Origin of the sequence: Methylobacterium sp. UNC378MF (assembly GCF_900103195.1) — a bacterium.
GTDB lineage: Bacteria > Pseudomonadota > Alphaproteobacteria > Rhizobiales > Beijerinckiaceae > Methylobacterium.
Genome location: NZ_FMWU01000021.1, coordinates 1 through 57,671, shown reverse-complemented (window position 1 = coordinate 57,671; position 57,671 = coordinate 1). Strand labels below are relative to the sequence as shown.

Here is a 57,671-nt window from a genome sequence, read left to right as displayed (position 1 = left end):
GCGCCGGTGAAGGCCTCGGGCGACCTTCCGCGCATCGTCGCCTCGACCCCGGTCGGCCAGAAGGTCGACGTGGTCGTCATGCGCAAGGGCGAGGAGGTGACCAAGCCCGTCACCCTGGGCCGCCTGGAGGACAGCGACAAGCCGCAACTCGCCAACCTGCGCCAGCCGGAGCCCGAGAGCGCGACCCGGCAGGCGCTCGGCCTCAACCTCTCCGGCATGACCGACGAGCTGCGCAAGAAGTACTCCATCAAGGATACCGTGAAGGGCGTGGTCGTCACCCGCGTCGACCCGAACTCGACCGCCGCCGACAAGCGGATCCAGCCCGGCGAGGTGATCGTCGAGGTCGGCCAGGAGTCGGTGAGCACCCCCGCGGAGGTGACCAAGCGGATCGACGCCCTCAAGAAGGACGGGCGCAAGTCGGTGCTGCTGCTGGTGGCGAGCGCCACCGGCGATGTGCGCTTCGTGGCCGTCGGCCTCGACTGAGCGGCCTCATCTGCACTGAAGAGGGCCGTCGCTTCGCGAGGAGCGGCGGCCCTCGCGCGTTCAGGGGCCCGCGCATTGACGCGGCGCTGCGGGGCGGCGCGAGTCGGTGCGGCTCGAACGATCCCGGCCCCATGACGGCCGTCGCCTTCGACGCCCTGAGATTCGCCCGCGTCCTGTGGGAGACGGCGAAGCTGTCGCCCGAGCAGGCGGAGGGCTTGGCCGACGCGCTTGTCGACGCCTTTGACGGAAACATCGCCACGAAAGCCGACATCCGTGATGTGCAAGCGGATATCCAGGTCGTTCGCAGCGATATCGAGGCCCTGAAGGGCGCAACCGCTTCCGCGAAGGTCGAGACGAAGCGCTGGCTGGTCGGTGCGATCGGCTTTCAGACCCTGGCGGTTCCGGGCGCGGTCATCGCCCTGACCCGCACCCTGCACTGAGCCTCACCCCACGAACTCCGCCGCCGCGTAGCCCTGCAGGTACAGGAGCGCGGTGAGGTCGCCGTGCTCGACCCGGACCCGCGCCGCGGCCGCGACCGCGGGCTTTGCCCGGAAGGCCACGCCGAGGCCGGCCTCGCCCAGCATGTCGAGATCGTTGGCCCCGTCGCCCACTGCCAGCGTATCCACGTGACCGAGGCCCAGCGTCCCGCGCAGCGCGATCAGCGACGCGCGCTTCTCGGCCTTGCCGACGATCGGATCTTCCACCGTCCCGGTCAGCCGCCCCTCGGCCACACCGAGCACATTCGAGCGGTGCTCGTGGAAGCCGATCATCGCGGCGATCGGGCCAGTGAACAGGGTGAAACCTCCCGAGACCAGGCAGGTGTGGACGTTGTGCGCCCGCATCGTCTGGACCAGCGTGCGGCCGCCCGGGGTCAGGGTCAGGTGCCGGGCGATCAGTTCATCGACCACCTCCACCGGGATGTCCTTCAGGAGCGCCACGCGCTCGCGGAGCGCCGGCTCGAAGGCGATCTCGCCGCGCATCGCCCGCTCGGTGATCGCTGCCACGTGGTCCTTGAGGCCGAGCGTCCCGGCGAGCTCGTCGATGCATTCCTGCTCGATCATGGTGGAATCCATGTCGGCCAGGAAGAGGCGCTTGCGCCGGTGCGCGTCGGCGGGCAGCACCGCGAGGTCGAGCGGCTCCCCGGCCAGGGCCGCCCGCAGCTTCTCCGTAAGGGCCAGGGCGATCCCGGGCTCACCCGGCACCAGCACCTCGGCCGCCACCTCCCCGTGCAGGATTCGGGGCTGGTGCTCCGTCCGCAGCACGGCGCGCGTCTCGGCCAGCACCGCGTCGGTGATGGACGGCCGATCCGGGTTTGCTATCAGGACCGCGACCAGCATCGTGGAGTTTCGCCTTGCCGCCAGACCGGGAGGAGGCCGGGGGGCGCCCGGCGGCGATCCTCATCGCAGGGCCCACCGCCTCGGGCAAGTCGGCGCTCGCCACCCGGCTGGCGGAGCGTCACGGCGGCGTGGTGATCAACACCGATTCCATGCAGGTCTACGCGGATCTGCACCGCCTGACCGCCCGGCCCGATCCGGACGAGGAGGCGCGGGTGCCCCACCGGCTCTACGGCCATGTCGACGGCGCCGTGAACTACTCCGTCGGGCATTTCTCGCGGGACGCGGCGGCGCTGCTGGCGACGCTCGGTGGGCAGATGCCGGTTTTCGTCGGTGGCACGGGCCTGTATTTCCGGGCGCTGGAGCAGGGGTTTTCGGAACTGCCGCCGGTGCCGGAAGCGGTCCGCACGCAGGTGCGGGCGGAGGCCGACGGGCGCCCTACCGAGGCGCTCCATGCCGACCTCGCCCGGCACGATCCCGAGGGGGCTGCCCGCCTGCGGCCGAGCGACCGGATGCGGGTGATGCGCGCCCTGGAGATCTTTCGCGCGACGGGGCGGCCGATCGCGAGCTTCTACGGCGATCCCGTGCCCGGCCCTCTCGCCGGCCGGGACCTCCGGAAGATCTTCCTGGCACCCGACCGCGCGGTGCTGCGCGCCCGCATCGACGCCCGCTTCCGGACCATGATCGCGGAGGGCGCGCTGGACGAGGTCGCCCGCCTGCGGGAGCGCCGGCTCGATCCGATGCTGCCGGTCATGCGCGCCCACGGCGTTCCGGGGCTGATCGCCCATCTCGACGGGGCTGTGAGCCTTGAAGCGGCGATCGACCGGGGGCAGGCGGATACGCGGGCCTACGCCAAGCGCCAGTTCACGTGGTTCCGCCACCAGATGGGGGAGGATTGGCGCTGGGTGGATCCGGAAGGGGCGAAGGTCGAAGACCTGTTCTGATGAGTTCGGCCCATCCGCTGAGCGCAGGAGGCTTGCCCGTTGCCATCATCGGCGCGGGTCCGCTCTCCAACCAAGTCGGGCTTGCCCGACTTGGTCGCACCGGTGCGGATCTCGGGCAGGCCCGAGATCCGTCGGCAGAGGGACAGGGAGCCTGTCGCGTCTCACGCTGTCATTCAGTCCAGGGTGAGGGCCGAAGGTGTCAGCGCTCCAGCCGCGCCACGAGGCTCGACGTGTCCCAGCGGTTGCCGCCCATGGCCTGCACCTCGGCGTAGAACTGGTCAACGAGGGCCGAGACCGGCAGCTTGGCGCCGTTGCGGCGGGCCTCGTCCAGCAGGATACCCAGATCCTTGCGCATCCAGTCGACCGCGAAGCCGAAGTCGAACTTGCCCGCGTTCATGGTCTTGCCGCGGTTCTCCATCTGCCAGGAGCCGGCGGCCCCCTTGGAGATCACGTCGAGCACCGCCTCGACGTCGAGGCCGGCCCGCTTGGCGAAGTGGACGCCCTCCGACAGGCCCTGGACGAGGCCGGCGATGCAGATCTGGTTGACCATCTTGGTGAGCTGGCCGGCCCCCGCCGGGCCCATCAGCCGGCAGGCCCGGGCGAAGGATCCGATCGCGCCCTCGACCTTGGCGTAGGTCGCCGCGTCGCCGCCGCACATCACGGTGAGCACGCCGTTCTCGGCGCCCGCCTGGCCGCCGGAGACCGGGGCATCGATGAAGCCGAGCCCCTTGGCCTCGGCGGCCGCGGCGAGCTCCCGGGCGACCTCGGCGGAGGCCGTGGTGTGATCGACGAAGATCGCGCCGGGTTTCATGCCGGCGAGCGCCCCATCCGCGCCCAGCACGACGCTGCGCAGGTCGTCGTCGTTGCCCACGCAGGCGAACACGATCTCGGCACCCTCGGCGGCCTGCCGGGGGGTGGGGGCGAACGCGCCGCCATAGGTCTTCACCCAGGCCTCGGCCTTCGGCGTCGTACGGTTGTAGACGGTAACGTCGTGGCCACCCTTCTTGGCGAGGTGGCCGGCCATCGGCCCGCCCATCACGCCGAGACCCAGGAATGCGACCTTCGCCATGGTTGTCCGCTCCTCGCAGGGCCGGATCGTGCCGGCGCCCTTCCTTCGCTCACGGCAGGCGGCGACGGGACCCGGCCGCCGGTTCGTGAAGGTGATCGGAGCCGTGCCGAAGACCCGACCTGACAGATTGGACGTCGTGCCGCCGCCAAAGCTGCATCACAGCTCGGATCGCTTGCGTCAACGGCGGACGAAGAGGATAAACCGCCCGTGTAGCCCGGGACCCGCGAGTCCCAGCCGGCCTCCTCCGGGGCGCCGCGCGCGAGGCAGTCGGTCAGGGAGTGGAACATGGGTTCGGCGATCGGCAGGCATGGGCCGTGGGCCCTCGTAGGGGCGCTCGGGGCCGCGGCTCTGGCGATCGTGGCGAGCCAGCGCGGCGAGACGATCAACGCCCTCTGGATCGTGGTCGCGGCGGTCTGCGTCTACCTCATCGCCTACCGCTACTATGCCAAGTTCATCGCCGACAAGGTGATGCGCCTCGACCCGAAGCGCGTGACGCCGGCGGTGCGCCACAATGACGGGCTCGACTACGTCCCCACCAACCGCGGCGTCCTGTTCGGCCACCACTTCGCGGCGATCGCGGGGGCCGGCCCCCTGGTCGGCCCGGTGCTCGCCGCCCAGATGGGCTACCTGCCCGGCATGCTCTGGATCCTGGCCGGCGTGGTGCTCGCCGGCGCCGTGCAGGATTTCATGGTCCTGTTCGTGTCGATGCGCCGCGATGGGCGCTCGCTCGGCGAGCTGATCCGGGCCGAGCTCGGCACGATTCCCGGCATCATCGCCCTGTTCGGCACCTTCCTGATCATGGTGATCCTGCTGGCCGTGCTGGCCCTCATCGTCGTCAAGGCGCTCGCCGAGAGTCCCTGGGGCACCTTCACGGTGATGTCGACGATCCCGATCGCCATGCTGATGGGTGTGTACGCGCGCTACATCCGCCCCGGTAAGATCGGCGAGGTCTCGATCCTCGGCTTCGTCCTGCTGATGCTGGCGATCGTCGCCGGCGGCTCGGTGGCGTCGAGCCCGGTCTGGGGTCCGGCCTTCACCTTCACGGGCCCGCAGCTCTGCTGGATGCTGATCGGCTACGGCTTCGTGGCCTCGATCCTGCCGGTCTGGCTGCTCCTCGCCCCGCGCGACTACCTGTCGACCTTCCTCAAGATCGGGACCATCGTGGGTCTCGCGCTCGGCATCGCCTTCGTGGCGCCGCACATGCAGATGCCGGCGATCACCAAGTTCGTGGACGGCACCGGCCCGGTCTGGGCGGGCAGCCTGTTCCCGTTCCTGTTCATCACCATCGCGTGCGGTTCGGTCTCGGGCTTCCATGCGCTGATCTCGTCGGGCACCACCCCGAAGCTCATCGCCAGCGAGGCGGATGCCCGCTTCATCGGCTACGGCGGCATGCTGATGGAATCCTTCGTGGCGATCATGGCGCTGGTCTCGGCCTGCGTGATCGACCCCGGCGTCTACTTCACCATGAACTCGCCCGCCGCGCTGGTCGGCACGACGCCCGAGACCGCGGCCGCCGCGGTGACGAAGCTCGGCTTCGCCACCACTCCGGAGGTGATCACCCAGACCGCCGCGGATGTCGGCGAGCACACGATCATCTCTCGGGCGGGCGGCGCGCCGACACTGGCGGTCGGCATGGCCCACATCATCTCGTCGGCCATCGGCGGCAAGACGATGATGGCCTTCTGGTACCACTTCGCGATCCTGTTCGAGGCGCTGTTCATCCTCACGGCGGTGGATGCTGGGACCCGCGCCTGCCGCTTCATGGTGCAGGATCTCGTCGGGCTCGCCGTGCCGGCCTTCAAGAACACGACCGCCTGGGGGCCGAGCATCGCGGCGACCGCCATCTCGGTAGGGGCCTGGGGCTACTTCCTCTACCAGGGCGTGACCGACCCGCTGGGCGGCATCAACACCCTGTGGCCGCTCTTCGGCATCTCGAACCAGATGCTGGCCGCGGTGGCGCTCACGCTCTGCACGGTGGTGATCTTCAAGATGAAGCGCGAGCGCTACGCGTTCGTGACCATCATCCCGACCGCGTGGCTGTGCCTGTGCACCCTCACGGCCGGCTGGCAGAAGATCTTCTCGGCCGATCCGAAGATCGGCTTCCTGGCCCATGCCGAGCGCTACGCAACGGCTGCCGCCGAGGGCAAGATCCTGGCGCCCGCCAAGAACGCCGACCAGATGAGCCAGATCATCCTCAACGACCGGATCGACGCGGTGCTGGCGGCCCTGTTCATCGGCCTCGTCGTCGCCATCGCGGGCTTCGGAATCGCCGCCTGCCTGAAGGCGTGGCGCGCGGACCGCTGGACCGCGCTGGAAACCGAGCCCCGCATGGTCCCGGCGGAGTAGGGCGCGCCATGCTGCAGTCGTCGAACCTGCGGGAGCGGATCCGGACGTTGTCCAAATGCGTCTGCGACGGCGCCCGGCTGATGGTCGGGCAGGGGGACTACGCGGCCTATGCCGAGCATGTCCGCCGCACCCATCCCGACCAGGCGCCGATGACCGAGGTGGAGTTCTTCCGCAACCGGGAGAACGCCCGCTTCGGAGTCGGCAACACGTCGGGCTTCCGCTGCTGCTGAGCAGCGGGCCGACGGACCGGGTTCCTCCGGTCGGGATTTGCAAATCGTATCTACGATCTGATCGAGCGATTGCGGGCCGGATCGTACCGTCGGGCATGCCTCTGGTGCGGGACGAGCCGAAGCGGGAGAGCGATCCCACCAAGCACGGCCTCGACTTCGCGGATGCGCGACCGCCTGCTGTTCGAGAATGCCTAAGCGCGACCCGACACCGATCACGGACGCGGAGGAGGCTCGGATCCGGGCGACATCACGGACGATCCGGACAATCCCGAGCTCACCGCGGCGCAGGCGCGGGCCGCGCGCCTGCGCCGCGGCCGTTCCTGAGCTGGCGGCCACCGTGTGCCGCTCCCGTGGACCACAATAGCCGCCGACCAGGCAGCTCGTGAGTCTGCGCCTCGGTGCCGAGACCGTCGCGGCATTCAAGGCCACCGGTCGGGGCTGGCGGGGCCGCATGAACGGCGCCCTCCGGGCTGCTGCCCGGACTCTCGATGCCGGGTGAGAACCGAGGCCAGGCCATCCCCATCCCGACAGGGCACCGGTGGAGGCGGCGTTTCTCCGCAACCGCGAGAACGCCCGCTGCGAATCCGCACCTGTCCAGGTCCCGCTGCCGCTGATCTGGACCCGATCCGGCCCGGCCGGCGTTCTCCACGCCGGAGGGCCGCCCAGCCCTCGCCAGATGCGGAAGGCCGATGACCGAAGACAGCGTACAGGATCCCCCTGAGCCAAAAGCCGTCAACACCGCCCATGCCTGGGAGCGGGCCTACTGGGCGCGCCGATTCATGGTCCCGGTGGAGCAGGTCGAGGCCGCCGTGGCGGCCGTCGGCGACGATCCGGCCCGCGTGGCCGCCCATCTCGGACGGGACTGGCCGGGCCACGAGCCGGCCACTTGAAGGCGGCATCCCCGGCGCAAGCTCGGCCGCATCTTGACTCGGTGGCCACAATATCCGCCATCTTGGGCTTAACGGGAGGTCGGCATGAGCATTTTCCAGGACGCCATCCTTCGGTTCGGCCGCACGATCATGTCGTATGCGGGCGACGCGGTCTTCCTGCAGGCTGCGGTCTCGTCCGCGGCCAACGTCATCGTGGCGGACGGGGATGTGGGCGAGGAGGAGATCGAATCGGCGATCAGCGGCATCCGCGCCAACCCGATTCTCGAGAAGTCCTACGACACGCTGCGCGTCGAGCAGGAACTCTACGAGGCGATCGCTCGGGCCAAGACCCGGGCCGGGCGGCTGGAGAACCTGCGCCAGGTCGGATCCATCGCCGAACGGCCGATCGAGCAGCGCCAGGACGTGTTCCTGATCGGCGCGGACGTGGCCGATATCGACGGGATCAGCGCGGTCGAGCACAAGGCGCTCGACGAGATCGCCGCCGCGCTGCAGGTCGACAAGTCCGCCCTGCTGCGCTGATCCGGCGGGCGCGCCGGCCCGGCGCCTCCTTTTTCCGGGCCGCCCCCTCATCCCGAGGTGCCGGAGCGCAGCGGAAGCGTCGAAGGAGCCCTCCAGGCAGCGTCGCGATCCCTGGAGCCCTCCTTCGAGGCCCGCTGACGCGGGCCCCTCAGGTTGAGGGCGCGGGTGGGATGTGGTGCATGAAAGGGTCGCCACCGCAAACCTGCGGCGACGCGGCCCGTCCCTTGCCTGACCGGACGTGATAGCGAAACAGTCCGGGTTTAGCCGGTGAGCCGGTAGACAACGCGGAGTTGCCGGCCCGGGGCCGGACGGCGGAGACCGCATGGGCCTCGTCCTCTACGCGCTCAAGTTCCGGATCACGACCTACGTGCTCGCCGTGCTGATGATGCTCGGCGGCGTCGGCGCGATCCTCGTCACGCCCAAGGACGTGCTGCCGGTCGTCGACATCCCGGTCGTCGTCGTGGTCTGGACCTATACCGGCCTGTCGGCGCCGGAGATGGAACAGCGCATCACGACCTACGCCGAGTACGGCATCTCCAACAACGTCAACAACATCCGCCGCATGGAGTCGACGACGCTCCAGGGCACGGCGGTGCAGCGGATCTACTTCGACCCCTCGGTCAGCCTGGATCTCGCCATCGCCCAGGTGGTGTCCTCGACCAATTCGATCCGCGCCGTGATGCCCACCGGCACGCAGCCGCCGGTGATCGTGCGCTACTCCGCCTCCTCGGTGCCGGTGATCCAACTCGCTTTGACCTCGGCCAAGCAGAGCCTCAACGAGGTCTACGACTACGCCCAGTACCGGATCCGCCAGACCCTCGCCCAGGTCCCGGGCTCGACCCTGCCGTCGCCCTTCGGCGGCGCACCCCGGCAGATCATGGTCGATCTCGACCTCAACGCCCTGCAGGCGCTGGGCCTGACGCCGCTGGACGTGACCAACGCCATGACGGCCCAGAACCTGACGGTGCCGTCCGGCCTCGCCAAGATCGGCGAGCAGCAATACCCGGTCCAGCTCAACGCCACCCCCCCCTCAATCGAGACCCTGAACCTCGCGCCGATCAAGGTGGTGGCCGGCCAGCCCGTGCTGGTGCGCGACGTCGCCTATGTCCGCGACGGCGGGCCGCCGCAGGTCAATGTGGTCAGCGCCGACGGCCAGCAGGCCGTGCTGATGCAGATCATCAAGAACGGCAACGCTTCGACGCTGAACGTCGTGAACAACGTCAAGGCGGCGATGCCGACGATCCGCGCCGCCGCGCCCGAGGGCCTGTCGATCAAGCCGCTCTTCGACCAGTCGGTCTTCGTGTCGAACGCCATCGAGGGCGTGCTGCACGAGGCGCTGACCGCGGCGGCCCTGACGGGGCTGGCCATCCTGCTGTTCCTCGGCTCCTGGCGCTCGACGATCATCGTGCTGATCTCGATCCCGCTCTGCGTCATGACCTCGCTGGCCGTGCTGGCGGCGCTCGGCGAGACCATCAACGTGATGACGCTGGGCGGCCTCGCGCTCGCGGTCGGCATCTTGGTGGACGACGCCACGGTGGCGATCGAGAACACCTACCGCCTGTTCGAGGAGGGCGAGAAGTTCCGGGAGAGCGTGGTCCACGGCGCCGCCGGCATCGCCAAGCCGGCTTTGATCTCGACGCTGGCGATCTGCGCGGCGTTCACGGCGGTGTTCGCGCTCACCGACACGCCAAAGTACCTGTTCACCCCGCAGGCGCTCGCGGTCGTGTTCGCGATGCTGACCTCCTACCTGCTGTCGCGAACCCTGGTGCCGCTGCTGATCGACGTGATCGTGGCGCCGGAATACCGGCAGAAGCACGCCAAGGACCGGGATGCCCACGAGCCGCCCCGGCGGGGGCGGATCGCCCGGGCGTTCGGTCTCTTCGGCGCTCCCCTGATGCGGCTCGCTGGCCGGATCCATGGCGGATTCGAGCGCGGCTTCGCGCGGTTCCACCGCGGCTATGTCGGCCTGCTCCACGCGGTGCTGCGCCACCGGATCGTCACCCTGGGGGCCGTCGGCGGCGTGCTCGGCATGACCGGCGCGCTGTTCGTCTTCGTGGGCCAGGATTATTTCCCGCAGATCGAGGCGAGCCAGATGACCATGCATCTGCGCACCCGCACCGGCATGCGCATCGAGACCGCCCGGCAGGTCTTCGCCGAGGTCGAGGCCACCGTCCGCGAGGTGATCCCGGCGGGCGAGGTCGACCAGATCCTCCAGAATCTCGGCCTGCCCTCGAACAACTACAACTTCGCGTTCTCGGACGGTTCGTTCGTCTCCTACAATGACGGGCAGATGCTCATCAGCCTCAAGGAGGGGCACGGCCCGGTGGCGGGCTACACGAAGCGCCTGCGCGACGTGCTGATGAAGCGCTTCCCCGACGTGACCGTCTATTTCCAGCCCGCCGACATGATCACCCAGATCCTGAATTTCGGCGTCCTCACGCCGATCGACGTGCAGGTCTCCGGGCGGAACAAGGAGAGGGATCTGGAGGTCGCCCAGCGCATCGTCCAGCGTCTGAAGCACACCAAGGGCCTCGTCGACGTCCACCTGCAGCAGATCGTCAACGCCCCGCAATTCTACGTCGATGTCGACCGGCGCCTCGCCTCCGAACTCGGGCTCACCGAGCAGCAGGTGGCGCAGAACATGAACATCTCGCTGTCCGGCAGCTACCAGGTGACGCCGAATTTCTGGCCCGATCCGAAGACCGGCATCCCCTATCAGCTCTGGGTGCAGACACCGGAATATCGCAACAGCTCGCTCACCGACCTGCGCAACACGCCGATGTTCGTGCGCGCCGCCGCGACCTCCGGCTCCGGCCCCGGGGTGCTGACCCTGCTCTCCAGCCTCGCCGACATCCGCCGGATGCCGACGCAGACCATGATCAGCCACGTCAACATCCAGCCGACCTTCGACATCTTCGCCTCGGTGCAGGACCGAGACCTCGGCTCGGTGGCCCGCGAGATCGACGCCATCGTGCAGGACGAGCAGAAGAACCTGGAGGCACCCGACAAGATCGTGGTGCGCGGCCAGATCGAAAACATGCGCTCAGCCTTCTTCCGGCTGGAGATCGGCCTCGGCATCGCGCTGATCGCCGTCTACCTGCTGATGGCGGTGAACTACCAGAGCTGGGGCGACCCGTTCGTGGTGATCGCCGCCCTGCCGATGGCCTTCTGCGGGATCACCTTCGCGCTGTTCGTCACGGGAACGGCTTTCTCGATCCCGTCGATCTTCGGGGCGATCATGTCGGTGGGCATCGCCTCGGCGAACTCGATCCTGCTCGTCACCTTCGCCAAGGAGCACCGGGAGGCGACGGGCTGCAGCGCCCTGGAGGCGGCGATCACCGCCGGCGAGACCCGGCTGCGGCCGGTGCTGATGACCGCCTCGGCGATGTTTCTGGGGCTGATCCCGATGGCGCTGGGCACCGGCGAGGGCGGCGAGCAGAACGCGGCGCTCGCCCGGGCCGTGATGGGCGGCATCGCCTTCGCGACGCCCGCGACCCTGCTGCTGGTGCCGTTCCTCTACGTGCTGATGCGCGGCGGCGCGGCGCAGCCGGTGCAGGATTACCTGGAGCCGGAGGGCCGGCCGGCGGCGGCGTGAGGCACCGCGGCGGCAGGACGAGCCGCGGGTCGTCCCCTCTCCCGTTCGGGAGAGGGGCGCGTCGCGCTCCGCCGCCGGTATCGCTGGCCCGATCCGGATGTATGAACATCGGATCCTGATCGGGGGATGCCCTTCCGGGTCGCTCACCCCTCCTTGAAGCCATATTCCGGCGTGTCGTCGTCGTTGCCGTAATACTTGTACGGCAGGAACTTGCCCGACATGGTGAGCCGCACGCGGTCGCCCTTGTTGTTGGCCTCGCGGGCCATGTCCATGTTGAAGTCGATCGCCGACATGATGCCGTCGCCGAACTCCTCCTGGATCAGCTCCTTGAAGGTCGTGCCGTAGACCATCACCAGCTCGTAGAAACGGTAGATCAGCGGGTCGGTGGGCGGCATCGACGGGATCGAGCCGCGATAGGGCGGCTCGTTGAGCATCCGCTCCTCGGCGGCGGTGAGGCCGAAGAGCTCGGCGGCCCGCTTGGCCTGGGCCTTCGGCAGCTTCATCTGGCCCATGCAGGCCGCGGTGATCAGGAACGGCGACAGGCCGCCGATCTCCTCGTGGATGTGCTTCCAGCTCCAGCCCTTCTCGCGCTTGATGTCGAGCAGCTTCTCGGTGAGGTCCTCGCGCTTCATCGTCGGCTCCCAGGTTTGACTTGTCGATCGGTCCGGTGAGGCCGCTTGGCCCGCGGCCTCACCCACCCCGATGCGAGGTGCGCGTCGGGATCGCAACCGTGAGGGGATGCGGCCGCAATCGGACGCGGGCCCGCTCATTCGGCAAACGGTGTGCCACCTGTCGCCGTCACGGAAACATCAGTCTCGACAAGAGCTTGGCCGGCTGGATGCCGATCACGACATCTCGTCAGAAACGAGATATCGTGATCTGATGACGATATCTCGTGAGTTCGGCGTTCCCGGCCCATTCGGGCCGGTCTTCGAGGGGAGCCCGGAGCCCATGCTGGTGCTTGCCCCCGAAGAGGATCGGATCGCCGACGCCAATCCGGCGGCGGCGCGTCTGCTCGGCCACGGGCGTTCGGCGCTGCGGAGCGCGCGGGCGAGCGGGCTGTTCCCCGGCCAGCGCGCCGCCCTCACGGTCTTCACCCAGGCCGCCCTGGCGAAGGGGCATTGGTGGACGCGGACGCTGTCGCCGCGCGACGCGGCGGGCCGCGACCTGCGGGTCGAGGCCGTGGCCTTCCCGCTTCCCGGCAGGCCGATGCGCCTCCTCGTGACGCTTGCGGACCCGGACGCGATCCACCGCCGTCAGGTCGATGGCGAGGCCGAGGCCCACATGCGCGCCGGCCTCTCCGAGTGGCAGCGCATGGAGCGCATCTTCCGCGACATCGAGCGGGGCAACCAGCTGATCCTGCGCGCGGCCGGGGAGGGGATCTACGGCGTCAACGCGGAGGGCGTGACCACCTTCGTCAACCCGGCCGCCGCGCGCATGCTCGGCTGCAAGGCCGCCGACCTCGTCGGCCGGGACATGCATGCCGCCGTGCATCACACCCGCCCGGACGGCAGCCACTACCCCCATCGCGACTGCCCGATCTATGCGGCGTTCCGGGACGGGGCCGTGCATCAGGTCGATCACGAGGTCTTTTGGCGCGCCGACGGAACCTCCTTCCCGGTCGAGTACACCTCGACGCCGATCCGCGACCGGGGAAGCCTGCTCGGTGCCGTCATCGTCTTCCGCGACGTCAGCCAGCGCCGGGAGGACGAGGCGCGCCTGACGAGCGCGCTGGCCGAAGTCGATTCCCTCCGCGAGCGCCTCGAGTTGGAGAATGCGTATCTCAAAGAGGAAATCCGGGCCGAGCGCCAGCATCAGGGCATCATCGGCCGCTCGCCGGCCATCGCGGCGACGCTCCGGCAGATCGAGCGCGTGGCCGGGACCGACGCCACCGTGCTGATCACCGGCGAATCCGGCACCGGCAAGGAGCTGATCGCCCGGGCGATCCATGACGCGAGCCGCCGCAGCGCCGGCCCCATGATCCGCGTGAATTGCGCGGCGATCCCCCGCGAGCTGTTCGAGAGCGAGTTCTTCGGCCACGCCAAGGGCAGCTTCACCGGGGCGCTCCGCGACCGGGTCGGCCGGTTCGAACTCGCCGATCGCGGCACGCTGTTCCTCGACGAGGTCGGGGAGATCCCCCTCGACCTCCAGGGCAAGCTGCTGCGCGTCCTGCAGGAGCGCTCGCTCGAGCGGGTCGGCGAAGCGCGCACGCGGGCCGTGGACGTGCGCGTGGTCGCGGCCACCAACCGGGACCTGCGCGCCGAGATCCGGGCAGGCCGCTTCCGGGAGGATCTCTACTTCCGTCTCAACGTCTTCCCGATCCAGGCGCGGCCCCTGCGCGAGCGGCCCGAGGATATCCCGCCGATCGCCCAGCACCTGCTCCGGGTCGCCGCGCGCCGCCTCACCGTCCCGGAGCCGCGGCTCTCGGAGGGCGATGTCCGTCGCCTCTGCCGCTATCCCTGGCCCGGCAATGTCCGCGAGCTGGAGAATGTTATCGAGCGGGCGGTGATCCTCTCCGCCCGGGGCCGCCTCCGCCTCGATTTGCCCGATGGCGAGGCGACCGGGTTTACGGACCCGGCCGCGCCCGCCGCGGCGCAGGACGGGCGGCCCGCCACGGAGGCCGAGCGCCGGGCGCGTGACCGCGCCGAGATCGTCGCGGCCCTGGCGCTGGCGGGCGGCCGGATCTCCGGCCCGGGGGGCGCGGCGGCGCTCCTCGGCCTGCGCCCGACGACGCTGGCCTCGCGGATCAAGGCTCACGGGATCGCGCGCGGCTGATCCGGCGCATCCTTGATCCGATCCCGAGGTCGCTGGGCCGGCGACGGCCGCTGGGGACGCGGCGGGCCGTCCGACCGCACCGATCGTTGGCGGCAGCGATCCCGCACCGCCCCGGCCTGAACGAGGCTCCGCCAGGCCTCCGGGACGGTGATCGCCGCCTCCGCGAGCGTGGTTTCGATGCACCGGGCGGGCGGGAAGCGCGCGGCTCCCGGCGGAAACGCTTGCATCCGGTGCGTGTTTTCGGACCATGCGTCTTCAGGTCTCGGAGGCGGGTTTTGGGCGGAGACGAGCAGGACGGACAGACGGCCGATGGGGCGACGGGTGCATCCGCGCGGCCGGTCCCCTGGGAATTCGTGCTGCCCGAAGAGACGGCCACCGAGGATCTCGGCCTGTTCCTCTCCGAGTTCCTGCTGCCGGGAGACGTGGTGGCGCTGTCCGGAGGATTGGGGGGCGGCAAGACCACGCTCGCCCGCGCGATCATCCGCGAACTCGCCGGCGACGCGCAGCTTGAGGTGCCGAGCCCGACCTTCACCCTGATCCAGCCCTACGCGGCCCGCGACGGTCGGCCGGTCGTCCATGCCGACCTCTACCGACTGCGCGACCCCGACGAGTTGGTGGAACTCGGCTTCGACGAGATGGCCGAGGGCGCCATCACCCTGGTCGAGTGGCCCGACCGGATGCCGCCCCGCGGCGGCCCGGTGCTGACCGTGGACCTGTCTCTGCGGGCCGAATTCGGCCCCAAGGCGCGGCTGGCCCGGATCGACGGCAGCGGCGGCATGCGCGCCCGCCTGGACCGGGCGCGGGCGGTCCGCCGCCTCCTCGACCGCAGCGGCTGGGACATCGCCGAGCGGACGCTGATGCAGGGCGACGCCTCCTCCCGCGCCTACGAGCGCCTGACCAAGCCCGACGGCACCAGCGCCGTGCTGATGATCGCGCCGCCGCGCCCCGACGGCCCACCGGTGCGGGACGGCAAGCCCTACAGCGCGATCGTGCACCTCGCCGAGAGCGTCCACGCTTTCGTGGCCCTGGACCGCGGCCTGCGCGCGCTCGGCTTCTCGGCGCCCAGGATCTACGGCGAGGATCTCGCCGAGGGTCTGCTGATCCTGGAGGATCTCGGCAGCGAGCCGGTGATCGAAGGCGGCGCCCCGCGGCCGGAGCGCTATGCCGAGGCCGTGCGTGTGCTGGCCAAGCTCCATGCCAACCCGCTCCCCCCGGTCCTGCCGGTGGCGGACGGGATCGAGCACGTGCTGCCGCCCTACGACATGGAGGCGCTGCTGTTCGAGGCGGAACTGATGCCCGAATGGTATGCCCCGGCGATCCGGAACGTCAGCCTGTCGGCGGAGGCGCGGGCGGCCTTCCTCGACCTGTGGCGGGAAGCGCTCCAGGGCGCGATCCCGGACCGGCCGACCTGGACCCTGCGCGACTACCATTCCCCGAACCTGATCTGGTTGCCCGAGCGCGACGGGCTGGAGCGGGTGGGGCTGATCGATTTCCAGGATGCCGTGATGGGCCACCCGGCCTATGACGTCGCCTCGCTGCTCCAGGATGCCCGGGTCGATTCCAGCGCCGAGTTCGAGCTGCGGCTGCTCGGCCTCTACGCCCGCGAGCGCCGCGGGCGGGACCCGGCCTTCGATGTCGGGGCTTTCGCCACCGCCTACGCGCTGCTGGCGGCCCAGCGGGCCACCAAGATCCTCGGCATCTTCGCGCGCCTCGACCGGCGCGACGGCAAGCCCGGCTATCTCGCCCATCTGCCGCGGATCGAGGGCTATCTCGCCCGCAACCTCGCCCATCCGGCGCTTGCCGGGTTGCGGGCCTGGCACGCGGACCACCTGCCGGGTCTCGTCGCCCCGGCGCCCGAACCCTGACCTCCGGATTTCCGACCGCATGAGCGATCCCAGCCCCGCCGTCAGCCGCGCCTTTGTCCTGGCCGCGGGCCTGGGCAAGCGCATGCGGCCGGTGACTGCCACGGTGCCGAAGCCCCTGGTCGAGGTGGCCGGCAAGGCACTGCTCGATCACGCCCTCGACCGGGTGGCCGAGGCGGGGATCGGGACCGCAATCGTCAACGTCCACTATCTCGCCGACCTGATCGAGGGGCACTTGGCCCGTCGGGCCGAGGGGCCGGACCGGGGGCCGTCGACGGTCGTGTCCGACGAGCGCGCGGCACTGCTGGAGACGGGAGGCGGCATCCGCAAGGCGCTGCCGCTCCTAGGGGATGCGCCGTTCGTGGTGCTGAACTCGGATTCCTTCTGGCTAGAGGGGCCGGCCTCCAACCTGCGCCGGCTGATCGAGAGCTGGGATGCGGGCCGCATGGACGGCCTCCTGTTGGTGGCGCCCACCGCCACCAGCCTCGGCTACGAGGGGGCCGGGGATTTCGTGATGGACTCCGATGGCCGCCTGGAGCGCCGCGGCGAGCGCGCGGTGGCGCCGTTCATCTATGCGGGCGTGGCGATCCTCACGCCGAGCCTGTTCGCCGACACGCCGGACGGTGCCTTCTCGCTCAACCGGCTGTTCGACCGGGCGATCGCGGCGGGGCGCCTGTTCGGGATGCGGCTCGACGGTCAGTGGCTGCATGTCGGCACGCCGGAGGCGATCCGGGCCGCGGAGGAGCGCGTGCGCGCGAGCGCCCGGACGCCGTAGGCGCGGGACATCCGAGGCGCGCGCACGGGCGGTGAAAGTCGTTGTCCGAAGTGTCTTGCCAAGCCGGATTTGAGCCTCTAGAAGCCCTCTCACACCGGCGGGCCGAGAGCCCGCCGCCGTGTCAGGCGCCCGTAGCTCAGCTGGATAGAGCACCAGACTACGAATCTGGGGGTCAGAGGTTCGAATCCTTTCGGGCGCGCCATTCCTACCAAGCACTTAGCGGATGCCGGGGCGCTGCCCTTTCCCGCTGACGACTAGCAGACGACTAACCCACTGAAATCAGCGACCGCGACTAAGGTAGCGCCCGGTATCTTGCGCTGACACGCGGCAAGCGTTTGCTCGCTGTCGTAGTCATTGGAGCCATGCGGCTAGCCGCCGGGCCGCAACAGCCCCCCATGCAACACCCGGGCTGCGCTGTCGCAGTGCCTACACCGCTCGCGCGTCCGCGTTGCTGACACGACCATGCGCGGCGCTGAACCCCCCCCTCCCCGGTTGGGTCCCCCGGCACCGGCTTCCCAAGCAAGGGGGCTGTTCCGCCACCCAACGACACCGCAACTCCGAATCCCACCCCCCCCCCCGGGGGGGGGCGGAAGGCAAGCACCTGCAAAAACATAGGAAACTTTCCAATCCTGCCCGACTTCAGCGGGGAACCGGTTTTTGAGAGGACGGGGCTTTGCGCAACCAAAGCGGAGAGGCACACAATAAGAACGGACGTCGGAGAACACCTTCGAAGGCGGCCGGTACTCTCAGGGAATAGACGATGCGATCACAAGTAGAGCAGGACGACAACCGCCTCTTTGCCGCCGCTGAATTTCGGCGCCGCACTAACATGGGCCGTACGAAAGAATGGGAGTTGCGCCGCGCCGGCAGGCTGCGTGCTGTCATGATCGGACACCGGATCAACTACACAATGTCGGAACTGCGCCGGATCCTCGCCGAAGGCACGGAGGGCGTGCGCCATGTCTGAGCTGATCGAAGCGATATTTCCTCTGCCGAGCGGCCGACTGCCGGGGTCTATGTTTGACATGGATGCCTTCAACAAACTTAACTTGCTTGCAGCCGACGGTCTTGATGATCGGCTGTTCTATGTTCCGCCGCTCTGGCGGCCCGTACATGCGCACGAGCATCAAGGCCCTTCGTTGGGCTCCAAGCTGATTGCCGGAACGCCCGGTGCAGCTCGCCGAGCATTCGAGCTGTCCCGCCGGGTGAACCCCGAACATCTCGCGGTGTGCTTGAACCGCGTTCATCCTGGCATCGGCGGTCTACCGACACGCAGCGACATCAATGCGTGGCGGGGATTTGCAATAGAGCTGCCGACCCGGTTTGAGTGCGATTATGCCCGCCCGCCGATGGAGCCGCGTCTGCCGGATAAGCTATTGGTTATCCATGTCAGGTTCGTCGCTGCAGGTGTGGAGCCTGTCTACATTATCGATGCGATTACGGGTAGGTACTTTGCTTTTCTGAAGGCAGACCGGACAATTCCGCTTAATCTAGGTTCCGGTACACAATTTGACTATGACACAGCGGCACGAAAGCTTGCAAAAGCGGTGGGCGGCAAGCCTGTCCCCCTGAACGGATACCTGCCAATGCCGGGCGCCTGTGCGCTCCTGCTGAACGACGGGCATGCCCCGGCTTCTGCCGAGAACGCAATTGTGTCGTGCAGCGCAGAGAAAGGGCTGCCGGTCCCGACCTACGGCTCAACCTGCGACGACTTCCTCGCTGTTGCTGAGCGTATCGCCGCGACGCCCATCATTCGCTTCTGACAGGACTGTGCTGACATGAGCCAAGCAGTTTTAGAACAAAACACGAACACGAAAGGGTGGGGTTTCGGCTCCACCCCCCTCGTTGCGCCAATCGCAGGTGGAGCGTTGACCGCGCTCCGTCCGCATGTCGACCCGCAGGGTGCCACCCGTGGTCTCGCCGAAAATGATACTGCGGCGTCTCGTGATCGCCGAGCGCGGGGCGCCCTCAATCCGTGGGGTGCCTATGGGCCGCTCGCCGTGGATGGCGGGTGGCGCGCTGTGCCTATTGAAGCCGGAGAGAAGGGGCCGCGCCTGAAGGGGTGGCCGGGCCGCGGCGTGCCCACCACTCCGGAGGTGGCAGCGTGGGCTGCAAAGCCCGGCGCAAACATGGGGCTTGTCCTTGGCGTGCATGAGAATCTGCCGGAGAACGAGCACGTCGTCGCGGTCGACATGGACGTGACTGACCCGACAGCGGCCCGCGCGGTGCTCGACATCGTACGCCGCTATGTCCCCGACGCGCCACTGCGCACCGGCAACCCGGCCAAGCCGGGTGCCGTCTTCGTCCGCGTCTGCGCGGAGCCGGGCGACAGCCCCACGCTTCGTCAGGGCGGGAAGTACCGCTTCGCTGACACGCCGGAGGGAAAGACGGAGCAAGTGGAGATGCTCGGAGCCGGCCGGCAGGCCGTCATCCGCGGCATGCACCCGGCAGGTGTGCCCTACGCGTGGGAGAGCGGCAGGGGCATCCCTGAAATACGGGTGGCCGAGCTGCCGTCCCTATCGGTCGCGCAGGCGGCCAAGATGATCGCTGAATGCGATGCGGCCATTGAGGCGGCGGGTGGCGTCCTTAGGCAGGCCGGCCGGGTGTCAGGCGAGCGGGGCGGCTCCGGTGAGGCGTATCTGCCGGAGCTGAACGAGTCGGCAGCGCGCAAGCTGCTGACAGGGCTAGAGCAGACCGCGAATGACCTAGACCGAGATGAGTGGATCGCCTTCGTGAAGGCTGTTCACACGGTCTGTGCACCGGCGCTTGGCGAAGAGATCGCCTTTGCCGCGCTCCTGCGCTTCACGGACCGGTGGGAGGCTGCGCCGGAGGGTGCCGACCCGGAGCTGCTGCGCCGTGCCATCCACGAGGGACGGCAGCTCGAGAGCTACGGCCTGCGCAACCTTGTGCGGGTCATGCGTGAGCGCGGATGGACAGCGGGTGCCGGCTTCCTCGCTCAGCTCGACTTCTCGGATGCGCCGCCGGCCAACGATAACGATATGCCGGGTGCCACGGATGATCCTCCGCGCCCCGTGCTCCTTCAGGACGCAGACATTGCCGGCGCGCTCGACGCGTTCGAGGCGTCAGTGACCGAGCGCGGGTTGCCGCTCTATCAGCGCGGCGGCCCCGTCATGGTCGCGCGCGGGCGGTATCGGGACAGGTGTGGGCGTGAGGTGAGCGGAAGCGCCCTGCACATGATGACGGTGGCGAACCTCACTGAGTTCGCATCCCGGCATTTTGACGTGCGCCGGCCGGGCCGAAAGGGATCTGAGGTGCCGGCAATACTCTCTCATCAGCTCGCGGCGGCGTATCTCGATCGGGGACAGTGGCGGCTGCCCACGATCGGTGCACTCGTGCAGGCCCCCATCTTGGCGCGATCGGGTCGTATCGTTTCGGCGCCGGGCTTCGATCCCGAGAGTGGTGTTTTCGTCGCTGACACGCTGACAGGCTTCACCACGCCTGACACGTCGGATTGGCGAACCGAGACGGACGCGCGTCGAGCGGCGCGGGCAGCCCTCACCCTGCTTGCAGGGCTGTTCTCGCACTACCGCTTCGCGACCCCGGCGGATCGCAGCGTGGCGCTTGCGGCCTTGCTGACGCCGTTCGCCGTGCACGCGGGCGTGCGTGGACCGCTCTTCGCCTTCAATGGCACTGGGCCCGGCGTCGGCAAGAGCAAGCTCGTGGACGCCATTGCGGTCCTGCTCACCGGCGCCCGGGCGCAGGCGATGACGCAGGGAGTTTCGGCGGCCGAGTTCGAAAAGCATATGCTCGGCAAGGTGCTTGAGGGCGCGTCGCTCCTGAACATCGATAACGTGGAGCAGCCGCTCGAGGGCGACACGCTCAATGCTGTGCTCACACAGGAGCGCCTCTCGATCCGGCCGCTTGGCACCTCCCGCACCGTCACGGTGGAACACCGTCTGACCCTGTATGCCACAGGCAACAACCTCGTGGTGCGTGGGGACATGGCGCGTCGCGTGCTCACCTGCCGGATCGATCCGGGCGTGGAGCGGCCCGAGCTCCGGACATTCCCATTCGACCCCGCCGAGCGGGCAGCGGCCGAACGGACGGCCCTCGTGAGCGCGGCTCTGACCGTTCTCGCGGCACACGCCCACAGTGGCTTTCCCGGCATGGCGCGGCTGACAACGGCCTATGGCAGCTTCGAGGAGTGGTCGCGCTACGTCCGGGCAGCCCTCGTCTGGCTCGGCGAGGCCGATCCGCTCGACGTTACCGCGGGACTGCGCGAGGCCGACCCCGTGCTAACGCGGCTCGGTGTCGTGCTTGATGCACTCGTGAGCACGGTTGGGCTCGACGTACCATTTGGAGCCCGAGACATCGTGCCGGGCTCGGCGCTTACGGAGTTCGTGGCGGCGGACGACGGGGATGCCCCGGCTCCCCGGCAGGTTCTTGGGGCGGCTCTGCGAGAGGCGCTTGCGGAAGAGCGGATCGGCCGTGGTCTCGCGGACGCGGCCGGGATAGGTCGCTACCTCGGCCGGAACGAGGGGCGTGTGGTGAACGGCCTGCGCCTCGACAAAGCCCGCAGCGATGCGAAGCGCGGCCACCTCTACCGTGTGAGCCGAGCCGCCGATGCTAACCCGCATTCGGCACGTGGGGGATCGGGGGGATAATGGGGTACTTTTCTACCCCTCCGAAAAAACAAGATTTGAAGAAGAGGAAATTAGATATGGGAGCGATAGAAAGATCCCCCGTTCTACCCCAAGTCCCCCAAGTGCGGGACAAGGGCAGTACGGGCCAAGACCTGAGAACAGGCGGTATCACGGCCGGCGATCCGGCTGCCGCGCCCACACTGCCGGCCCCTGTGCGCGAGAACAACGGCCGGTTCAAGCGGGGCGGCCCCTCGCCGAACCCGGGTGGCCGGCCGGCGGTGGCGCCGGAAGTACGTGAGGCTGCGCGGGCTTACACGACCGAAATGCTCAGCGTCTTAGTGAACGTGGCAATGGATGAAGGGGCGCCTGCGGCCGCCCGCGTCACGGCGGCAACCGCGGTGCTTGATCGCGGGCATGGAAAGCCGACGGTCAGCGTAGACGCTAAAGTTGAGACAATCGATCCCAACCAAGCTTTCCTTGATGCCTTGATCGAGGTGAACAGCAGTTTTTCTGTTCTTGATCGGCAGGATCCGCCCGGATTAGAAATGAGAAAGGATAGATAGTACAGAACTGTTTCTTTTTGCGCCATCAAGCGCGGCACCGATTAAACGGTGGCCGCGCTCGACGCCTTTGACTTATGTGGTTCGATAAAATTTTAGGGATTATATATATTTTTGCAGAATTTAACGCAAGGTTGGTCACACGTTTAGCTCGCCAAATCTCAAAAGATCCTGGCCTTGCGTGATCAGGGACCGGCGGACAACAGACCGGCTAAAGAATAGCAGGATGAGCCTAGAATGCGCCTCCGAGAAACTGTAGCAACAAGGGCGGCCAACCGCGCGCCTATGCCAATGAGCGAAGCTGCTTGAAATCCGATGCCCGCCTCCAATAATTTGGGGGTTGACGCTGCGTAGGAATGACGTTTTGCCAGAAGCGGGAGGAGCGGCCACTCAGGCCGGGATCTACTATCAAAATAGCGTCGCTGCGCTTGCGCTAGCGGACCTGCTAGACCTTGATATGCGGATCGCCCGTGAAAGAGTCATTGATGTGCGTGTAGAAGCGCCCGACAGCGTTGACGACATCGTTATTCGTTTTGCAGACGGCCATCAAGAGTTTCAGAACGTCAAGCTCAGCGTGCAAGTCGGCAGTTCGGCATGGCGCAATATCTGGATAAACTTTGCTCATCAACGTAGAGCCTCGGGTTTTGGCAATGGTGATGAGTTGACACTAGTGGTGTCAGAACGAAACGACGACAGCGAGGTCACTGCTGAGCTATGCAGGCGCGCTAACGCATCAATTGACGCCGCAGAGCTTCGCGGCCGCTTGAGTCGCGCCCATGCCTCAGCATTCGATAGTGTATCTATTGTATTAGGGGGTGATGATGCCGCCTTTGAGGTGCTGAGGCAGGTGCAGCTGCGCCACCTTCCCCTTGGCGAGATTGAGCGCGACTTGGCGCGTCGCCGTCTCGCGGGCACCTCAGTAGGGGCGCCTCCTTCACTATTGCCCATCCTGCGGGATATCGCGGGCGGAGAGGCTCGGCGGCGTGGCATGTTCCAAGCCGCGCCCCTTCGGAGGCAGCTAAAACGGCAGTACGATACACTTTTGAGCGAGCCTCCGGAATGGGGACTGCCCGCTTACCGTCTTGCGATCAAGCAACTCTCGCGTATTGAGATTCCTGGTCTCGGTGTCTCCGGCCCGACGGAAGAACTTTATGTATGGCCGCGGGCGCGACTTTATGATCGCTCGCGGCGCTCCGATTTCGAGGATGAAAACCCTCTTCTCGCCGACTACCGAGCGGAGGACGCGATTGACCTCAGATCCTTTCCGAGCGACCAACTTCGACAAGTGATAGTCGTAGCAGGTCCTGGGTACGGCAAATCCGCACTGCTTACCGCCGTCGCAAGCGAATTGGCGGAAGGCCCATTGGTCCCTGTACATATTCCGCTCGCTTCTTTTGCGTCGACGCATGTGAGCATTACAGCCTTCCTTGGGTCGCAACTCAATCAAGAGATGGATTTATGCCCGGATTGGCAGCGCCTCGCTGAACAAGGGCTATTGGTCCTCCTGCTCGATGGTCTTGATGAAGTGCCGTCGGTTGAGCGGCCGGCACTTATGGGTCGCATCAGAACTTTTTCAGTACGATATCCGCGCGCTCCTTGGATCTTGACTGTTCGTGACGCTGCCGTAGTGACCGGACTTCCTGAAGCAAGCACAATCGAGCTATTGCCTCTTGATGACAGCGACTTGTTCCGTTTTGCTGAAACGATGGAAAAGTATCTAGGCGGGTTGCGGAGCTGGGAATTTGTTCGCCGTATTGAATGCTACCCTGATCTGCTTCGTCTAGCTCGAATTCCATTATTCTTGGTTATGTTGATTGCCAATCGTGACCTATTCAATGCGGACCATTTAAATAGATCCGATCTGATTGAATCCTATCTTAGCACACTGTTTGTCCCTGCGCGACACAAGCAGGTCCGTAACCCCGCAGATCGATCGGCATCCTTGCGCCAAATTGCTGAGATGCTAGCGTTCGAGCGGCTTGAGCGACAAGAGATCGGCGCGACTGAGCGCGAGGTGCGCAGCATTATTGATCGCGTCACGGGCTCCCCATCTGAAGCGACAGACCTGTTTGAATTATTGATCGCGAATGGAATCTTAAAGCGCCAAAGCGCTGTTCGCTTCCAATTTCCGTATCCCATCGTCCAAGAGTATCTCGCGGCACGGCATATTATCGACCATTATCCGGAGACTTTAGATCATCGGATCGACGATGCCGTGCAGCGCCCTTGGGCGCAGGTTATCCAATTCGCCCTTGAGCTTCATCCGGCGCCCGAAGGGATCGTCCGAGCCATGCTCGCGCGGCCGGACGATGCTTTCCGCACGGGTCTGCGTTTAGTCGGCCGATGCATCGTCAATGGCGCTGCCGTGGGCCCTCAGTTGCGCAGTGAGATTGGCGAATATTTAGTCGAATATTGGACGATGGCGCCGACGCGCTCGCGAGAGCACGTCGGTCGGCTGTTAGCCGACGGTTTTACAGGCCTCCCAACGCCAAGCCTACAGGCCGCAGTACAGCGACCTTATTTAATTCAGTACGGCGGCGGCGACATAGCTAGTAAGATCGGCGACACGGAGCTGACGTGCCGTATCTTGTCAAAACTTATTGGCATCGACAATGATGGTATTCGTATTTATCATAGTCTTAAACCGGCATTAGCAAAGGCCGGCTGCGTCGCACTGGGAATGATTGTAGAGGCCCTCGACCCGGATGTCCGAACTCCGGAAGAGCTTATCAATATATCTAGTTTGTTTTTTAATTTCACTGCGTCGCCGAATTATCGCGATTTGGCTTTGAAGGTAGCGCGTGATTTGCGATTGCCGATCCCGGCACGATTGCGCGCTTACAAGCTGGCAGGTCGCCCACTTGAGCAAGACGCAATCACGGCTATCATCACAGCTCTGCAACTCCCCGATTGGACATTTTACGGCTCAGCAGTCGATCTCGTCGGATTGCATGATTCACCAACGAGTTTTATTGCGGATTTGCTTCGGAACGATACCATTCCAATTGCGCAGCGGCGCAATTTGGCAGCGCAGGCAGTAACTGCTATCCCCGACTTTAATGAGCGTGCTGCGTTCTTTGATGCTAATATAGCCGATCCGAGACTTGAAACTGATCTCAGAGCTACCCTTCAGCTCTTTGCCGCTCGCTTCGGCGATCGCCGTGCGATTGAGGAGCTGGTGGAGCAAATTGAAACTATGCCGCTCGAGCATTTAGCCAATACAATTTCTCTATTTGGACATTTCCCGGACAGAGGGCTAGGCGAGCGCGCCGCTCACATTGTCCGTGGCCTTGATCTTGCGCCCGCAGCTATGGCCCGCATCGCAAGCTCGGCGTCAACCGGTATGCGGTATATTCTCGAAATGGACTCCCTGTGGGGTGGATCGTTGCGCGAAACCACTATTCACCCTGCGGTTGGCGCGTGGCGAGAATTGCTTGAGGATTGGTCGGAGGCACCCGAACTCAACTCGCGAGATTACTTAATGATCTTGACGGCGGCAGCAGAGCTGGGATCGGAACGAGCAGAGACAAATCTGATGGCGCTTATTCACGAAATAGAGGATTTTGATGCCGCTGAGTGGTTGCAAGAAGACGAACTCGGTAATGCGATGAACCACGCGCTGCACCATGTGCGTAAAATATCGCCACAATTGTCGCCCCAAATCATCGAGCGGCTTCTTTTATCAAAGCGCTATAACATCGCGAGTCGAGCTATCGATTGGCTTGCAGCGCAGGGCGACAGAGAAGCTTTATTGCGCATAATCGACATTCATACGTACAGCGAAGATTGGCTTCTGCGCGATACTGCCGCTAACACGGTTGAACTCCTTGCTGGCCGGCTTGGTGTCGCCGTTCACAAGGAGGCGAAGCTCTACACCCTAGGAAATTAACGTGGTGCCCAAACATAAGCGCGTTGCGTTCTACGTTCCGCGAGTGGGTTTCGAGCTTTGCTATTGCGCTTTCAGCGAGCGCGCGAGTGCGTGACAGATAGAGTTGGAGGATGCTGTGAACGTGCTCAACGGCGTGGCCGGTGACGGTAGCCACTTCCTGCGGTGTGCAACCCGCCTCTGACAGCATCGTCACCGCCGTCCCACGCAGGTCGTGGAAGTGCAGACTGTCGCCACCGGAAGGCAAGCCTGCCGCTTGGTAGACGCGTGTCCATGCCCGAGCGAACGCGCGTTTCTCCCATAACCTACCCGCACGGTCGGTGATAATTGTCTCACCGGTTCGCCGGGCGGCATCGAGCGCAGCTTTCAACGCCTGCGTGCACGGTATCCACACTCGCCTCTTTGTCTTGCCCTGTGTCAGAGAGATGGCGCGGCCGTCATATTGCTCCCATCGCATTGCGCGGATGTCGCCTTGGCGCTGCCCGGTGTGCAGGCCGAGCAACAGCGCGAGCTGTAGTTTTGGCGTCGCTGTGGCCATAAAGGCATCCACGTGCTCGGGGAGCCATATCCGGTCGGCCCGGTTGCATTTGTGAGCGCTCCTGACGCCTGCAAGCGGGTTGTCGGCTACAAGGCCCCGATCAAGCCCCCACGAAAGGACGCGTGAGAACGCGCCAACCTTTAGGTCGGCTGCCCGTGGAGCCTTCTCCGCGAGTTGGTCCCGCCATGTCAGCACGTCGGCGCGGATCGCCTTTGAGGAGAAGGCATCAAGATCGATCTCGCCCCACCTAGCCTCGACGGCCTTCAGGTTGAGAACCATCGAGGCGCGGCTGCTATCCGCGAGGTTTCGCCAATCCGAGGATGTGCAGAACTTTCGGATCAGACCGCCGAAGTTGTGTCTGTCTGCGGCTTGCCTTGCAGACGGGCCTGGATGGGCGCGAGCTGCGGCGAGCGCGCCTTGAAATTCAGGACTTCCGGGCGATCCGGGAAGCTTGGTTCGGGTCGCGCGGTGATAGAAGTAGGCGACCGTCGAGCCGTCAGCGCGCGACTTTTTGACAGTCTTAACTCCCCGCAGCTCGCCTTTAACCGAAGGCGTCGAGTCATCCGCGGTAATGCGCATGGTGTCCTGCGCGTTGCTCATGTCGCCGGTAGAAGCAATTGCGGCGGACTGCGAGCTCTGACTTTCGGCCACGCTAAGAGACGACAAGCGTCCAATCGCAGAGTCGAGTGCGCGGCGATCCCATTGTGATGTCCCGGGCATCGCTTTGGGAAACAGGCCGCGACGAACCTGCGCTTCAAAAGCCCGGATCGTCCTGCATCCGACGTAAGCCGCGGCAACGTCCTTGGGGAGAGCCCTCGGCACGAGCCACAGCCGTGCTCGCGGCAGCTGCCTGGTTTCGGGATCGTTGTTCGTCATGCGCACCACGGACCTACAACAGACGCCCGGGCACGCCCGGGCAGCGGTGGGTCTCGTGGCAATCCGAGCATTTTGATTGCTCGCTGCAATCAGTCTGACAGATTCGAGGGCGGGGTGGGAGGGGGCGTCAGGCTCTTGTAACCTCGGCACCTACGGCGCCGGAATTCGAAGTGACGCGCTGCGCCGCCCGGCGCTCCTTCATCCCCTTTGACCACGTGTCGATACGCCTATTGGCGAGTTCATCCGCCCGCGCCCTGACAGCCGGAGCTGCCTTTTCTGCACATGCCTCAACGTGGGCGGCCCACAGGTCCAAGGCGGCTCGACGCTCGACCTCGTACTCGGCGTGCTGATATCGGCCCATGATGCCCGGCATCGTGTGCGCGAGAACTTTGTCCGCGACGTGGGGTGCCACTCCGAGCCCGACCATGCGGGTTGCCGTGGTGTGGCGCAGGTCGTGCCATCGCCACTTCGTGACGCCGCTAACCTCATCCACGGCCTGCTTGATGTTGCTGAAACCCGACATTGGCGTGCTGCCGGTGGTTGAGAGCACATAGCGGCATCCCGCCTGACGTTCGGCCCCGTCGCGGATTGCCATGAGAATTGCGCGGGCCGGGGCGCTCAGGTGCACCACGTGTCGCTTACCGTTCTTCATGCGGATGGCCGGCACGGTCCATGCGGTGAGGTCCGTGTCGAGCTCGGACCACTCCATGTCAGCCACCTCGTCCCGCCGCATGCCCGTGAGCATGAGTAGCTGTGCAAAGGCACCTGACGGGTAGGGGCGTAGCGCGGCAGCCGCGTACACGGCGCCAATCTCGGCATCGGACAATACGCGATCGGGCTTCGCAACGGCCGGCCGCGGAACGCCAAGGAAAGGGTTCGCCTCAAGCCGCCCGGTGTCCACCGCCCACCCGTAGAGCGCCGAGCCATAAGCAAGCAGGTTGCGGGCAGTGCCGCGTTTGCCTTCAGCCTGAAGCCGCTCCGATCGGGTGATGATCTGCTTACGTGTCAGGTCGGCCGCGGGGGTGGCGAGATAGTCACCGAAGTCGTGAGACAGCACATCGCGGACAGCCTTGACGTAAGCTGAGCGCAATTCGCCCCCCTTCAGCTTCTCCCACGCATCGAGCAAGGTGCCGACTGTCAGTACACCGTCCGCGGCGCCATCCCGCTTCGCTCGCTTCTCGGCCTTCGGATCATGCCCTTTGCTGCGAATGTTGTGCAGGATCTCGTCCGCACGCTGCCGGGCCACTGCCACCCGCATGTCGGGCCAATTGCCACCGGGGATGGCTATCCGTTGGCTTTTCCCGTCCGGCCCGGTCCACCGGACGTGGAACGTCTTCGTGCCGTTTTTTGTGACGTTGACCATGAGACCGCGGCGTACGCTGTCGGCGACAAAGCGCGACGGCTTCGGGCCGGCGGCCGGCTTCTTCGGGTCCACGGACGTGAGGCTTGCGAGGAATGCCTCGGTCAGCTTGACGGGTGCCATACGGCCTCAGACGACTAGGAAACGACTAGGATCGGCCGAACAATGGCGGACGATCGCGAACAAACCTTGCGCGGGAATTTGGCTAAGTGCAAGCTGCTAAGCGACATTTTGGTGAGCGGTGTCGTACCCTGTCGTACCCTGTCGCATGTTAGCCTCGGACTACGAATCTGGGGGTCAGAGGTTCGAATCCTTTCGGGCGCGCCAAAATTCATGCCATCTGGAACAAGGCTACGAACGACTGGCTTTTGAGGCCAGCCCGCACGAGCCTTGATTCGAGGGCGCGGCCTTTAATCCTACCTGCTTCGCGCCTATTGCAGCTAGTCAATCGCTCTTACCTGCATCCTTTAAGCAGACGTCGAAGAGAGCCTCAGTCGTTTAGCGAGGAGTATTCTCCCTTCTAGAATCTGCGCTCAGTCTAGGTGTTTGATCCCGCGGTGTGGTGGTAGGGTTGACCATCGACCGACGGTCAGGTCGAGCGGATGAACCGCACCATCACGGACGCCACGGTCAAGCGCTGCCACTACGAGACCTACGACCAGCGCCGGGCGCACCTGCAGCCGTTCGTCGGCGCCTACAACCATGCCCGGCGGCTGAAGACCCTCCGCGGCCTCACGCCCTACGAGCATGTCCTTCAAGTCTGGACCAAAGACCCCGAACGCTTCAGGCTCGAGCCGTCACACCACATCCCGGCACTACACAGACGAAGCGGGACGCTCGATTGCGGCCCGCGCCAGGGGCGCGCCCCGTCAGCAATCTCGTCGATCAACGCCGTGAACGCGTGGTCTCCGCAAGAGGTGTGCTGCAGTCGGGTCGGCGCCTTCCGGGTACAGTGATGCCGGCGTCGGGCTCACCTCGTCGACCAGATCCCTCCGGAGCGGCAGAGAAGCCCCAAGCGCGGCGACCGTCGGCACACCCCTCGATGGGATGGTCGCTTTCCACGACGGCACGGCTTGGTTTCCACACCGAGATCGCCCTATGCCCGCTCCCATGACAACCACCATCGCCCGCCTCGTATCGGGAATGCCTGTGCCTTTCGGCGGTGACCGTGTGACCGTGATCACGCCAGAACTCGCGGAGGCCTTCCAGCCCGGTGATCATCTGCTGGTCCTGCAGGAGACCGGAGACCTCCTGCACATTCCCGCGGCTCAGATCGCAGTGGCTGCCGCCGCGGTGGACCGTGCGCATGCAGCCTTCATGGCGATGTCGGCCGTACCGGATCAGGCGATTGAGCGGTTCTTCGACCGGTTCGCTGCGCTCCTCGATGACCCTTCGGCTTGGCGTGCCATCGCCGAGGCGAACCGCCAGGATGTCGAGCGCGCCCAGGACGGCGGCCGCTCGACGACCCGGCTCGTCGCCACCGACCGGATGCGGCAGGACATGATCGCGGGCCTGCGGGCGTGGCGTGACAGCGAGACGCTGCGCGGCCGGGTCGTCGAACGCATCGTCCACACCGGCTGGACCATCGAGCAGGTGGCGGCACCGCTCGGGGTGGTCGGCTTCGTCTTCGAGGGGCGCCCGAACGTGCTCGCCGATGCAGCGGGCGTCCTGCGCAGCGGCAACACGGCCGTCTTCCGCATCGGCAGCGACGCGCTCGGCACCGCACAGGCCATCATGCGGCACGCCCTCGTGCCCGCGCTCAACGAGGCCGGCCTACCGCCCGGAGCCATCTCGCTCGTCGAGAGCCCGGAACGGTCGACAGGCTGGGCCCTCTTCGCTGACCGTCGGCTCTCGCTGGCGGTGGCGCGCGGGTCGGGCCTGGCCGTGGCGCAACTCGGGAGCGTCGCCCGACAGGCCGGTACGGCGGTCAGCCTGCACGGAACCGGAGGCGCCTGGATGGTCGCCGACCGCGATGCGGATGCGGAGCGCTTCTCCGCGGCTGTCGAAGCGTCCCTGGACCGGAAGGTCTGCAACACCCTGAACGTGTGCTGCATCCATCGCGCCCGAATAGCGGATCTGGTGCCGATTTTTCTGGCCGCCCTGGAATCCGCCGGCCGCGCACGCGGCTTCGGATGCAAGCTTCACGTGGTCGCAGGTGACGAGACCGTCCTGCCGGACGGCTGGCGCACCGCCGCCGTCCGCGTCCGGCGCGCCGAAGGCGAACGCACCGAGCCGCTGACGGAGATCCAGTCCGAGGATGATCTCGGCCGCGAGTGGGAATGGGAGGACACGCCCGAGGTCAGCCTGAAGATCGTGGATGATCTCGATCACGCGGTGATGCTGTTCAATCGCCTCAGCCCGCGTTTCGCCGCATCGTTGATCAGTCGGGACCCGGAGGCGCATCGGCGCTTCTACGACACGGTGAACGCGCCCTTCGTGGGCGACGGGTTCACCCGCTGGGTGGACGGGCAATACGCCCTGAACCAGCCCGAGCTCGGGCTGTCGAACTGGCAAAGCGGCCGTCTCCTCGCCCGGAGTGCCATCCTGTCCGGAAGCGGCGTCTTCACGCTGCGCAGCCGCGTCACGCAGGTCGATCCGATATTGAGGCGGTGAAGGGTCGGAATGCCGCGAGATCCACGCGGCGACCGGTCACGGAGATCTCGACGGCCCGCCGGCGGCATTTCGCTGAGGCGTCAATCTCTGGCGCGAGACCTCGGCGTCGAGCCGTTCCCGGGATGAACGTCGGTCCTCGGGGTGGGGCGGGGTGCGGGCGAAGTCGGCCCTGAGGCGGACGGCGGCGAAGTCCATGAAGGTCCGCACTTTGGCGAGCGACAGCCGGCCAGGGAGCGTGATGAGATGTACCGGCACTGGAGGCGGCTCGTCCTCGGGAAGCAGAACGACCAAGCTGCCGCCCGAGACTTCGTGCTGGATCTTATAGGAGAAGATCCGGGCGATGCCCTCGCCGTCGACCGCCGCGCTGACGGCGGCCTCGTCGGTGTTGACCATCAGGCGCGGCTTAACCCGGACCGTACGGGGAATTCTGCCTCCGGCTAGGGGCGGGAAGCTCCAGATATCGTCCGGGCCCGTTGGCTCTATGCCGATGAAGTCGTGCTGCGCCAGATCGGACAGGGATGCGATTGGCGGCCGGCCAGCCAGGTATTTCGGCGATGCACACAGAACGCGGCGCACTTCACCGATGCGTAACGCTATCAGGTTGGATTCCTGCAGCGGGGCAATCCGGAGCGCGACATCGATGCCCTCGTCGAGGAGGTTCGTCATTCGATTGAGCAGCAGGTAACGGACCTGCATCGCAGGATATGCCTTCAGGAACTCACCCACGACCGGGCGCAGGACCCGCGTCCCGAACATCACGGGGGCGGTGACGGTCAGGACGCCCTGCGGGGCAGCCCGGTTCCCGGCAACGGCGAGGTCGGCATCATCCAGCTCCGTCAATACCCTGCGGCAGACGGCAGCGTACGTCTCGCCAGCCTCGGTCAACTGCAGCCGTCGTGTCGTCCGGTGCAGGAGTTGAGCTCCGACATGGCTCTCAAGCGCGGCCATGGCCCGCGTCACGGCGGCGGGTGAGCGATTGAGGCGCCGGCCAGCGGATGCGAGGCTGCCTTCGTCCAGCGCGGTGACGAACACCCGCATCGCATCGAGACGGTCGATCATTGTTCCGCCTCGCGAAATCAAGGATTCCATAGATTAGGCATTCTGCCGTCGATCGCAATACGTTAACTTCGATTAACTTGTTCGATGCGAAGGGGCGTTCGTGACCTATCCCACCAGCATTCCGGTGACCCATTACCGCACAGCCAAGGTCGAGGACGTGAACGTCTTCTACCGGGAAGCCGGCCCCACGGGCGCACCGCTCGTGTTGCTGTTGCACGGCTTCCCGACCTCATCGCACATGTTTCGCAACCTGATCCCGCTCCTCGCGGACCGCTATCGCGTCATCGCACCCGACTATCCCGGCTTCGGAGGCAGCGATGCGCCCGATCACCGGGAGTTCGCATATACGTTCGCGCACTACGCCGATCTCGTCGACGGCCTGCTCTCCCACTTGGGTGCGGACCGTTACGCGATGTACGTGATGGATTACGGCGCCCCGGTCGGCTATCGGCTCGCTCTCAAGCATCCTGAACGCGTCAGCGCGCTGGTCGTCCAGAACGGCAACGCCTACGAGGAGGGGCTGAAGGCGTTCTGGGATCCCATCAAGGCCTATTGGCGCGAGGATACGCCGGAGCGGCGCAACGCTCTCGCCTTCCTCGTCGCACCGGAAACGACGAAGTTTCAGTACGTCGACGGCGTGGCCGACATATCCCGGATCGATCCGGACAACTGGCTGCACGACCAGGTGCTCCTCGACAGGCCGGGCAACAGGGATATCCAGCTCGACCTGTTCCGCGACTACGGCACCAACGTACCGCTCTACCCGCGATTCCAGGCCTTCTTCCGCGAGCGCAAGCCGCCGACGCTGATCGTCTGGGGCCGGAACGACTCTATCTTCCCGGCCGACGGCGCACATCCGTACCTGCGGGACCTAACCGATGCTGAGCTTCATTTGCTCGATACCGGGCACTTCGCCCTCGAAGACAAGCTCGACGTCATGGCGCCCATGATTCGAGACTTCCTCGACCGTAACGTTGGCGGCCGCTGAGATGCAGATGGCACGCGAGGGGACGGTGTCGGGGCACGATCAAGGTCGAAGACGGCACCGAGATCTACTTCAAGGACTGGGGCGAGGGGCAACCCGTGGTCTTCAGCCACGGATCGCCTCTCAGCGCCGACGCCTTCGAGAATCAGATGTTCTTCCTCGCCCGCCAGGGGGACCGCTGCATCGCGCATGACAGGCGGGGCACGGCCGGGTTCATCAAGTATCAGAGCCATTTCCAGCCCGATGAGACCATGGGCAACCTGGCCGGCGCCGTGGCGGAGTGCGGCCTGGCGGCCTTTCTTCGACTCGGTCATGCGGCCGCGCCGATCCAGGCGGGGCCCGACCTGCGCCCGACCCAGCTGCTCATGTTCGGCAGGGCAGAAGGTGGAACTCCTCTGATGCAGGCAAACCAGACCATCGGCGTTGACCTGCCCCTGCGCGCCCTTATGTGGTGCGATCCGGCAGATCGGACTTGCACCGGTTACGACGACCCCCTGTGGCTGGCGGAGCGTCACGGCTTGACGGACGGCCATCCGAGCCATGCCGCAGAGGCTCTCTTGCGGCTGCCCGAGGCCTGCGTAGTTCAGGCTGCCGGAACAGGCCCGGTGAAACCACGTGGAGCGCTTTCGGCCGCGTGTGGCGACTTCTGCTGACCCGCGACACGGATCGGCCGTTAACTGCCGGCGCCGCATCAATCGAGAAAAGGTTCAGTACAGAATCCAGGGGAGGACACGATGAGAGCGGTATCTCTTCGGTTTGGTGCATGCATCCTGGGCGCCTGCATCGGGTCCGTCACTCCTTTGGCGGTCGAAAGCGCTGATGACGACGCTTCTCCGATCTTCGGCGTCAGACTTCCTGACAGGTATCGCGACTGGCAATTGATCAGCGTGGCGCACGAAGCGGGTAGTCTCAACGACATTCGTGCCGTTCTTGGAAACGACATCGCTGTCAAGGCATATCGGGAAGGCGCGCGTCCATTCCCGGATGGCGCGATCATCGCGCGGTTAGCTTGGGAGTATATGCCGGCGGCCGAAAACAATGCGATCTTCGGCCAAGCACAATCGTTCGTTGCCGGCTCCCCGACGAATGTCCAGTTCAGCGTTAAGGACTCGAAAAAATTCGCCGATACGGGCGGATGGGGATACGGGCAATTTGAAGGTGGCAAGCCCAACCGGAGCGAAGACCTGATGAGGACCTGCGCGCCATGCCATGCTCGCGGATCGTCAGACAACGATTTTGTCTTCACACGCTATGCGCCGTAAGGGCCGTCATCAGCGCGAAAATATAGATCTTATTACTCGATATGTCACAACAAATTTTGCAAAAGTCTCGAAGAAAAATAATCCGGACTTGTTGTTCCTGTACAATTAGCGTCCGGATCCATAAACGTAGGGCTGTCGGCGCTGATGTGATTCACGGCTCGTGCTGGAGGAGCCGATGGATCATTTCAGGCTGACGGACGAGCCGTTTGCAAAGAGCACCATGCCGCGCGCCTAACTTGCCCAGATATATCGGCTGCAATCAACAATTTGTTTGATCTTCGACGGGCTCTAAACTACCGTCCCACCCTTCGACGAGATAGCGGAAAGTCTATCGGGAGTTTCTGGAAAGAGGGGAGCGGGCTGCGGAACGTTCGGGCGCCCAGAGAGCCCGGATGTGGGTGAAAGAGGTGACAAGCCGCACCAGCACGAACCGCCATGAATTCAAAAACTGCACGCTCACCGCATTTGGAAGCACGACAGCGAGAACGATCGCCAGCGCCGTCGCCGCCTTCCGGGGCGGGCTATACCAGGACGGAAAACGGATGACGGCATTCAGCGCTTGCCTGAGTTTTATTCCGCGCCCCGTGATAATGTCCTGATTTATTTGATAAATACTGTAAAAATACATCTGCTCGGGGGGATTTATGGCGTCAGCGAGGTTCCTCTGCTGTAAAATAGCCTTGAGATGGGAGACGCGATCCTTGAATCTTCGTTTATGCTTCTCAAGTAGCGCTATTGATGGGTTATTTCGAACGCCAGATTTATTCTTCCCATGTATACGATAGCATCCAAGCGGATGCCTGACGCTGACAATATCGCCAAAAAAGGGTGCGGCAAGCAAAATAACGCCGTCGACCGCGGTATCATAGGAGGCGCCCCGCAGAAACTCGCATACGTCTCTCCTGAAAACGTTCCCCGATGTGGGCGGCGAGATGTAAGTTCCAGCTTCGCTCACAAATCTTTTGAATTTATCCCGATCACGTCCTGCCTGAAGAGCTGGAAACGCCGGGGCAATCACCGACCCCTTCTCATTTATTCGCATCAATTGGAACTGAAGTTTTGAGACGCTGCCATCGAGTGCGTCCATTATTTTTTCCAGCGAGTTCGGCAGTAGTTTATCATCTGCGTCGAGAAATAAGACGAAAGGCGCCGTCGTATTGTCGAGTCCCATCAGGCAAGCGCTGACCTGACCTCCATTGTCCTTGCGGAACGCACGCACTCCGCTGCTTTGAATTATGCTCCAGGAATTGTCGGTCGAACCATCATCGACGACGACGATTTCGCATGACTTGTTGTTCTGCGATAGGACGCTGTCGATTGCGCATTTAATGTATTTCTCGTAATTGAAGCAATTTATGATGACTGCCAAGGACGGCGATCGCTCGTAAGTCATCCTTCCATCCCTCGCTGTTTCATCGTTCATGTATTCTCGGCAATGCTCCGGGAGCAGCATATCACGATCGTTGGTCAATTGACAATAATAATAGCTCTTCAAATGCCCATATATTGCATATTCTTGCTCTGGATTCAAGAACATTCAGAAGCCAGAGCACGTAAAAGGATAGACCATTTTCGAAACGGCCGTCACGACGCGTTATTCCGGCGCTTCGCTCGGACCCGTGAATCCCATGCGCTTCCCGGACGTCATCACGAGGATGAAACGGCGATCGCACGCCACAGCAGACCTCGGGCGTGCAAACCGCGGCTGCGCGCTGCAAGGTGGCAGCGGGACGTGAACAATGCGCAAGATCTGAGCCTCCAACCGTGCCAGAGGCAGGAGCCGCAACCGACCGGGTTGCATCATGGGCCGCGTCGCTGCCCGCAGCGAGGTGGTTGCGACACGCATCTGGGGTGAAGCGCCGGAAGGCGGCTTTGTTCAGGGGCCGGGTTTTGATGAAGGCGTGCGGTGCCTCGACGTGCAGGCGGCCTTGAACTTGGCCAAGGCGAGTTCGATCGGAGTGAGGCCGGGCGAGGCGGGCGTCGGGTCGGGTCGCCGCGCCGCATGCCTCGCCTTATTCCCGGATACCGATGAGCTCGTGAGCCGGTCGTTTATTCAGCCCGGCCGTGTTGCCAAGCTTTCAAGTGGTGGCAGAGGTCGCCTCGACAGAGGCGCGGCACCGCACCCCGGACGACAATCCGTCGTTCGGCGCGGTGGTCATCAAGCTGCCGGCGCAGGCCCGACGCGATGGAGATGGTTTTCCCACACCCGAACGGCCCGGTCACGCCCCGGCCTGCCGTCCCCGGCTCCCGCCCCACGGCGTGGCCGGTGTTGTCTCGTGGCGATGCCCCGGCGTTTGAAGGAGGGCGGCCGGCTGCTCACCCCTACCGGCAGACCATGCACCGTCTTCCTTGCTCGAGAGCGGCCCGGCTAGCCATACACGCGGAAATAGTCGACGCGCATATGAACCAGCTTCTGCGCTTCGGTCAGTTGGGGAGCCGGTACATCCGTGCGCAATGCCAGCGTGAGGAGGGGCCAAAAGACATCGCCGCTCTGTTCCATTTCCGATGCGCGTGTGAGCGTCCAGATGTTGATCTGCTTGGTCGCCGGATTGATGATCGGCTTGCGTTCGAAATAAGGAATGCACTGATCGTCTTTTATCAAGACGCCGTAGTGGCAATATTGCTCCGTCATGTCGAGCGACGTTGGAACTCCGGTCCCTTCGTTATGTTCGCCGGGCTGGCCCCATTCGTGCAGATAGGCGCCGTAGAGTTTTGGCTCAAACCCTTTATGTTCGACAATATCAACCTCTATGCTGCGCTTGTTGTCAGTAATTCCATTCCGGTTTAGCAGCCAAAATGCCGGCCAAGTGAGCGGATGCTTCGGGAATTTCATTCGGGCCTCGAAATACCCCTGCCGCCAGCCAAGCGATACGACACCGCTGCGGCTTCCGGCCTGTAGATTTCCCGAAATCCATTGGAAGTCGGGCAAATTGTTTCCATAATAATTTCTAATATTCATATTCCGGCCAATGTATTTGGCGGAAATCTGCAAGGCAGTCCCCCCGGTGGCATCCGGGTCGTCGACAATCTCGTAGGGCTTGAAGCCCTCCGCCCCGGAGAGCGGAGCGAAGGCGGAACGACCGTAAAATCCAGTAGGGCCCGTCGTGGCCTTCGGTCCACCATTCCAGATTCGCCCATTGATCTCCGTGAACGGGTCGTCGAAGAGGAGCGCACGGCCCTGAGTCGGGTCCAGGGAGGTGTCGATCGCCGCATCTGCGCGACCGGTTGGTAGCAGAGAGGCCATGGCGCAGAGTGGCAAGCCCTGAAAGCACGACTTCAGGACATCGCGGCGGATCCAGTCCAATCCGTTCATGTCATCGGCTCCGAATCTGGCAGCGATTGTTCAGTGTCCGCATGGTGCTGGCATACCCGTCCTCTTGGGGCTGCCGTCCAGTCTCTGCAGACTGGCCGCCAGGCAGGCCCGGTTGCGGTGCACGGCAACCGTGACCGTCTGGGTTCAAGCCTTCGACTTTTCGAGCGTCTCGGACTGCAACGCCGCGAGGGCGAAAGCTCGCGCCTTCTCCATCCCATAGCGAGGCCGGTATCCTGCGTCCTTGAGACGGTCGTTTGGAAAATGCATTCGCCACAGGGGATTGCGCAACGGAAACGTACGGTTGCGCAGGAAATCATGCAGCCAGTCGACAAGCGCAGGCATCGGAAGGACGCGATAACGCTTGTCCTGGCTGACCTGAAAGGCTTGCTTCATGAAATCCCCGATCCGCGCCTCGCCGGCTTCATGATCCGAGAGATTGAAGACTTGAACGCGGCCCGGAGGCCAAGCGCCGGCAAAGGATTGAGTCATCGTCCAGATCGCCGCATCTGTCACATCTCGGACATAGATGTGGTGGGCGGGCCGGTGCGCCGCGAAGAGGCGCTTCGAGAGGCTCCAATCGCGCAAGCCAATAAGGTTATGAAGATCGACGACGACCGTGGGACGCAGGATCACGTACGGGAGGTTCGCTGCGATCCGAGTGATCGCTTCTTCGCCGGCGAGCTTCGTCCGGCCATAGGCGCGGACATAATCCTCCGCCCAGTATTCCGACTTGACGTCGACGTTGCTGGTCAGAACCGGGGACGTTTCCACGATGGTTCGTGCCCGGCCGCTGCCATAGACCGAGACGGTGCTCATGTAACAGAAGGCCTTCACACCCTCCCGTTCCGACGCCTCGGCCAGAAGCCGCGTCGCCTCAACGTTGATGGCCTGCATCCGCTCCTGCTTTCCGAGTTCGGCGGCAAGATGCATGACGGCTTGGCAGCCATGAACGAGCGTGTCGTAAGTCTTGTCGGTCGTGAAGTCGAAGCTCCGCCATTCGACCTGACCGGCGTTCGCTTGCGCCTCGGTCAGCGCGCGAGAGGTGGTCGCCCGAACCCGGTAGCCGCGTTCCAGGAGGTCCTCGACAAGGACGCGGCCGATCCGACCTGAGGCGCCTGTGACGAGAACGCGGGTCTCGGCCGGGACCGGGCCGGGCGATCGGAGTGGAGATGCGACAGCGCCGCCTTGGACTTGCGCCTTCAGTGTGTCGGCCAGTCGGATCGCCAGAGCCACGATCATCTGGGTCGGGTTGCAATGCCCTGCCGTCGGGAACACGGAACTTCCCGTGACGAACAGGCCCTTGACTCCGTGAACCTCACCCTGCGCGTCGACGACGCCCCGGGCCGGATCGTCGGACATGCGGGTGGTCCCGGTCGGGTGCGCGACATCCACAAAACTGAGCGGGATCGGCGCGTCGTCCCGAACCCAATCAGCCAGCTCGGGAACGGGAAGTCCAAGCCGTGCGAACTCGGAGACGACGAGCCGCGCCGTCTCACGCATCGTTCGGCCTTCCTCCTCGTGACTGCGCCAGTCGACCTGGGGCAGCCGATTGCCGAGGTGGTCGATCTGAGTGGACAGCGTGACGCGGCTATCGGGGTCCGGTCGCTGCTCAACCATGCATTCCAGGCTCAGCTCGGCAAGCTTGCGCGGGAATCCATTGCGGTAGATGAAATGATCCCGGCAGCCCCTTAGGAGCAGCGGCAGATTCGACGCCAGCGTGAGGAAGTCCTTTGGCCGCGGCTTTCCAACCAGCATCCTTCGAATCGCGTCAGCCGGATCGTCCGGAGCGAGCGTCTCGCCGAGCCACACCGCGCAGTTCAAGAGGTGGCGACGGTGCTGTATTTCCGGGCTCAGACAGAGACCGCCACGGAACAGGCGATCTTTGACGGTGTAGCGCCCGAACCGTCGCTGCAGCGCGCGCGAGCGCCGAATATCGAAATGGGCCACCGGACCGCGCAGATGGTCCATCAGATAGCGACCAACCAGGTCGTGCTTGTTCCCCAGGCCGCCGCGGATCTGATGATCGGAAGCCAGGAGGAGACGGGGATTCTCGATGCCGCCGGCACACAGAACGACGGTGCGGGCCGACAGCTTGAACCGAGTGCCATCCGGCGCCGCGACCTGGACGCCCTGAACCCTGTCGCCCGCGTCGTTCGCGTCGATCGCCACCACTGTCGCGCCGCTGATCAGCGTGACGTTCGACCCCAACTGCTCGTCGAGCTTCCTGCCGAAACGCGTATATTCAAAGGGATAGGATTCCGCATCATCGCGGCTGAACTGCCAGAAAAATGGCAGGAGCTTCTCCGGGTCGGGCTCGCGCCACGATGGCTGCGAGCCGAATAGGTGCCAAAACCGTCCGTCACTATAATGATTGCCAAATGCGAGTCCGAGATACTTGGCGCTACGCTCGAGATACGGGTCGAGTGCGTCGCGCCGAAAGGGCCATCCGCTTTCCGGAACCCAGTCTCGCCGCTCGAAATCGATGGCGTCGAAAGGCGCGCACCGGCCGCCCCATGTATGGGAACTGCCACCCACGATCCGATTTCGGACAGACCATTGCGTTGCGCGCGGCCGCCCAACATTCACGATGGCATCCAGCGCGTCAGAGGTTTCCATCCGCTCGAGCCCGCCGCTCTCAAGGAGCAGAACCTTCAAGGCGCTCCCGGACAGTTCCCGCGCCAGGGTGCTTCCTGCCGGTCCCGTTCCAATGATGCAGACGTCGCAGGTCGCTTGGGGAATCTGTCCGACGTCACTCAGGGCATGCAACTGGATCACGGTCGGCCGGCTCCTGGGTCATTCTGTCGGGCGTAATCTCATAATTTCTACTATGCTGCAAGTTATATTGGTATAAAATCCCGGAGAGAATTGGATTTAACTCTGAAAGCCAGTTTCCTCAGAGCAAGTCCGTCGGTGCCACCGTCGCAGAGACATGCCCGTCCCGAAGCGGGTGTCGTGATCCACTGACGAACGGCGTCGCGGCCGCGGTGCTCTTGAGATCTTATGCGGGTCGTGACTGCTGCGCCGCATTCCAAATATGTGGCATCCTCAGGTCTGCTGTTCGATGCCCTCCCCACTCGCGGTTATCGGGCCCGGCCATGAGGGACGTCTGTTCGCCCAATGGCCGCATTCGCGGCGGCACTCAGGTCACCGATCGCCGGATGGCGTCCGCATGAACATGTACGACATTCTCGGCGCTATACTGATCAATGTTTTCCATTCTGAAATTAGAAAATGACCTTTCGTGCTCAATATTGTCGCAATAATATGCCATGGCATTGATCAGCTCTTCCTCGTCACCCGGTTGAACCAGACGCCCCAGGCGTTGGTCGACCAAGATGTCGCTGGGGCCGAATTCGCAATCCGTGGATATGACAGGCAGTCCGCATCGCAGGGCCTCGCAGATCGCGAGTGACCATCCTTCCCAGCGAGACGTGGCTACGAAGATATCGCTGGTGTAGAGGGCACGTTGTGGATTGTCCGGATAGTGGGCCAGCCGAATGACGCTGGACAGGCCCAGCGAGTTGATCTGCTCGGCCAGCGCTTCCTTGTCTGATCCATGTCCGACCAAGTTGAGGCGCACGTTTTCGCGGCGCGCATGCAATTTCGCGAAGGCGCGAACAAGGATATCTTGGCCCTTCTGAAATTCGTAGCGCCCGACGTTGACGAACGTGACGACGGTGGGGTCCCGCGTGAGGTCGTCGCCCGGCGGATCGAAGCGCCTGACCGGATTCGGCACCCAATACATCGGACGTCCGCAATGGAAATCGCTGCCGAACTCTCGAAGCTGTCGTGGTGATGTTCCGAAAATGGACGTTACCTTCGATAGAACGAGATGCCTGAAGAGGAAAAATTTGATTTTCGATTTGAAGTTCGTGGCCTCACGGCGCGGATTCCCGTGAAGGTGCATCGCGATCCGCTGTCGATGGCCTAGCCTGGCGAACCAGAACACCACCGCCGGTTCGATCTGCGGGATGACGACCAGGTCGTAGCGCTTGCTTCGGGCAACATCCCTGAAGATCCGCATGAGATCGAAGCGTGATGTGACCGGACGGAAGACGCTTTTATAGAGCCGCGGCTCTGCAGGATAGTTCTTGTGCTGTGTAATTCTCAGCACATCGATGTCGAATTCTGCGGCGTAGCTTTTCACGAGTTCAGTGCAGATCGTGTCGACCACCCGCTCGATGCCGGCGAAGATGGATGTTCCGGGTTGTACATAGAGAATCCGGATCTTCCCCTGGCGACCGGCGGGCATGCAGACCAACTCCATGTGTGGACAGGGCCCGCCGGCTCGAGCGCAGCCTCACCGACGATAGCGGCGCCTCGATCACGCCCGATTGAGAATGGCGCCGATGACGTTGGCGCCGACGCCGATCAACCCGCTCGTGACATCCGACAGGTCGTCGACGGTGGCACGTCCGGCCTCCGCGACGATCACCACCACATCGGCCCGCCGGGCAGCCACTCGGGATTCGGCGGAGGTGGACAGGGGGGGCAGGTCGAGGATGACGTATCCGCCCCGCCGCATGTGATCGATGACGCTCTGGAATACCGGTGATCCGAGGGAGGCGCCGCTGCTGACGGGCTTGTAGGGCGACCGCGCCGGCAGGACGGACACCCCTCCGAAATCGTGCAGCCTCGCCGAGGCTATGCGTCCGGGATTGTTGATCAGTTCAGCGAGGCTCGCGCTATCCGCATCGAAGTTCTCGCTCAGGAGCGGCGAAGTGGCATTGTGGATGTTCGTATCGATCAACCGAGCAGTTCCGCCGCCTTCCTGGAGCAGACGCGCCAAACTCAGACCGATCAGGGTCGTCCCTGAATGTCGCGTGCATCCCACCAGCGCGATGACGCATTCGGCGTCCTGGCCCCGGCTTGCCAGAGCCAGCTGGATCGAAGTCCGCAGATCCCGGATACCGGCGGCAAACCTGACGTCGAGGAGCCATGGTGCGGCGGCATTGCGGAGATCCACAGGCTCGCGGCGCCCGTTGGCCGTCTTGCGCGAGACCTCGGGGACGACGGCGAGGCACGGGATTCCGGCTCTCTGGACGAGATCCTGCGGCGTCCGAACGCGACGGTCGAGCGCCTGCAGAAGTGCGACAGCCAGCAATCCGCCGACGACGCCAATGGTCGCGCCGAGGCCGAGGATCAGGGCCTTTCGGGGTGCCGATGGCTTGAGGGGCTGAAGCGCCGCGCCGATCACGCGCGCGTCGGCGTCCGGCGTCGGCGTAGCCGGCAGCGTGCCCTCTGAGACGGCAGTCGCGGCAGCCCGGGCCTGGGAGGACAGGGCGTTGACGCGTCCCTGGAGGAACTCGGCTCCGTTCTTGGCCGCATCGGCTTTGGCGGCGATGGATTGCCAGAGATAGGCCGAGACTGCCGCATTCGCGACGCGGCGCGCCAAGGTCGGATCCTTGGAGGTGTAAGAGACCTCTACGACGTAGGATTGTCCCACACGACGGACGGTGAACCGCTCGCTGAAGTTCTCGAACTTCCTCTGCTCCAGATTCACCGAATCCGGAGGCTGCGTGGTTTGCTGGCCGGGCAGTCCTTTCGGGTCGGGGGCCGGCGCCTCCGACTTCTCCGAAGTCTCAGGACCGAATTCGGGATTGTTCGCGAGTTGGAGGCTGTTGAAGACGTTTGCCAGCAGACGCTCGGAACGGAGAACCTGAAGCTCGCTCTCGGCGCGGCCGACATCCAGGCTCGGCGCCAAGGCGCCCTCGGAGCCAGAGCCCGCCGGGCGCCGTGGTTCGAGCAACAGCACTGCGGTCGCCGTGTAGGAGGACGCGGTCGTGGCCACGTAGAGGGCCGCACAGCCGATGCAGAAGATCACCCAGGCGGCCACGGCGTATCTGTGACGTCGGGCTGCCTTGAGCGCTGCGGAGATGACGGCCAACGGGCCGTCCTGCACGCCGACGGATGTCACCTCCGGGAAAGAGGGGAGCGACCGGGACGGGTCGGACGGGCTCCGGTTAAGGCTGTGCATGTTCATGTTACGCTTTCCGCCGGATCTGCTGCGCCCGCTCGGGTTCCAGGCGTCCCAGGAGAACGTCCCTGGCGCCCCGCAGATTGCCGCGCAGGCGGCCGCGCCGATCGATGAATGGCTCAGGAGCAGGGAAGCGCGCGACGTTGCTGAATACGTTGCGGGAGATCTGACCGATGACTTGGGTGAGCGTCATGGTGCCTTTCTGCAGCATGTAGAGCGGGTTAACCACCTGCGAATAGCCGAGCCGGTCGCCCGAGATCCGCCCCCCTTTCACGCCCATATGCACGCCGCGGGCTTCCAGGCATTTGACGAGGCGGCCGCCCGTCGCCGCCAGAGCCGCTCCGAAATCACGATCCTCAAGCCAGCCATAGAGGACCAGTCGCTCGTCGAACCGCAGCGTTCCGATCGCCGATCGACGAAACGCCATGTTGCAGCCATAGGGGCTGAAGGCTTCGATCGGTGCCCTTGGCTCGACCGGTCCCAGCGCCGCCAGCATCCGGTCGACCGCCGTGAAGGATAGCCCCGGCCCCTTGATGCCGTCGGCGATGACATCACCCGTCAGGCCGACGATATCCGGCTCATCGCGAAACCGCTGCGCCGCAACCGCGAGCCAGTCGGCATCGGGGACGAAGTCATCGTCAAAGAAGACCACGATGTCGATCGCATCCGGCAACGCGGCGAGGGCGGCGTTTCTCTGGGCGGCAAGGCCGGGGCGCCCAGTGACCACGGTCACGCCGGTCCACTCGGCCGCCTCACCGGCATCTTCCGGGGTGACGCAGGAGATCAGCACGGCCGCAGGCTTCAGGGTCTGCCGATCCAGGATTCGCCGAAGGGTGCCGGCGACCACGTCGGGCCGACCGAGGGTCGCGATGGCGACGGCGATCCTGGGCAGCGATGACGGCGTGGCCGCGCGCGTGGCAGGCCGAGCAGACGGCGCCCGCATCAGATCGAGATAGCCCTGCGCCGAAGCCTCCCACGAGAACCGCGCCGCCTGATCGCGTCCCCGCCCGATGAGTTCCGATCGCAGATCGGGACTCGTCGCCAGTGCGCGAATCTGGACGATCCAGCGCTCCGGTTCGTCCGGGGGAGCCAGGAGCGCTGCCGACCCGCAGATTTCCGGCAAGCTCGCCCGGTCGGTCGAGACGACGGGGCAGCCGCGTGCCATCGCCTCCAGTGCCGGAAGTCCGAACCCCTCCGTGAACGAGGGGAAGGCGAGGCACAGGGCGCGCTCCATCAGGTAAGCGAGGTCGTGATCGGTGACGAAGCCGAGGTGCTGAACAGTCTCGCCGTGCTGAAGCTGCTCGGGAGCATAGATGCTGGCTTGGCCGCCCGCCACGACGAGGTCGATACCGAGTTCGGCCAAGGCCGGAGCCAGCTTGAGCAGAAGATCGAGGTTCTTGTGGCGGGCACGAGACCCGAGCGCCAAGACGAAGGGGCGTTCCCGGCCATCGCCGTCGTGGCGAAGGCCGGCGCGCGCCCGAACCGCCTGCCGGGAATCCCAGGCTCGCACGTGTTCGTGCCCATTCGGCAGGACAACGATATCCGAGGCTCTCAATGAGAGATGGCTCGCGATTTGTTCAGCCGAAAAGGTCGAGACGGTGGTGATCCGCGCCGCACGACGGGCCAGAAGCGGCTGGAGCGTCTTGTAGAAGAGGCGGAACGATGCGCTGTAGCTCTCCGGGGCGTTGAAGACGTTTGCATCATGGATGCAGACGACTTGATTTCCTTTCAGTGCGGGAGCCGTATTGCAGAGGTTAAGCAAGGCGCCGGGCCAGGCGCGCGGGAGCAGGACCTGCTCCCAGGCATGTCCGCCCGCCTGTCCCACACGGCGGAGCGGCGTGCCGTCGAGCCCGGGATCTTTCGCATCTGGCACCGTGAGCAGAGGAGCCGTCTCACCCCGGGCGGCCAGAGCCACGCTCATGGCCTGAGTGACATTCATCGCATAGCGCTGGACCCCAGTCATCGGCTGGGTCAGGAACCGACCATTGATGCCAAACGATCCGGCCGCCGTCATGCTACCGCTCTACTCCCGTCGAATGTACCGTTCGCAGGCCAATTGCAAAAGAGAAGGCTAAACTCTGTCGAAAGGGTGGCGGCCCCACGCTCTTGCGCCCGGGAATTCAGATCTAAACTGATCTGGTCTCCTTTATCAAGATCTCGATCGCAATACAGGTAAAATGACGCCAAGCTAATTATTTTATTGCCGATGCTTCGTTTTTCTACAGAAATATAGTGCAAGTTCGATGAGCGGCCGGATTCCCCAAGGTTTCACGCCATGCGGCGGCGGTCTCGCCGGCGATCACACGTGCACGTCACCCATGGTGTCGCGACCGCGCCGGAGACGGGTCGACGCTTCCATGTGCAGGGCGCGTCCCGTGTAGACGAGTTCGATCAAGGGCAGCAGGAGCCGCCCCACCCTTGGGAAACTGCGAAGCAGCGCGCCTTCGCGCCAAAGACTGTCGCGGATCCGTTTCACCGGCCGGGATGGCCGCGCGTCGGCATATTGCGCGCTCAACTCGACCCGGCCGAAATCGCGGGATCTGCCGCCGAGGCTCAGGATCTCGACGGCCCGATCATCCGGCCAGATGACCGCGGCTTTGAGCGCCTGCCAAGCCCGCTCGGCTTCCTCCGGAATCGAATGGACGCTCTCGGAACGGAGACCGTCGATATGCGCCAGGACGCCGGTGAAAAGGCCCGGCTGCGCCGGTGCGATCCGCGCTTCCCAACCGTCTTCTTGCAGATTGGCCCGCGGCGGCAATCCCGCGGTCGCCTGCGAGAAGGTCCGGACGCTCGGAAGGTCCGGCTCCAGGCAAGCCTCGATCAGGTGCCAGAAGCGCAGTACCGATGTTCTCGCATCCCAGGGTTTGTACCAGTCGCTCTCGATGCTGAGCCCGAGCGTACGTTTGAAATGCGGCGTGGCCAGCCGCTTGTAATTGCAGCGGGCGAACTGAAGGCCGGACCATGTTCGCTCCTGGATACCCTCCTGGAGCATGCGGACCGTGCTGCCATATAGGCCCGTATCGATCAGCACGCAGTGCCGAGCCGCGCCCGCAGAGGCGGCGAGATGTTCGCGGAAGCGGCCATCCTGCTCGGCTACCGCGGCGCGAAGCCGGGCAACACCGGGTTCACTGCTGGCGAGGAGCGTGGCGAATGACGAGTCCCGAAAACTGGCATTCCAGGAAGCAGGCAGATCCAGGTCGTCGCGTTGAGCCAGAGCCGCCGCGACCTCCGCCATCGACCGGCCACTGAACTCGCGCCCGAGTTCCGAAAGAACGCCGGGGCTCGGCGGATCGAAGGCGGTGCGGGCTGCCACCAGACGCGAGACCATCAGCGCGGCATGCGGGAGTTGCTGCGGAAGCTGCGTCTGCCGAAGGAAGCGCTCGTAGACGAGCTTCAGACGAAGGCCGCCCCGGGCGCAGAACAGGAGGACACTGTCGTCGGGGGTGAGGAAGCGCTCGAAGAGCCAGAGGCGTAGGCAGAACTCGGCCAGGATCGGGCCGAGCACCCGCTGTCCGAAGGCAACTGCATCGCCCCGGGCGGCGTCCGCAGCGTTCATCGTCCCCTGCTCCTGTGCCCGTCCTGGCTGGCGCCCACCCAGTGCCGATGCATGACGCGGGCCCGAACGGCATCGAGGCGCCGCCGCAGCACGACGTGGCGCGGCCGGAGCAGCTGTGCTGAGCGCAGGCCCGCGGCCTCTGCCATCGTCACATCCGCCAGCGTGTCATCGCCGAGGTGAAGGATCTCGGCGGGCCCCGCTGCCTCCTGCCGGAGGACGACATCGAAAAGCGCGCGCGTCCGCTTCGTCGCGTTGTGATCGGCGCTCGTGTAGACATGCGCGATGGGATGATTGCGCGCCAGCGTGTCCAGCAGATGTGTGATGGTGTCGCCGCGGTGATAGGTATCGCTCACGGCGATGATCCTGCACCCGGCCTGCGCCCGGTGCGTCAGCCACGTCATCAAGGGGTGGTTCGCGCGCAATTGCGCGCTCTCCACAGTAAGCTCGGCGCGATACAGAATATCCACAGCCCGATGGTCGAGGCTGAGAACGCGCGTCATGGCGTCGAGCATGTCGGCGAAGCGCACGTCACCCGACGGGTTTGTCAAATCGAGGGCGCGGTAAGCCTCCCGCTGTACGCGCAAGCGTGCCGCATAGACGGATCCCGGGCGGCGCTCGACGCCGCACTCCGCCGCGAGCAGCCGTGACGCGACCGTGGCGATATCGAGGAAACGACGACGCTCCGATCTGTGATCACGATAGAGAAGCGTATCGAATACGTCACAGGATATAATGCGGGCGACCGTCTCGGGTAGACGCATGTTGGCTTGATCTCTTCCAGTTATTCCGGTGCAACTCGTGTTCAGTCGCCACGCAGCTTTCGGCCGATCCCGTCTGCACTGATGGTCTCTTGTCTGTTTGAGGCTGAATGAGGCCTTTATAGTTTCCTCGATGACAGTAATTTGTGACGTTCGGTGGGAATCAGGGCTCCTCGCCGGACGCCCAAGCGTCGCCACCGGCCGGGAGCGCGGTTCCATGCCCTGGACGATCTCACTCCATGGAGCTGCAGGCCCCGTACGAGGCTTGCGGTCGTCTAACAAGGCCCCCGTTCGGCGTAGTGCCGGACGATGGGCGGCCCGGGCGCCACAGCGGCGAGCTGGGTTTCGTGCGGTTCGGCCTTGGGAGCGGGGCATCGCACCGGTCGTGCTGTGCTCGCACGGGCGCGCCTGTGCTTCGAGCGGCCGCACGCGGCAATCCGTCCATGGCCTGCCTGAGGACGGCACGAACCGAATGCCCTTCGGTGTGCGGCGGACGGTTGACGCTTCCGCATCTTGGACCAAGGGTCGTCGCCGAGGAGCGCGGTTGCGCGGGCGGCCCTGCGCTCCGCCTCGATCCGGATCGCCGCTCGCGTCACGACCGCGCGGAGGATATTGTCCGCGCAACGAGCGGGCAGGCTGGAATCCGTGCGAAGGCGCGTCGTCCGACGGCGGACGGATCGCGCTCATATCGGTCTTCGCTCACACAGAATTGATTTAACCGGCTGGCCACCCGGCCTATGCTCGGCTATTCATTGGCGCATTCCGGAGTAAGCTGGATTTTCACTGGGATACTGAGGCGTCCACCGTAGCGTCCAATGATGCGGCGAGCTGGCCGACATCTTGTCGAGATCTTGAGCGGCGAAGTGCAGGATCTCAAGGCGACGAATGAGAAAGACGCCCGCTGTGGTAGTGGAGCCGAAATTAGCAGTTATCATTACCTGCTTCAATTACGAAAGATACGTGGGTCGCGCAATCCAAAGTTTTGTCGATCAGGGTAGCGACGCCTGTGAAATCGTTGTGATCGACGATGGTTCTACGGATGACTCGTGGCTCGTTATTCAGCGGGCCGGCATACCCGCCTTTCGTATCCCGAACGGGGGCCAGAGGGCAGCCTGTCTTTACGGACTGAGCAAGACCCGGGCCCCCTTTCTTCTGTTTCTCGACGCGGATGATGAATTGTTGCCCGGTGCGCTCGAGCGCATTCTGTCGTCGCTCGATCCCGGCGTCGCCAAGCTTCAGTTTTGCCTGACCTGCGTCGATTCGACGGGGACCGTCCTGGCCGATCCCTACCCGGCGCTCAGTGCATTCCGCGGGCAGGACAGGGTCGTCAACGAGATTCTGCGCTCCGGTGTTTATCAGACGCCGCCAACATCCGGGAACGTATTCCGTCGCGACGTTTGCGAAATTCTGCATCAATGTGACTATGACCAAGCCGTCGATGGCGTGATCCTGCTGGCCGCCCCATTCATGGGGGACGTCGTCAGCCTTCCCGACAGTCTCGGGCTCTATCGTGTGCATGGGCGGAATGATTCCGGTCTGGGGCGCATTCCGCAAGCTGCAACCTTCGAGCGTGATCTGCGGCGGTTCCGGTCCCGCTTGGCCCATCTTCGAGTGCTGCTGCGGAAACTGAGCCCCGGCGCAGCCCTCATCGAGCCAGAGAAAACCTACTATTTTCAGTTTCTCGAATTCTGCGCAGCGATCCTTCGCGGCAGTCGGGTTGGCGGCAAATCGTTCCTGGGCCTGATCCGGTCTCTCCTGGTTGAGCCGCGCTCGCTGAAGTGGAAGATAGCGAACGCGCTCTTCGTGGCCGCGACCTTTGCCGCACCCGTCAGCTGCGCCCAGTCCCTGCTGGCCTTTCGTTTGTCGGTCGGGCGCCGGGCGGTTCGCCAGATTCTGCGGGCGCCGGCCGGGATAAGTCGTTGTTGAACAGCGGAATATGCTCGCGATTTATCTTGCATCAATGCGTGTTGTATACACTTAAGTAATCTCCAAAATTTGTATCGGCTTTCAATCCTGGCTAAAGTCCGGCTTCGCGGCTCGGCTGAGACCGCACGTGCCGAAAAAGGCTCGGACCCGACACGAGCGCCAGTGAGCCATGCGTATCCTTCATCTTCTGAATCATACGCGCCGGCTGAACGGCCACGTTCACGCTGCCGTCGATCTCGCCTGCGAGCAGGCCGAGCGCGGCCATCAGGTTGCGATCGCAAGCCAGGGGGGCGACTTCGACGCTCTGCTCCGATCCAACAATGTCGAGACGATTTTCGCGGGTCATGAGCGCAGTCCGAAGCGCCTCCTGCAATCCGTCATCGGGTGCGGCGATGTGATCCGCCGGTGGCGTCCGGATATCGTCCATGCCCATATGATGACCAGTGCCGTTCTGGCGTGGCCTGCCTGCAAGCTGCTGCGCGTGCCCCTTGTGACAACCGTGCACAATGAGTTCGAGAGGGGCGCAATCCTCATGGGTCTCGGGACCCGGGTCATCGCTGTGAGCGCTGCGGTCGCCGCCTCGATGCGGCGGCGTGGCATCTCGGCTTCGCGCATCGATGTCGTGCTCAACGGGACGATCGGATCTGCCCGCGTCCGCGGCCGATCAGAAGAGCCTCAGGGGCTGGATCATCCCGCCGTCGTGTTCGTCGGGGGATTGCATCCCCGGAAGGGTGTGCCCGATCTGCTCCAGGCCTTCGCGATGGCGTTTCCGCACAACCCGGCGATGCGGCTCTACATCGTCGGCGGTGGTCCGCATCAAGGCGCCTATGCCGAGGAAGCGCGCGCGCTCCCCTGCGCGAGCGCGATCACATTCGCAGGCCCACGGGATGATCCTTACCGCTGGATGCTCGGTGCCGACATCTTCGTGCTCCCGTCTCACGCTGATCCTGCTCCGCTGGTGCTCTCCGAAGCGCGCGAGGCAGGCTGCGCGATCATCGCCACCGACGTCGACGGGATCCCCGAACTCCTCGATGGGGGCTCGGCTGGGATCCTGGTGCCGCCCCGCGCCCCGGACAAGATCGCGGAGGCGCTGATCACGCTGACCGCCGATCCGGCGCAGCTGAGCGCGTGGCGCGCGAAGAGCCAAGTGAACGTGGATCATTTGCGGATCGCCCGGGTTGCCGAGCAGACCCTCGCTGTCTACCGGCGAGCCGCCGGCGTGGCACAATAGCGCGCCGGTGCCCGCGGACCGGCTATCGGGTGGCACGCGCGATGCGACGACGCGACCCGATCACCGGGCGGACAGAATTCACCGTGTCGGGCTGCAGACTGGGATGGGATTATAGTTGCCGTGAGGCCCGATACGGGATTTGACGCCTGAGCATGAGGCTCGACTTCACTTCGGGCCCGTATTACGCCGAGCGTCGTTCCTTGGGACAAGTTCATGCTTGCTTTTAAGACGCTACGGGGCGCCGGCTGGAGCGTCGCCGCCCGGATCTCCGCGCGCGTCATCGACCTCGCCGCGCTGCTCGTCCTCGCCCGCGTCCTGTCGCCTGCGGATTTCGGTCTGACGGCCATCGCGGCGTCTCTGGTGTCCATCGTCGAGATGGTTCTCGAGATCCCGCTCGTTCAGGCCCTGTTGCGCCTGCAGACGATCGAAAAGGCGCATCTGGATACGGCTTTCACGCTGGGCCTTCTGCGCGGCGCGGTGATCGCCGTGCTGATGGTGGCTGCAGCCTGGCCGGCGGCGCATATCTACGCCGATGCGCGCCTGATCCCGATCGTGCTGGTGCTCTCGTTATCCCCGATTGCGCGGAGCCTCTACAGCCCCGGCATGGTGCACCTGTTCCGCGACATCAATTTTCGCGCCTCGTTCATCGCCGATTTCATCGGGAAGGCGATAGCCGCCCTCATCTCGATCGGAGTTCTCTACGCCGGCGCCGGATACTGGGCCCTGGTCATCAATCCGGTCGCATCCTCGATCCTGCCGACGGCGCTGTCCTATATCCTCGCGCCTTACTCGCCGAGGCTCTCGCTGGAGAAGCTGAGTGCCTTCTCGGCGTTTACAGGCTGGTTTACGTCGTCCCAGATCCTGGCGGCCTTCAGCTGGCAGTACGATCGCGTCTTCCTCGGCTACCATGTCGAGAAGGCCGTCCTCGGTCGCTACGGCGTCGCAAGCGACTTCTCCGTCCTGCCGACGCAAAGCCTGATCGGGCCCGCGATGCGTCCCGTCATGGCCGCGTTCGCGACGATTGCGGAGGACCGTCAACGGCTACAATCCGCTTTCCTGAGGGCCGCCCGGCTCACGATGATCATCGCGTTGCCGGCCGGCGTGGGAATTGCATTGACCGCTGACCAGATCGTCAGCATCGTTCTTGGTCCTCAATGGGGGGCTGCGGCCCCCTATCTGCGTTGGCTCTCCGTCGCCATCATGTTCACAGCCTATTACCAGCCCGTCTCGTCGCTCTGCGTCGCCAAGGACGAGCCCAATGTCATGTTCAAAATCAGCATCTTCGAGTCGGCCGTGAAAATATCACTGATGACGCTCGGCTTTTATATCGGAGGCGTGATGATGATGATCTACGCCCGGGTTGCTGCAGGGATCTTCCACTTTTTCATCAGCGCGATCTACGCGAAACGTCTCGTCGGTGCCGGGGTGGGGGTACAGGTCCGCAATCTCTGGCAGGTCGCAGCCTCCTGCCTTGTCATGGCGGCAGCCGTCCTGGCGCTTCAGGGGATCTTGAGCCACGTCAATGTCGGTCTGATCGGACTTCTGATCGCAATGATTGTCAGCGGTGTGTGCGCCTACGGCATCAGCATGCATCTGCTCGGATTTCGCCTGCGTAGTTTGCGTCCGTGACGTCGGGCGCCCGAGAGGGCCGCCCAGGACCAGCTCGCGGCCGCCGGGGTGCGGCATCCGGTGTCGGTAAAATAATAACACCGATGTGTGGCCGGCGCATATTCCGTTGTCAGCGCAAAGAGGCTGCCGCAAAATAGACCCTCTGTGATGAAACTTGGATAATCCGGCCGTTTCTGATACGATATAAGTCGGAATCCGTGGACAAAGTGCTGCAGGTGCAGCGGGTCAGCCGAAGCGCGAAGATTTGTACTTGGGCCATGGGCCCGTTCAAGGAGGATTTGATGCGCTTGCGGTCAGTCGCAGCCGGTTGCGTTTTACTATTCGCCGGTAGCTTTGCAGCCGCCGCCGCCGATGAGCCCGGCCGATATCTCCTCGGCCCGCAGGATCATCTGACGATCCGCGTCTACGATCTGCGCCGCAACGCCGGCGAGGCGTACTCCTGGACGGCGCTAAACGGGCAGTTCGTGGTTGCAGCAGACGGAACTGTCTCGATGCCGCTGATCGGACAGATCAAGGCGGCCGGTGGAACGACGGTTGATCTCGCGCACGCGATCGGCGTCACGCTGAAACAGGTTGCCGATCTGGCCGAGACGCCCGCCGCATCGGTCGAAGTGGCGACTTACCGGCCGTTCTACATTATCGGTGCCGTGCAGCAGCCCGGGAAGTATGAATACCAGCCTGGTCTGACCGTCCTGCAGGCTGTCAGCACGGCGCAGGGCCTCATGCGCGGCACTGACCCGCGGAGCATCCAGCGTGACGCGGTCACTTCGCGCGGCGAGTTGCGAAATCTGGCGGCGGAGCGCGTCAGCCTCGCGGCGAAGCTGGCGCGGCTTGAGGCCGAGATTGCCGGCGCGGACACGATCAACTTCGGCAACGACCTGAGGGCCAGCGCCGGGAAGGCCTATGTCGAGCAGGCCACCCGTGGGGAGCAGCTTCTCTTCGACACGCGCCGGAACGCCCTGAAGGCGGAGATCAAGACGATCGAGCAATCGGTTGCGAGTTTTGAGAATGAGATGAGTACGCTGGACAACAAATCAAAAACCCTCGATCGGCAGATCGAGCTCAGCCGGGGCGAACTCAATCTCATCAACGATCTCGTGTCGAAGGGGCTTACCGTCGCGCCGCGGAAACTCGCTGCGCAGCAGAGCCAGGCCTCGTTCGAGAGCAGCCGGCTCGATGTGCAGGTCGCCATGCTGCGTGCTCAACAAAGTCTCACACGCGCCGAGCGCGACATTATCGACCTCAAGGCGCGGTTCCGCCGCGAAGCGCTCTCGGAAGCTGCGGACACACGCCAGAAGCTCGCCCAGATCGACGAGAAGACCCGTACGGCCGAGCGGCTCACGGCCGATGCCGAGTCGCAGATGCTCGGTGTATCCGACGATGCCCGCGACGGTGTGGTGTCGCGCTTCGAGATCACCCGGAAGCGCGGAGCGAACGCAAGCACGTGGGTCGCGTCGGAGGATGCCCTCGTCGAGCCCGGCGATGTCGTAAGAGTGACCCTCGTTCGTCAGACGGCTGACAAGCCCGGAGATACACGTCAGCCCACGACGCCACAGCAGCCCGCGCCTCCGCCGCGCGGCTCGGGGAGCGGTGTATCGAGCCGCGGCGGCCTCGCCCCCGCGGATTCGCCGCACCGGGCTACCGAGAGCGCCAATCGCTGACACGGCCCGATGCGTGCCTGTCACCTCGGCGTGGCGGCGCGCGCGACAGCGGCGGCCGGGCCGCGACCTGTCGTGTGCTCAGCCCTTGCAAGCGGGTTGGCACTGACGTCGGGGTTCGGACGATCCGAGCATCGCATCGATGGGCGCAAGTGCCGTCGTTCCCGGCCTGCTCGGTCTGCTGCTCGGCTCGGAACCGACCGTCATCACCGTCGTGATTGTCCGTAATCCAGGTTCGGCCGCCGCGATCCCGATGCGCGGCGGCCCGTGCAGGCGGCGCACTTCCTCCTCGCCTTCTCGACCGTCGCGACGCTGTTGTATGGCCCGCTCTCGAACCTCGTTCCGAGATCGTTTCATCGCCAAGACCCCGGTTTCGGTTTCGCTGCCGCGTCCTCTGCGGAGCGGTCAGCCGTTATGGCCCCCGCATCGTCCGCTGGCCGGAGGTCCATCGCTCCGGTGGGGACATATCGCACTGGCCACCCGCGAAGCCCCTATTCCGCCCGTTCTACACCGTCCCGCTCGTGCATGCCCTTGCGCCGGACATCATCGGATCTCCGATACTCGGGATTCCGGGCGCCGGATCGTGCCGATTCCTGCATCGATCCGGCCGCTGCTTCGCTGACGCACATACCACTGATACCGGCCGCACCACCCCATCCACGCTGAATGCGGAATGGGTTCGGCAAGGCTCGCGGTAATCGTCGCAGCCGAAAGCAGCTAGGAACCTGTACGTACTCCATTCCGAACGGGGCATGTCGTGTGGGTGCAGGTCGATCTCCTTGGCAATTCGGTCTCCGGCGCCACCGTATCCCGAAATAGCCAGGCGGACAGGCGTCTCCGCCAGCGCCTCATCTGGTGGGTTCCGGCGACGGCCTTGCCGAGACCGTTCCACAATCGTTTATCGAGGTGCGCGTAATCTCTGGTCCGACGTCTATCTCAATCTTCAAAATTCATGGCGCAGGGTAATCGCGCAATTAGTTCTATATGCGGCCTTGCGGTCCTGCGGGCCAATGGCATACTCACAAAGCCTGATTTGTCTCAGCCGCCACTCTGGGTCTCCCTTGGTGTCTGCGTTTTTGACGCGCGGGCTTTCGAATGACGCCGTTGTGTTGAGCGGCGGATCTGTACTCTGTACGATCTGTTGTAGCCTCTGATCGAGCGACGGTGTTGCTGAGTTGATGAAAATCATGAGCGAAACATCGGTCGAGATCTGTCGAGGCGATTTAGATCAAGACGTTTTTGATGCGGTCATCTTGGGGGCCGGGATCACGGGTCTCGTCTCGGCTTCAATTTTGCAGGATCTCGGTTGTCGCAAAATCGCCGTTATCGATGAATTTGAAAAACTGGGTGGCAATCATATCGATCGTGCGATCAAGGGATACACCTTCGACATTGGAAGTCTCATATTTCAGGACGACTCGCCATTACTCAAGCATTTTCCGGAATTGCTGGAGCATTACGTTCCTATCAAGCCGACATGGGGGAAGCTCACGCCGCAAGGTGGTGTGACGTCTTACCCGCTCTCCATCAAGGATGATATCTTCGGCTCAGGGTTATGGGTGGTGCTGCGCGTCGGCTTGTCGGTCGCCGTTTCACGTCTCCTGAGGCGGAGAATCGAGAATGCGCGGGATTTCGCTCGATACTGGATTGGTGATTTTCTGCTGAAGCGATCAGGACTTGAGAGCTATATGAGGCGGTTCTTCGGTATACCAGCCGAAAACGTCGATCTTGAGTTTGCAGAAAAGAGGATGCTCTGGATCAAGGAGCACGCCACGCCGAAAGTCCTGTTTCGGGGGATGCGCCGTCATCGCTCCGCAGGCCCGAAGAACAGGCAGTTGGCGCGTCCACGGGAGGGCTACAATGCTCTGTACGCCGTTTCAGCGGAGAAGCTCCGTGGGCGGGGGGCGACGTTTATGTTGGGGCAGCAGATTAAGTCCATCACGAAGCGCGATGGACGATTCGATGTTGTCCTGAACGGCAGCCGGATCACCACGAGCCGCGTCATCTCGACCATTCCGATCAATCGCGCCCTGGCTCTGTGTGGCCTGAACACGGATCCGCATCTCTCATCGGTAACGCTGATCAGTTTGTATTTCAGTTTCAGTGGAAATCGAGGTTTTGATTACTCCATTCTCTATAATTTTGCGCATGATGGGGCGTGGAAGCGGCTGACCATGTACTCGGACTTCTATGGGCGCATCGAAGGTCGCGAGTATTTCGGGGTCGAGGTCATCGCGTCGCACGCGGGAGACGATCTGGCGATCGCCGAAGAAGATTTCCGGGCTCATGTCACGAAGAATAAACTCTTTGCCGGCGATTTGGTTTGCGAGGGAAGTCAGATCGTGCCGTGTGCCTATCCGATTTACACCGGCCAGGCACATCGAAGGGTGGCCGAAGCACTTATGCACCTTCGCGATTTCGGAATCGAATCCTTCGGGCGGCAGGGCGGCTTCGACTACCAGCCGACGGCCCGTGTTTCGACGCAGAACGCGGAGGCCCACCTGATGCCGGCAGGCGGGGCCAGGACGGAAAACTGACGAGGCCGGGACGATCCGCGAGGGTCGCGCGTCTCCGTGCTGCGGACCGCTCTGGACTCGATCCGGCCGAGCCGTCACGCGGAGCCGCAGGAACATGGCGCGCCCGCATCTGCCGCGGTCCGGTCGCGCAATGCCGCCGCGTCGTCGGCGCCCGGCCTCGGGCGGCTATCGTCCGTAGATGTCCTCAACGCGGATGATGTCGTCCTCGCCGGTGTAGGAGCCGACCTGGACCTCGATCAGCTCGAGCGGGATCTTGCCGGGGTTGGCGAGGCGATGCATCGAGCCGATCGGCAGGTAGACCGCCTCGTTCTCGTGGACCAGCACCACCCGCTCGTCGATCGTCACCTCGGCGGTGCCGCGCACCACCACCCAGTGCTCCGCCCGATGGTAGTGCTTCTGCAGCGACAGGCGCCCGCCCGGCACCACCTGGATCCGCTTCACCTGGAAGCGCTCGCCGAGGTCGATCCGCTGGTACCAGCCCCACGGCCGGTACATCCGCAGATGCGCGTCCGCCTCCGGCG

General features: G+C 64.5%; 42 protein-coding genes, 1 tRNA gene and 2 pseudogenes (1 of these 45 running past the window's edge). 29 read left to right on the top strand and 16 right to left on the bottom strand.

Annotation, left to right across the window (positions count from 1 at the left end; all coding sequences use genetic code 11):
• Positions 1-483, top strand: partial view of a DegQ family serine endoprotease gene (locus BLT59_RS21180; protein ID WP_091785199.1) — the 3' end only. 1,062 nt of this gene lie to the left of the window's left edge; the window shows 483 of its 1,545 coding nt (coding positions 1,063-1,545); its start codon lies beyond the left edge, outside the window; the stop codon is at positions 481-483.
• A 131-nt stretch (positions 484-614) separates the two neighbouring features.
• Entirely contained in the window at positions 615-923 is a 309-nt protein-coding gene (locus tag BLT59_RS21175) for a hypothetical protein (protein WP_091785005.1), read from the top strand.
• A 3-nt stretch (positions 924-926) separates the two neighbouring features.
• Here BLT59_RS21175 and serB read toward each other — a convergent pair whose 3' ends face one another.
• A complete protein-coding gene (serB, locus tag BLT59_RS21170; RefSeq protein ID WP_091785002.1) occupies positions 927-1,820 on the bottom strand; it encodes a phosphoserine phosphatase SerB in 894 nt (297 codons plus the stop codon).
• A 14-nt stretch (positions 1,821-1,834) separates the two neighbouring features.
• Between serB and miaA the strand changes: the two genes are divergently transcribed.
• A complete protein-coding gene (gene miaA, locus BLT59_RS21165; RefSeq protein ID WP_091784999.1) occupies positions 1,835-2,761 on the top strand; it encodes a tRNA (adenosine(37)-N6)-dimethylallyltransferase MiaA in 927 nt (308 codons plus the stop codon).
• 199 nt (positions 2,762-2,960) lie between these two features.
• On the opposite strand, the gene BLT59_RS21160 is transcribed toward miaA, so the two are convergent.
• Positions 2,961-3,830 (bottom strand): NAD(P)-dependent oxidoreductase, encoded by an 870-nt coding sequence (locus BLT59_RS21160; RefSeq protein WP_091784996.1) that lies wholly within the window; start codon positions 3,828-3,830, stop codon positions 2,961-2,963.
• A 285-nt stretch (positions 3,831-4,115) separates the two neighbouring features.
• Between BLT59_RS21160 and BLT59_RS21155 the strand changes: the two genes are divergently transcribed.
• The 6 genes from BLT59_RS21155 to BLT59_RS21130 all read left to right on the top strand — a co-directional run bounded on the left by BLT59_RS21155 (position 4,116) and on the right by BLT59_RS21130 (position 11,410).
• On the top strand, positions 4,116-6,176 hold the full coding sequence (locus tag BLT59_RS21155; RefSeq protein ID WP_091784992.1) for a carbon starvation CstA family protein: 2,061 nt from the start codon (positions 4,116-4,118) through the stop codon (positions 6,174-6,176).
• Positions 6,177-6,184: 8 nt separating this feature from the next.
• Positions 6,185-6,406 (top strand): YbdD/YjiX family protein, encoded by a 222-nt coding sequence (locus BLT59_RS21150; protein WP_091784987.1) that lies wholly within the window; start codon positions 6,185-6,187, stop codon positions 6,404-6,406.
• Between the two features lie 382 nt (positions 6,407-6,788).
• The gene (locus BLT59_RS31935) at positions 6,789-6,905 is read left to right on the top strand and encodes a BrnA antitoxin family protein (protein ID WP_244514092.1); all 117 of its coding nucleotides are present in this window, start codon (positions 6,789-6,791) and stop codon (positions 6,903-6,905) included.
• A 190-nt stretch (positions 6,906-7,095) separates the two neighbouring features.
• Entirely contained in the window at positions 7,096-7,296 is a 201-nt protein-coding gene (locus BLT59_RS21140; protein ID WP_091784984.1) for a DUF3606 domain-containing protein, read from the top strand.
• A gap of 84 nt (positions 7,297-7,380) precedes the next feature.
• Positions 7,381-7,815 (top strand): tellurite resistance TerB family protein, encoded by a 435-nt coding sequence (locus BLT59_RS21135; protein ID WP_091784981.1) that lies wholly within the window; start codon positions 7,381-7,383, stop codon positions 7,813-7,815.
• Between the two features lie 322 nt (positions 7,816-8,137).
• Positions 8,138-11,410 carry an efflux RND transporter permease subunit gene (locus BLT59_RS21130; protein WP_091784978.1) on the top strand — a complete coding sequence of 1,091 codons (3,273 nt, stop codon included), beginning with the start codon at positions 8,138-8,140 and terminating at the stop codon, positions 11,408-11,410.
• A gap of 143 nt (positions 11,411-11,553) precedes the next feature.
• Here the strand turns inward: BLT59_RS21130 and cynS are convergent, their stop codons facing one another.
• A complete protein-coding gene (gene cynS / locus BLT59_RS21125) occupies positions 11,554-12,042 on the bottom strand; it encodes a cyanase (protein WP_091784976.1) in 489 nt (162 codons plus the stop codon).
• Positions 12,043-12,292: 250 nt separating this feature from the next.
• Between cynS and BLT59_RS21120 the strand changes: the two genes are divergently transcribed.
• From BLT59_RS21120 to BLT59_RS21085, 9 genes are all read left to right on the top strand, one after another.
• Positions 12,293-14,185 carry a sigma 54-interacting transcriptional regulator gene (locus BLT59_RS21120; protein WP_091784973.1) on the top strand — a complete coding sequence of 631 codons (1,893 nt, stop codon included), beginning with the start codon at positions 12,293-12,295 and terminating at the stop codon, positions 14,183-14,185.
• A 275-nt stretch (positions 14,186-14,460) separates the two neighbouring features.
• Positions 14,461-16,050: a tRNA (adenosine(37)-N6)-threonylcarbamoyltransferase complex ATPase subunit type 1 TsaE gene (gene tsaE / locus BLT59_RS21110; protein ID WP_091784965.1), complete on the top strand. Its 1,590-nt coding sequence runs from the start codon at positions 14,461-14,463 to the stop codon at positions 16,048-16,050.
• A 19-nt stretch (positions 16,051-16,069) separates the two neighbouring features.
• Positions 16,070-16,822 (top strand): nucleotidyltransferase family protein, encoded by a 753-nt coding sequence (locus BLT59_RS21105; RefSeq protein ID WP_091784962.1) that lies wholly within the window; start codon positions 16,070-16,072, stop codon positions 16,820-16,822.
• A 125-nt stretch (positions 16,823-16,947) separates the two neighbouring features.
• A tRNA-Arg gene (locus BLT59_RS21100) sits at positions 16,948-17,024 on the top strand.
• 558 nt (positions 17,025-17,582) lie between these two features.
• Positions 17,583-17,789, top strand: coding sequence for a hypothetical protein (locus BLT59_RS30745; protein ID WP_139174092.1), 207 nt, complete (start codon positions 17,583-17,585; stop codon positions 17,787-17,789).
• Positions 17,782-18,585: a hypothetical protein gene (locus BLT59_RS30740; RefSeq protein ID WP_139174091.1), complete on the top strand. Its 804-nt coding sequence runs from the start codon at positions 17,782-17,784 to the stop codon at positions 18,583-18,585. The genes BLT59_RS30745 and BLT59_RS30740 overlap by 8 nt, the downstream gene beginning before the upstream one ends.
• A gap of 15 nt (positions 18,586-18,600) precedes the next feature.
• The gene (locus BLT59_RS21095; protein WP_091784958.1) at positions 18,601-21,447 is read left to right on the top strand and encodes a bifunctional DNA primase/polymerase; all 2,847 of its coding nucleotides are present in this window, start codon (positions 18,601-18,603) and stop codon (positions 21,445-21,447) included.
• Positions 21,447-21,989: a hypothetical protein gene (locus BLT59_RS31930; RefSeq protein WP_244514091.1), complete on the top strand. Its 543-nt coding sequence runs from the start codon at positions 21,447-21,449 to the stop codon at positions 21,987-21,989. The genes BLT59_RS21095 and BLT59_RS31930 overlap by 1 nt, the downstream gene beginning before the upstream one ends.
• A gap of 361 nt (positions 21,990-22,350) precedes the next feature.
• Positions 22,351-25,875 (top strand): NACHT domain-containing protein, encoded by a 3,525-nt coding sequence (locus tag BLT59_RS21085; protein ID WP_139174090.1) that lies wholly within the window; start codon positions 22,351-22,353, stop codon positions 25,873-25,875.
• Here BLT59_RS21085 and BLT59_RS21080 read toward each other — a convergent pair.
• The gene (locus tag BLT59_RS21080) at positions 25,796-27,286 is read right to left on the bottom strand and encodes a tyrosine-type recombinase/integrase (RefSeq protein WP_244514090.1); all 1,491 of its coding nucleotides are present in this window, start codon (positions 27,284-27,286) and stop codon (positions 25,796-25,798) included. The two genes, BLT59_RS21085 and BLT59_RS21080, sit on opposite strands and share 80 nt — an antisense overlap.
• A gap of 127 nt (positions 27,287-27,413) precedes the next feature.
• Entirely contained in the window at positions 27,414-28,769 is a 1,356-nt protein-coding gene (locus tag BLT59_RS21075) for a tyrosine-type recombinase/integrase (RefSeq protein WP_091784953.1), read from the bottom strand.
• A 452-nt stretch (positions 28,770-29,221) separates the two neighbouring features.
• Between BLT59_RS21075 and BLT59_RS31925 the strand changes: the two are divergent.
• Both BLT59_RS31925 and BLT59_RS21060 read left to right on the top strand, forming a co-directional pair.
• A pseudogene (locus BLT59_RS31925) lies at positions 29,222-29,602 on the top strand (integrase core domain-containing protein); the annotation flags it as partial.
• 214 nt (positions 29,603-29,816) lie between these two features.
• Positions 29,817-31,259: an aldehyde dehydrogenase family protein gene (locus tag BLT59_RS21060; RefSeq protein WP_244514089.1), complete on the top strand. Its 1,443-nt coding sequence runs from the start codon at positions 29,817-29,819 to the stop codon at positions 31,257-31,259.
• 36 nt (positions 31,260-31,295) lie between these two features.
• Here the strand turns inward: BLT59_RS21060 and BLT59_RS21055 are convergent, their stop codons facing one another.
• Positions 31,296-32,318 (bottom strand): LysR family transcriptional regulator, encoded by a 1,023-nt coding sequence (locus BLT59_RS21055; protein WP_175544088.1) that lies wholly within the window; start codon positions 32,316-32,318, stop codon positions 31,296-31,298.
• A 118-nt stretch (positions 32,319-32,436) separates the two neighbouring features.
• On the opposite strand from BLT59_RS21055, the gene BLT59_RS21050 reads away from it, so the two are divergent.
• The 4 genes and pseudogenes from BLT59_RS21050 to BLT59_RS21035 all read left to right on the top strand — a co-directional run bounded on the left by BLT59_RS21050 (position 32,437) and on the right by BLT59_RS21035 (position 34,565).
• The gene (locus BLT59_RS21050) at positions 32,437-33,306 is read left to right on the top strand and encodes an alpha/beta fold hydrolase (RefSeq protein WP_244514094.1); all 870 of its coding nucleotides are present in this window, start codon (positions 32,437-32,439) and stop codon (positions 33,304-33,306) included.
• Positions 33,303-33,506 (top strand): annotated as a pseudogene (locus tag BLT59_RS21045) (alpha/beta hydrolase); the annotation flags it as partial. The gene BLT59_RS21050 and the pseudogene BLT59_RS21045, both read left to right, overlap by 4 nt.
• Before the next feature lie 48 nt (positions 33,507-33,554).
• Positions 33,555-33,956 carry a DUF302 domain-containing protein gene (locus BLT59_RS21040; RefSeq protein WP_091785187.1) on the top strand — a complete coding sequence of 134 codons (402 nt, stop codon included), beginning with the start codon at positions 33,555-33,557 and terminating at the stop codon, positions 33,954-33,956.
• 81 nt (positions 33,957-34,037) lie between these two features.
• Positions 34,038-34,565, top strand: coding sequence for a cytochrome P460 family protein (locus tag BLT59_RS21035; RefSeq protein WP_091784944.1), 528 nt, complete (start codon positions 34,038-34,040; stop codon positions 34,563-34,565).
• Between the two features lie 328 nt (positions 34,566-34,893).
• Here the strand turns inward: BLT59_RS21035 and BLT59_RS21030 are convergent, their stop codons facing one another.
• From BLT59_RS21030 to BLT59_RS20995, 8 genes are all read right to left on the bottom strand, one after another.
• A complete protein-coding gene (locus BLT59_RS21030; protein ID WP_091785184.1) occupies positions 34,894-35,988 on the bottom strand; it encodes a glycosyltransferase family 2 protein in 1,095 nt (364 codons plus the stop codon).
• A gap of 945 nt (positions 35,989-36,933) precedes the next feature.
• Positions 36,934-37,878: a glycoside hydrolase family 16 protein gene (locus tag BLT59_RS21025; RefSeq protein WP_091784941.1), complete on the bottom strand. Its 945-nt coding sequence runs from the start codon at positions 37,876-37,878 to the stop codon at positions 36,934-36,936.
• 144 nt (positions 37,879-38,022) lie between these two features.
• The gene (locus BLT59_RS21020) at positions 38,023-40,653 is read right to left on the bottom strand and encodes an FAD-dependent oxidoreductase (protein ID WP_091784938.1); all 2,631 of its coding nucleotides are present in this window, start codon (positions 40,651-40,653) and stop codon (positions 38,023-38,025) included.
• A 364-nt stretch (positions 40,654-41,017) separates the two neighbouring features.
• A complete protein-coding gene (locus BLT59_RS21015; RefSeq protein ID WP_175544087.1) occupies positions 41,018-42,130 on the bottom strand; it encodes a glycosyltransferase in 1,113 nt (370 codons plus the stop codon).
• Positions 42,131-42,202: 72 nt separating this feature from the next.
• The gene (locus BLT59_RS21010) at positions 42,203-43,714 is read right to left on the bottom strand and encodes a lipopolysaccharide biosynthesis protein (protein WP_244514088.1); all 1,512 of its coding nucleotides are present in this window, start codon (positions 43,712-43,714) and stop codon (positions 42,203-42,205) included.
• Between the two features lie 148 nt (positions 43,715-43,862).
• Positions 43,863-45,869 (bottom strand): glycosyltransferase, encoded by a 2,007-nt coding sequence (locus tag BLT59_RS21005; protein ID WP_091784927.1) that lies wholly within the window; start codon positions 45,867-45,869, stop codon positions 43,863-43,865.
• Positions 45,870-46,154: 285 nt separating this feature from the next.
• Positions 46,155-47,183: a glycosyltransferase gene (locus BLT59_RS21000; RefSeq protein WP_244514087.1), complete on the bottom strand. Its 1,029-nt coding sequence runs from the start codon at positions 47,181-47,183 to the stop codon at positions 46,155-46,157.
• Between the two features lie 224 nt (positions 47,184-47,407).
• Positions 47,408-48,172, bottom strand: a complete 765-nt coding sequence (locus BLT59_RS20995) for a hydrolase (protein WP_091784922.1) — start codon at positions 48,170-48,172, stop codon at positions 47,408-47,410.
• Positions 48,173-49,054: 882 nt separating this feature from the next.
• Between BLT59_RS20995 and BLT59_RS20990 the strand changes: the two genes are divergently transcribed.
• The 4 genes from BLT59_RS20990 to BLT59_RS20975 all read left to right on the top strand — a co-directional run bounded on the left by BLT59_RS20990 (position 49,055) and on the right by BLT59_RS20975 (position 54,616).
• On the top strand, positions 49,055-50,095 hold the full coding sequence (locus BLT59_RS20990) for a glycosyltransferase family 2 protein (RefSeq protein WP_175544086.1): 1,041 nt from the start codon (positions 49,055-49,057) through the stop codon (positions 50,093-50,095).
• A 169-nt stretch (positions 50,096-50,264) separates the two neighbouring features.
• Positions 50,265-51,326, top strand: coding sequence for a glycosyltransferase family 4 protein (locus tag BLT59_RS20985; protein WP_091784919.1), 1,062 nt, complete (start codon positions 50,265-50,267; stop codon positions 51,324-51,326).
• 213 nt (positions 51,327-51,539) lie between these two features.
• Positions 51,540-52,955 (top strand): lipopolysaccharide biosynthesis protein, encoded by a 1,416-nt coding sequence (locus BLT59_RS20980; protein WP_091784915.1) that lies wholly within the window; start codon positions 51,540-51,542, stop codon positions 52,953-52,955.
• A gap of 197 nt (positions 52,956-53,152) precedes the next feature.
• Complete coding sequence (locus BLT59_RS20975) at positions 53,153-54,616, top strand: polysaccharide biosynthesis/export family protein (protein WP_244514086.1); 1,464 nt, start codon at positions 53,153-53,155, stop codon at positions 54,614-54,616.
• A 940-nt stretch (positions 54,617-55,556) separates the two neighbouring features.
• Here the strand turns inward: BLT59_RS20975 and BLT59_RS30735 are convergent.
• Positions 55,557-55,802, bottom strand: coding sequence for a hypothetical protein (locus BLT59_RS30735; RefSeq protein ID WP_139174089.1), 246 nt, complete (start codon positions 55,800-55,802; stop codon positions 55,557-55,559).
• Here BLT59_RS30735 and BLT59_RS20970 point away from each other — a divergent pair.
• A complete protein-coding gene (locus BLT59_RS20970) occupies positions 55,801-57,150 on the top strand; it encodes an NAD(P)-binding protein (protein ID WP_091785175.1) in 1,350 nt (449 codons plus the stop codon). The genes BLT59_RS30735 and BLT59_RS20970 overlap by 2 nt on opposite strands.
• A 165-nt stretch (positions 57,151-57,315) precedes the next feature.
• On the opposite strand, the gene BLT59_RS20965 is transcribed toward BLT59_RS20970, so the two are convergent.
• The coding region (locus BLT59_RS20965; protein ID WP_139174088.1) for a cupin domain-containing protein at positions 57,316-57,671 on the bottom strand (356 nt) is incomplete at its 5' end.

Bases quoted from the DNA above. Each gene is read 5' to 3' on its own strand.
- BLT59_RS21175 (WP_091785005.1), top strand. From the start codon at position 615: ATGACGGCCGTCGCCTTCGACGCCCTGAGATTCGCCCGCGTCCTGTGG.
- serB (WP_091785002.1), bottom strand. From the start codon at position 1,820: ATGCTGGTCGCGGTCCTGATAGCAAACCCGGATCGGCCGTCCATCACC.
- BLT59_RS21160 (WP_091784996.1), bottom strand. From the start codon at position 3,830: ATGGCGAAGGTCGCATTCCTGGGTCTCGGCGTGATGGGCGGGCCGATG.
- BLT59_RS21155 (WP_091784992.1), top strand. From the start codon at position 4,116: ATGGGTTCGGCGATCGGCAGGCATGGGCCGTGGGCCCTCGTAGGGGCG.
- BLT59_RS21150 (WP_091784987.1), top strand. From the start codon at position 6,185: ATGCTGCAGTCGTCGAACCTGCGGGAGCGGATCCGGACGTTGTCCAAA.
- BLT59_RS21140 (WP_091784984.1), top strand. From the start codon at position 7,096: ATGACCGAAGACAGCGTACAGGATCCCCCTGAGCCAAAAGCCGTCAAC.
- BLT59_RS21135 (WP_091784981.1), top strand. From the start codon at position 7,381: ATGAGCATTTTCCAGGACGCCATCCTTCGGTTCGGCCGCACGATCATG.
- BLT59_RS21130 (WP_091784978.1), top strand. From the start codon at position 8,138: ATGGGCCTCGTCCTCTACGCGCTCAAGTTCCGGATCACGACCTACGTG.
- cynS (WP_091784976.1), bottom strand. From the start codon at position 12,042: ATGAAGCGCGAGGACCTCACCGAGAAGCTGCTCGACATCAAGCGCGAG.
- BLT59_RS21120 (WP_091784973.1), top strand. From the start codon at position 12,293: ATGACGATATCTCGTGAGTTCGGCGTTCCCGGCCCATTCGGGCCGGTC.
- BLT59_RS21105 (WP_091784962.1), top strand. From the start codon at position 16,070: ATGAGCGATCCCAGCCCCGCCGTCAGCCGCGCCTTTGTCCTGGCCGCG.
- BLT59_RS30745 (WP_139174092.1), top strand. From the start codon at position 17,583: ATGCGATCACAAGTAGAGCAGGACGACAACCGCCTCTTTGCCGCCGCT.
- BLT59_RS30740 (WP_139174091.1), top strand. From the start codon at position 17,782: ATGTCTGAGCTGATCGAAGCGATATTTCCTCTGCCGAGCGGCCGACTG.
- BLT59_RS21095 (WP_091784958.1), top strand. From the start codon at position 18,601: ATGAGCCAAGCAGTTTTAGAACAAAACACGAACACGAAAGGGTGGGGT.
- BLT59_RS31930 (WP_244514091.1), top strand. From the start codon at position 21,447: ATGGGGTACTTTTCTACCCCTCCGAAAAAACAAGATTTGAAGAAGAGG.
- BLT59_RS21080 (WP_244514090.1), bottom strand. From the start codon at position 27,286: ATGACGAACAACGATCCCGAAACCAGGCAGCTGCCGCGAGCACGGCTG.
- BLT59_RS21075 (WP_091784953.1), bottom strand. From the start codon at position 28,769: ATGGCACCCGTCAAGCTGACCGAGGCATTCCTCGCAAGCCTCACGTCC.
- BLT59_RS21055 (WP_175544088.1), bottom strand. From the start codon at position 32,318: ATGATCGACCGTCTCGATGCGATGCGGGTGTTCGTCACCGCGCTGGAC.
- BLT59_RS21040 (WP_091785187.1), top strand. From the start codon at position 33,555: ATGGGCAACCTGGCCGGCGCCGTGGCGGAGTGCGGCCTGGCGGCCTTT.
- BLT59_RS21035 (WP_091784944.1), top strand. From the start codon at position 34,038: ATGAGAGCGGTATCTCTTCGGTTTGGTGCATGCATCCTGGGCGCCTGC.
- BLT59_RS21030 (WP_091785184.1), bottom strand. From the start codon at position 35,988: ATGAACGATGAAACAGCGAGGGATGGAAGGATGACTTACGAGCGATCG.
- BLT59_RS21025 (WP_091784941.1), bottom strand. From the start codon at position 37,878: ATGAACGGATTGGACTGGATCCGCCGCGATGTCCTGAAGTCGTGCTTT.
- BLT59_RS21015 (WP_175544087.1), bottom strand. From the start codon at position 42,130: ATGCCCGCCGGTCGCCAGGGGAAGATCCGGATTCTCTATGTACAACCC.
- BLT59_RS21005 (WP_091784927.1), bottom strand. From the start codon at position 45,869: ATGACGGCGGCCGGATCGTTTGGCATCAATGGTCGGTTCCTGACCCAG.
- BLT59_RS21000 (WP_244514087.1), bottom strand. From the start codon at position 47,183: ATGGTCTCGCGTCTGGTGGCAGCCCGCACCGCCTTCGATCCGCCGAGC.
- BLT59_RS20995 (WP_091784922.1), bottom strand. From the start codon at position 48,172: ATGCGTCTACCCGAGACGGTCGCCCGCATTATATCCTGTGACGTATTC.
- BLT59_RS20990 (WP_175544086.1), top strand. From the start codon at position 49,055: ATGAGAAAGACGCCCGCTGTGGTAGTGGAGCCGAAATTAGCAGTTATC.
- BLT59_RS20985 (WP_091784919.1), top strand. From the start codon at position 50,265: ATGCGTATCCTTCATCTTCTGAATCATACGCGCCGGCTGAACGGCCAC.
- BLT59_RS20980 (WP_091784915.1), top strand. From the start codon at position 51,540: ATGCTTGCTTTTAAGACGCTACGGGGCGCCGGCTGGAGCGTCGCCGCC.
- BLT59_RS20970 (WP_091785175.1), top strand. From the start codon at position 55,801: ATGAGCGAAACATCGGTCGAGATCTGTCGAGGCGATTTAGATCAAGAC.
- BLT59_RS30735 (WP_139174089.1), bottom strand. From the start codon at position 55,802: ATGATTTTCATCAACTCAGCAACACCGTCGCTCGATCAGAGGCTACAA.